This window comes from Nocardioides hungaricus (assembly GCF_054782915.1).
On record NZ_BAAGRO010000005.1, the window covers coordinates 1 to 53,997 of the forward strand.

The following is a 53,997-nucleotide window of genomic DNA, read 5'->3' on the forward strand; positions in this document are numbered from 1 at the left end:
GGTCCGGGATGTCCTGAACCACAACACTGCCCCCGCTACTGTGTGATGTCTCAGGACATCCCGGAGGGCCGAACCCGATAGTCGTGGGTTCGGCCCTCCGTTGTTTCAGGGGGTGGGGCCGGGCGGGAGCCAGGTGATCTTGCCGGCCTTGTCGACCTTGTCGTAGCGGACTCGGTCGTGGGTGTCGTGGTCGTGGTCGCCGGTGCTCGGGGTCGCCTTGGGTCGGGTGGTGTAGATCGTGGCCGGGGTTGCCCGGTGGGGTAGGGACCGGTGGGGCCGGTGGTCGTTGTACTCCTCGGCGAAGGCGTCGAGGAGTCCTCGTCGTACTTCCGATAGTTCCTCGCCGTCAGCGCCGCAGCCAGCGACCTGATCCTGAAACAAGCCACGAACCAACGCCCCAAGGCTAGAGATTCCGCCAGTAGGTGATCGCCCGCTGCGCACCGCGATGGACGCACGAGCCACCCCGGTGGCTGCGTTGCGGTCGCGCGACGATGGATCCACAGGGCCTTCGCGACCGCGTCGCCATCGCACGCCCCTCGCGCCCCTCGCGACGGCCGACCCAACACGTACTCAGTTGCAAGCTGAGGGTCAGGCGATCACTTGCCGAGCGCCTTGTCGAGGGTGTCGTAGAAGTCCTGGACGGTCTTGGGCTCGAACAGCTTGCCGTCGATGTAGAACGTCGGCGTCCCCTGCACGCCGAGCTCGGTGCCGTCGTCGACGTCCTTCTGGACGCGCTGCTCCACCGCGGGGTCCGCGTAGTCGGCGTCGAACTGCGCCATGTCCAGGCCGATCTCCTCGGCGTAGCCGCGGAACACGTCGTCCTGGGGCACCTTCTTCTCGGCCCACGACTTCTGGTTCTCATACATCAGCTGGTACATCTCGACGAACTTGTCCTGCCGGGCCGCCGCCTCGACCGCGCGGGCGGCGCGCATGGAGTTGAAGTGGCTGGGCAGCGGGAAGTACCGGGCGATGAAGGTGACCTCGCCCTCGTACTGCTGCCGGAGCTGCTCGACGAGCGGGTAGAACGCGCCGCAGGCCTCGCACTCGAAGTCGAGGAACTCGACGAACGTGACGTCGCTGCTTCCCTCCGTGCCGACGATCCGGCTGTCCTCGCGGATCAGGGCCGTGTCCTGGCCGGTCGAGCCGGTGGAGTCGTCGACCGCGGCCACGGGGGACTTGCCGGCGTCGCGGTTCGCGAGGACCAGCACCACCGCGATCGCGATCGCGACCACCGCGGCCAGGCCGATCGTCACCTTCGTCCGGGTCTGCACGCCGTCCTCCTCGCCGTGCTGCGGGAGCACGTTGCCGATTGCTACTAATCAAGATAGTAGATTGTCGGGTGTGGAGTACATCGGGAAGCGGCTGCTGCTCGCCGCGGCGGGCATCGTCACCGTGGTCGCGCTCGGCGCGTGCAGCGGAGGAGGCGACGGCTCGTCGATCACGACCGCGGCCGACGGCGGGGCGATCCAGCAGTTCCCGGTCGCGGAGCGGCCGGCCGTGGAGGACTTCGAGGGCCGGCTGCTCGGCGGCGGGACCGCCACGGCGGCGGACCTCGACGGCGTCGTCACCGTGGTCAACCTCTGGGGGTCCTGGTGCGGCCCGTGCCGGGTGGAGGCGCCGGCGCTGCGCGAGGTGGCCGGCCAGTACGCCGACCGCGGCGTGCAGTTCCTCGGCCTGAACATCCGCGACAACGACGCGGCCGCCCGGGCGTTCGAGGAGCGCTACCGGATCCCCTACGACAGCATCGCCTCCGAGGACTCGCCCCGAGTCGCGCTCGCGTTCGCCGGCAAGATCATGACGGCGGCGGTGCCGATGACCGTCGTCGTCGACACCGAGCGCCGCATCGCGGCCCGCGTGGTCGGCCGCGCCACCGCCGCGACCCTGCGCGGCCTGATCGACGACGTGCTCGCCGAGACGGCTTCGAGTACTCCCTCCGGCCGCCCGTGAGCGAGCGCGGGCGGCACCGGGGCCGGCGCAGTCGTCGGACCGTGATCGTCCCCGCGGTGCTCTCGGTCGCCACGGTCGTCGTGCTGGGCCGGCCGCTCCTCGACGGCGGTGACGGGTCGTCGCGCGAGTCGGCCGTGGCCGAGAGCCCCGTCGCCGAGCCGGACCGCCCCGTCGCCGGGACCCGGCCGGCCCTGGGCGCGGGCGCGGCACCACCGACCGAGCGCCCCGAGCGACGCCCGGAGCGGCAGCCGGTGGTGGTGCCCCAGGACGGCCCGGGGACCTTCACGGTCGTGCCGGCCGCCGTACGCCGCGCAACGCCGGACCACGCCTACTCCGTCGAGATCGAGAGCGGCCTCGACCTCGCCCCGGGCCGCACCGCGGGCCTGGTCGACGCGATCCTCGCCGACGGGCGCGGGTGGTCGAGCCAGGGGCACTCCTTCGCCCGGGTCGACCAGGACCCCGAGCTGCGCATCCTGGTCGCCACGCCGGCGACGACCGACGAGCTGTGCGCGCCGCTGCAGACGCGGGGCCGGGTCTCGTGCCGCAACGGCGCGCTCGTGGTGCTCAACGCGATCCGCTGGACCGAGGGCATCCCCGACTACCGCGGCGACCTCCTCGGCTACCGCCGCTACCTCGTCAACCACGAGGTCGGCCACGCGCTCGGCCGGTCCCACGTCTCCTGCCCGGGCGCCGGCCAGCCGGCGCCGGTGATGATGCAGCAGAGCTACGGGCTTGCCGGGTGCCGCAAGAATGCCTGGCCATGAGCACCGAGACGGCGCTCGCGCCCCGACTGCTGCTCGCCCTGGCTGGCGGGCTCGCGACCGCGGCCGCGTTCCCGCCGCTGGACCTGCCCGTGCTCGCCGTGGGCGGGGTGGCGGCGTTCGCGCTGGCCACCCGCGACCTGACGGTACGGCGCGGCGCGCTGGTCGGTCTTGTCTACGGGCTCGGCTTCCAGGCCCTGCTGCTGTGGTGGCTGTGGGCGTCGATCGCGCCGGGGGCGTGGGCCGCCCTCTCCGTCGTGCAGGCGCTCTGGCTCGCGCTGCTCGGCGCGCTCGCGTCGCCGGTGCGGCGGTTGCCGGGCGGGATCGCCTGGCTCGCCGTGCTGTGGGTCGCGGTCGAGACGCTGCGCTCGACCTGGCCGCTCGGGGGGATGCCGTGGGGCCGGCTGGGCTTCTCGGCCGTCGACACGCCCTGGCAGTCGTGGCTCGCCTGGGGCGGCGTCACCGGCGCGGGGCTCGTCGTCGCCCTGCTCGGCGTGGCCGTGGCGGAGGCCGTCGCGCGGCGCCGGACCGCCGGGGTCGCTGCCGGGGTCGCTGCCGGGGCTCTGGCGCTCGCCGTCCTCCCCGCCGCGGTCGGCGGCGTCGGTGACGACGAGCCGTCGGCGACCACGGCCCGGCTGATGATCGTGCAGGGCGGCGTACCCGGTGCGGGCAACGACCTCGTCGCGCACCACCGCCAGGTCACGGCCAACCACCTGGCTGAGACCGAGCGCCTCGTCGCCGGGCTCGAGGCCGCGGACCAGCCGCCGCCCGACCTGGTGCTGTGGCCGGAGAACGCCACCGCCGTCGACGCGACCGAGGACGAGACCGCGCGGGCGCAGCTCCAGGCGGCCGCCGCCGCGGCCGGGGCGCCCCTGCTGGCGGGCTCGATCAGCGACGGCCCCACGGACCGGCAGGCGCGCAACCAGGGCATCCTCTGGTCGGCCGAGGGGGTGCCCGGGGCGCGCTACACCAAGCGCCACCTGGTGCCGTTCGGCGAGTACGTGCCGTTCCGTGCGCTGGCGACCCGGATCTCCAGCCGGGTCGCGGAGATCGAGCGCGACATGGTGCCCGGCGAGATCGGGGACCCGCTCGAGGTCGGACGGCTCTCGATCGCCGACGCCCTGTGCTTCGACGTCGCCTACGACGACGTCATCGGCCCCCAGGTACGGCGCGGCGCCACGCTCGTCACCGTGCAGACGAGCAACGCGATGTTCCTGGGCACCGACCAGCCGGCGCAGCAGTGGGAGATCAGCCGGGCCCGCGCGGTGGAGACCGGGCGCTCGGTGGTGGTCGCCTCGATCAACGGCATCTCGGGCGCGATCGCGCCCGACGGCCGGGTCGCGACCCGCCTGCCCGACCGGGTGACGACCGGCGCCGTGGTCGAGGTCCCGCTCGAGACGGCGCTGACGCCGGCCACCCGGCTCGGCCCCTGGCCGGCGCGTGCGGCGGTCGCGCTGGGGCTGCTCCTCGCCCTCGCGGCCGTGGTCCGAGGGGCCCGCGCGCGGGCCGCCCGGGCGCCATCTACTATTTCCGCTAGTAGTCGAGGCGAGGTGGATGGTGAGTGACTCCGCGGCACCGCGAGTGCGGCTGACCCGTCTCGTCGGGCCACCGCGGTGGGCGTGGCGCACGCTGACGTCGATGCGCACGGCCGTCATCCTGCTGTGCCTGCTGGCGCTCACGGCGATCCCCGGCTCGGTGCTGCCGCAGCGCGGCGTCGCCAGCGACCCGTTCGCGGTCGTGCAGTTCATGGAGGAGAACCCCGGCATCTCGCCGTGGCTCGACCGGCTCAGCCTCTTCAACGTGTACTCCGCGCCGTGGTTCGCGGCGATCTACATCCTGCTGCTCGTCTCGATGACCGGCTGTGTGCTGCCGCGCTGCCTGCGGCTCTGGCGCAACGTGCGGGCCCAGCCCCCGGCGACGCCGACCAACCTCGGCCGGCTCGACGGCCACCGCGGCGTCGTCGTACCCGGCGAGGCCGCCGCGCCCGCGCTGGCCGGCGCCGCCGGGCTGCTCCGGAGCCGCCGGTTCCGGGTCGTCGCGACCGACACCGAGGTCCGCGCCGAGAAGGGCTATCTGCGCGAGCTCGGCAACCTCGGCTTCCACCTGTCCCTCCTGCTGCTCCTCCTGGGCGTGGCCTACGGCAAGCTGGTCGGCTTCGAGGGCCGTGTGGTCGTGGTCGAGGGCTCGACCTTCACCAACTCCCGGGAGCAGTACGACGCGTTCAGCCCGGCCGCGCTGACCGACGTCTCGGCCCTCACGCCGTTCAGCGTCCGCCTCGACGACTTCACCGTCGAGTACGAGACCAGCGGGCTCCAGCGGGGCAACCCGACCGCCTTCGACGCCAAGGTGACCGTCACCGAGGGGGCCAGCGGCGGGCAGGAGCGGACCACCACGGCGAGCCCCAACAACCCGATCAACGTCGACGGGACGAAGCTCTTCGTCACCGGCAACGGCTACGCCCCGGTCGTGTCGGTCCGCGACGCGACCGGGGAGGTCGTGACCTCGGGGCCCGTCGTGTTCCTCCCCGACGACCTCAACTACGCCTCGACCGGCGTGATCAAGGCTCCCGACGCGAAGCCGGAGGGGCTGGCCTTCGAGGGCCGGTTCCTCCCGACGTCGACCCTCGGGCAGGACGGCCCGATCTCGGCGTACCCCGACCTGGTCAACCCCGAGCTCGTCCTCACCGCCTACCGCGGCGACCTCGGCCTGGACCGGCCCCAGTCCGTCTTCAGCCTCGACATGTCGGGTCTCAAGCAGCTGTCCGGCAAGCGTCCGCTCATCCTCGCGCCGGGCGACACGGTCGAGCTGCCCGACGGCCGCGGCTCGATCACCTTCGACCGCGTCGCCCGGTTCGTGAACTTCCAGGTCGCCTACGACCCGGGCAAGGAGATCTCGCTCGCCGCCGCGATCCTCCTGCTCCTCGGGCTCACCATGTCCCTCACGATCCCGCGCCGGCGCTGGTGGATCCGGGCGACCCCGCGCGAGGATGGGCTCGTGCAGATCGAGGTCGGCGGGCTCAGCCTGACCCGCCGCGAGCTGCCGGGCCGCGACCGGGAGCAGCTCGACGCCTGGCTCGCGAGCACCGCCGACCAACCCGCACTCCAGCCGACCGCAGCCCGGGAGGGCAGATGACACCGCAGGAACTGGCCCAGCTCAGCAACACCGCCGTCGCCGCGACGATCGTGGTGTTCTCGCTCGCGATCATCGTCTACGCGGTCTGCGCCGCCATCCGGCGCACCCAGGTACGCCGGGCCGCGACCCACCCCGCCGAGCAACTCGCCGGCCACCCCGCCGCGCCGGTCGCCGTCCCGGCGGGCGTCGGCACCGGCGACGCCTGGCCGCCGGCGCCGCTGGCCGGGGCGGCCGCTCCGCCGCCGGCCGACCGGCGGTTCCTGGACCGCCTCGCCGACGTCCTCGTCGGCCTCGGCACGCTCCTGCTCGGGTCCGCGCTGCTCCTGCGCGGCCTGTCCGCCGGGCGCCCGCCCTGGGGCACGATGTACGAGTTCACGCTGGCGGCGACCTTCGCCGCGTCGGTCGTCCTGTGCTTCTGCCTCCGCAGCGAGCTCGTCCGGGCGCTCGCCGCGTGGGTCGTCGCGATCATCGTGCTCGCCCTCGGCCTGGCCGTCGCGGTGCTCTACAGCCCGGCCGGCAACCTGGTCCCGGTGCTCGACTCGTACTGGCTGGTCATCCACGTCTCCTCGGCCATCCTCGGGGGCGGCATCTTCACCCTGGGCTTCGTGGTCTCGGTGGCCTACCTGGTGCGCTCGCGCCAGGAGCTCCGGCGCCCCGAACTGGCCGCGACCGCGACGTCGGCCGCGCGCCTGGACCGGCTGGCGTACACGCTCTACCTCGTGGCGTTCCCGATCTGGACGTTCGCGGTGATCGCGGGCGCGATCTGGGCCGAGAACGCGTGGGGCCGGTACTGGGGATGGGACCCGAAGGAGACCTGGGCCTTCATCACCTGGGTCTTCTACGCGGCGTACCTGCACGCCCAGGCGACCCCGCGCTGGCGCGGCACCCGGGCGTCGGTCGTGGCCCTGCTGGGCTACGCCGCGTTCCTCTTCAACTTCTTCGGCGTCAACCTCTGGATCAGCGGCCTCCACTCGTACGCCGGCGTCTGACCGGAGTGGCCGTCGCACCTGAGGTGAATGTCCCGGGATCAGCGATTCCACAGCAGCTCCGTCAGGTGCGTGGGCCATCCGCAGGCAGCGGCTACCGCCTGAGGTCGCGCAGCACCCGCTGGCTGGCCAGCTTGCCGGGAGAGCCGATGACGCAGCCGCCGGGGTGGGTGCCGGAGCCGCACTGGTAGTAGCCGTCGATCGGAGTGGCGTACTGGCTCCAGCCGGGGGCCGGGCGGAAGAAGTACATCTGCGGGGCGAGGAACTCGCCGGCGAAGATGTTGCCCTCGGTCAGGCCGGTGCGGGTCTCGATGTCGACCGGCGTGACGACCTCGCGGTGCAGCACCAGGTCTCCGAAGCCGGGGAAGTGCGACTCGAGCACGGCCTGCGCCTTGTCGCCGAAGGCCTGGCGCTCGGTCTCCCAGTCGCTGCCGCGCAGCTCGTACGGCGCGTACTGCACGAAGCACGACATGACGTGCTTGCCCGGGGGCGCCATGTCGGGGTCGATGACCGACTGGATCGCGCCGTCGATGAACGGCTGCTCGGAGTACCAGCCGTACTTGGCGGCGTCGAAGGCCCTCTCGACGTACTCGATGGTCGGGCCGATGTTGAGGAAGCCGCCGAAGTGGTCGACCGTGTCGGGCAGCGCGGGGAAGACCGGCAGCGCGTCGAGGGCGAAGTTCACCTTCGCCGAGACGCCGCGGAACCGCATCCGGCGGACGTTGTCGACCAGGTCGAGCGGCAGCTCGCGGGGCTCCACCAGCTCGAGGAAGGTACGCCGGGGGTCGAGCGCCGACACCACGACCGGAGCCCGGAACTCCGTGCCGTCCTCCAGCCCGACGCCGACGGCGCGGCCGCCCTCGGTCAGCACGGACGTGACCGGCGCGGCCAGGCGGATCTCGGCGCCGTACGCCTGCGCCGCGCGGGCGAGGACCTGGGTGAAGCCGCCGTTGCCACCCTTGTGGAACGCCCATGAGCCGAGGTGGCCGTCGTGCTCGCCCATCTTGTGGAAGAGGAGGACCAGGCCGGAGCCCGGCGACATCGGCCCCACCTGGGAGCCGATGATCGAGGAGGAGGCGTGGTAGCCCTTGATCGCCTCGTGCTCGAAGTAGTCGTCGAGCCAGTCCCTGGCGCTGCCGGTGAGCAGCCGCACGAGGTCGTGCATGGTCTTGCGGTCGATGCCGCCGAGGTGGTCCATCAGCCACTTGACGTCGACCTCGTCCTCGGGGTCGGTGCCCCAGAGGTCCGGCGGCGGGTTGTCGAACAGCGGCCGGATCGCCTGGCAGACGCGGTCCAGGTCGCGGTGGTAGCGCTCGTAGGCGTCCGCGTCGCGCGGCGAGTGCCGACGTACCTCCTGGAGGTTCTGGGCATGGTCGTCGCCGAAGAGCAGGTAGTCGCCGTCGCCGGTCGGGTGGAACGACGACGGCATCATCAGCGGCAGGAAGCCGTGCTCGACCAGGTTCAGCTCGTGGATGATCTCGGGCCGCAGCAGGCTGAGCGCGTAGGAGAACGTCGTGAAGTTGAAGCCGGGCAGCAGCTCCTCGGTGATCGCGGCGCCGCCCACGAGGTCGTTCTTCTCCAGCACCAGCGTGCGCAGGCCCGCCTTGGCGAGGTACGCCGCATGGGTCAGTCCGTTGTGGCCTCCGCCGACGACGATCGCGTCGTACTCATGCCTGGATCCTGGGGCGCTCATCCGCGCTTCCTCTCTTCCTTCTTCCGGGGAGGGTCGAAGAACGGCATCGGGGTCGTGGCGACCCGCACCGTGGTGTTGTGGTGGTTGACGGCCAGCTCGAGCCGCAGCCCGGTGCCGGGCACGGCGAGGTCGGGGCGGACCCGGGCGATGCCGATGTGCCGCTGGAGCACGGGGGAGTAGACGAAGCTCGTGCAGTAGCCGACCTCGGCGCGGTCGTCGTCAACCCCTGGTGAGTGATAGAGCATCGACTCGTACGGCCAGGGGTGCTCGGACTTCGGCGGGAACAGGTCGGCCTCGCGGTAGAGCCGCAGCCAGTCGTCGGCGTCGACGACGATGCCGGTGGTCGCCCAGCGCGAGGTGCCGTCGACCAGCTCGTGGCGGATCGCGTCGGAGCCGACGAACCTCCGCGAGCCGTCGCGGACGCCGCGCAGCATCCAGCCGAAGCCGAGCTCCTTGGGCGTCACGCAGTCGGCGTCGCTGAACGTCAGCCGCGCGTCGTGCCACTCGACGTCGACCAGCGGCAGGCCGGCCTCGATGCGCAGCGTCATCAGCGCCTCCTCGCCGAACGGCCGGATGCTGTGCGGCCGCCCGGCCTCGAGCACCGCGTCGAGCACGGCGAGGGCGTCGTCGGCCGCGACGGTGATCTCGAAGCCGAGGTCGCCGGTGTAGCCGGTGCGCGAGAGCGTGACGCCGGCGCCCGCGACCTTCGCCGGCGCGTGGTCGAAGTAGCCCAGCGACTCGGCCTCCGGCATCAGCCCGGCGAGCACCGTCCGCGAGCGCGGGCCCTGGACGGCGAGCATCGCGTAGCCCTCGGTGACGTCCTCGAGCTCGACCCGCATCCCGGCCCCGAGCTCCTGGAACCACGACAGCGCCGGGCGGCCGGCGGTCAGCAGGAACTCGTCGGCCGCGTGCCGGAACACCACGCCGTCGTGCATGACGTAGCCGCGGTCGTCGCACCAGGCGGTGTAGTGGGCCTGGCCGGGACGGCAGGCCCGGATGTCGCGCACCAGTGCACCGGCGAGCAGCCGCTCGGCGTCCGGGCCGGTGACGGCGTACTTGTAGAGCGGCGAGGTGTCGAAGACGCCGACGCCGTTGCGGACCGCGAAGTACTCGTGCTTGGGCGCATGGCTGTAGCGCAGCGGGGACAGGGTGCCCTGCCAGTGGGTGTAGAGGTGCTGGCTGTTGAGCTCGCTGAGCCGCGCGTGGAACGGCGTCGTCCTGATCATGGGGATCCTTCCGGAAGGCCGTGAGCCAGCATATTCAGGGTTGCGGCGGGTTCGGGCCGAGATCTGGAAGTCAGAGCTGCAGGTGCAGCCGCAGGGCGTCATCGAGCTCGAGCATCAGTCGAGCCGGGACTCGACCGATCGCGGGACCGACACGCTCGACGGCGACCGAGCGGACCTGCTCTGCCTGCGCCTTCGAATCCGCGCGCAGCTGGGTCTCATCGGCGGGGAGGAGCACCTGGAACGGGAAGACGCGGGCCACGTTGCTGGTGACCGGCACAACGGTGACGACGCCGCGTCCGAGCCGGTGTGCAGTGCTGTTGGCCCGGTCGTTGCCGACGAGTACGGCGGGTCGGCGCTTGTCGGCCTCACTGCCACGGGTTGGCTCCAGGTCGACGAGGCGGATCTCACCGCGCCGCATCGGCCAGCCCGTCGGCGGTCACCGCCGCCCAGGCGGCCTCCTCGCCGGTCGTCTCCCACTCGTCCCACGCCTCGGCGTAGGCGGCTTCGAGCTCGGGGTCGCGCAGGCGTCGAATGGCCTGTTGGACCGCGGCGGACCGCGACTCCAGGCCGGCCTGCTCGACGTAGCGGTCCAGTGCGGCGAGATCCTCCTCGCTCAGGCTCACGCTCAGCTTCATGGAGCCGATGCTACCCATGCGCACCTACCGATACTACCCAGGTAGCACCATCAGAGCACCGCGTCGAGGAAAGTCTTCGTCTCCGGGCGCGTCGGGGCCGCAACAATCTCCGCCGGAGGCCCCTCTTCGAGGATGCGGCCCTCGTGGAAGAAGCACATCCGGTCGGCGACCTCGCGGGCGAACCCCATCTCGTGGGTGACCACCATCATCGTCATGTGCAGCTCGGTGGCCAGCGAGGTCATCACCGCCAGCACCTCGCCGGTGAGCTCTGGGTCGAGGGAGGACGTGGGCTCGTCGAAGAGCATGACGTCGGGCTCCATCGCGAGCGCACGGGCGATCGCGACCCGCTGCTGCTGGCCGCCGGAGAGCCGGATCGGGTGCTCGCCGGCCTTGTCCGCCAGCCCGACCCGGTCGAGCAGGTCCATCGCCCGCCTCTCGACCTCGGCCTGCCTGCCCTCGCCCGCGCACATCGGCCCGCACATCACGTTGTCGAGCGCGGTCATGTTCGGGAACAGGTTGAACTGCTGGAAGACCATGCCGGTCTTGAGCCGCAGCTGCCGGATCTGCCTGCGCTTGCGCCGGGTCCGATGCCCGCCCTCGAGGCGTACGCCGGACACCTCGATCGACCCCGACGTCGGGTCCTCGATCATGTTGACGCAGCGCAGCAGCGTGGACTTGCCGGACCCGGACCGGCCGAAGATCACCACGACCTCGCCCCTGCGGATCTCCAGGTCCACTCCCCGCACGACCTCGAGGTGGCCGAAGCTCTTGTGCAGGCCCGCGATGCGGACGACCGGCTCGCTCATCCGCCACCTCCCGTCGAGTGGTGCTGCGGCTTGAGCACCGGCGTCCGCACGTAGCCGCGGGCCACCCGGTTCTCGAGGCGGCGCTGGAAGAACGAGAAGATCGCGGTGAGGCCCCAGTAGAGCAGCGCGCACGCGAGATAGGCCTCGAGGTTCTTGAAGTCCGCCTTGCCGAGCAGCTGGCCCCGGCGGAAGATCTCGGCGCTCGCGACGGTCACGCCGAGGAACGAGACCAGCGCGGTGTCCTTCATCATCGCGATGAACTCGTTGCCGGTCGGCGGGATGATCACCCGGAACGCCTGCGGCAGGATCACCTTGCGCATCTTCTGGCCGTGCGTCATGCCGAGCGCGTCCGCCGCCTCGGACTGGCCGACGGCCACCGCCTGGATGCCGGCGCGGAAGATCTCGGTCATGTAGGCGCCGTAGTTGAGGCCGAGCGCCAGGGTGCCGGCCACGGCCGCGTCCATGATCAGCGCGGACTCGAAGCCGTCGGGCAGCCAGGCGTACCTGTCGACGAGGTTGCCGCCCACCGGCGGCAGCGCCAGGTAGAGCAGGAACATCTGGACGATCAGCGGCGTGCCCCGGAAGAACGAGGTGTAGAAGCCGGAGACGCCGTAGGCGATCGGGTTCGACGACAGCCGGGCCAGCGCGCCGAGGGTCGCCAGCACGATCGCGATCGCGATGCCGCCGACCGCCATGATCAGTGTGTAGCGCAGGCCGCCGGAGATGTAGCCGATGTTGTCGCGGATCCACTGCCGGTCGAAGCCCGCGGCCAGCACGAACAGGCCGAGCAGCACGAAGATGACGGCCCAGACGGCCGCCACCTTCAGGCGGAACGGCACCCGCGCACTGGCGAGCGCGAGCCGTTCCAGGGGCGACTCGGGAGAGGTCACTGCCGGACCGTCAGGTCGACCCCGTCGTACCACTTCTCGGAGAGCGACGTCAGGGTGCCGTCGTCGTGCATCTCGCCGACGATCCCGTCGACCGCCTCGACCAGGCTGGCCGGGTCGAGCTTGGAGGACTTGTCGATGGCCACCGCGAGCGGCTCGTAGAACACCGGGTCGCCGACGATCTTGACCGGGTTGCCGGCGTCCGCGTAGCCCTGGGCGGTGGTCAGCGAGGTGATCACGGCGTCCAGGCGGGTGCCGTCGCCGAGGGCGAGGTCCTGCAGCGCGGTGGTGTCGGTGTCGTAGCCGGAGACCTCGGCGTCGTCGATGACGAAGTCGAAGGAGAACCCGTCGATCGCCAGGCTCTTGGTGAGGTACTGGTCGTAGGTGCAGCCCGAGCAGACCCCGATCTTCGCGCCGTCGAGGTCGGTGCTGACGTCGGAGACGCTGGTGTTGTCGGAGTTCACCACCACCACCGCCGGCGTGTAGTAGTAGGGCTGGGTGAAGTTCAGGACCTGCTGCCGGTCGTTGGTCGGCGTCATCGAGCCGACGCTCATCTGCCAGCGGTTGTTCCAGCTGCCGGCGGTGATGACGTCCCAGGACGGCGTCTCCCAGGCGATGTCGACGCCGAGCCGGTTCGCGATCTCGGTGGCGACGTCGATGTCGAAGCCGACGTACTCGTTGGTCTTGGGGTCGAGCGAGGACTGCGGCGGGTAGGCCGGGTCGGTCGACACCGTGATCGTGCCGCGCTCGCAGATGTCCGCGAGCAGGTCGCCGGAGGCGTCGGTGGTCGCGCAGACGCCCTCCCCAGTCGCAGTGGGCCCGGTCGTGGGCTCGTTCGCGGAGGGGTCGGCACCGCCTCCGCCGTCGTCCCCGCAGCCCGCGAGGAGCAGGGCGAGTACGGCGGTGACGGCGGCCAGGGCCTTCGGGCCTCGAGCGAGCTGCAGCATGGGCGTGCCTCCTCCGGGGACGGACGCAATTGCGTCGTTGGGGCAATATGGCAGAGATTCGCCCGCGAGAGGGGGTTAAGCTATTACTGACCGCTCGGTCTGTAATTGGAGGGAACGATGACCGCCACCCCGCTGTCGGAGGCCGACCTGCTCGCCGAGTTCGAGCGGATCGTCGGGGCGCACGACCGGGTCGAGCCGCGCGACTGGATGCCGGAGAAGTACCGCGCGACGCTGGTCCGCCAGATCGCGCAGCACGCGCACTCCGAGATCATCGGCATGCAGCCCGAGGGCAACTGGATCACGCGCGCGCCGTCGCTGCGCAGGAAGGCGATCCTGCTGGCCAAGGTGCAGGACGAGGCCGGGCACGGGCTCTACCTGTACTCGGCGTGCGAGACCCTCGGCGTCTCCCGGGGCGAGCTGACCGAGAGGCTGATCGGCGGGCAGCAGAAGTACTCCTCGATCTTCAACTACCCGACGCTGTCGTACGCCGACGTCGGGACCATCGGCTGGCTGGTCGACGGCGCGGCGATCTGCAACCAGGTGCCGCTGTGCCGCACGTCGTACGGCCCCTACGGGCGGGCGATGATCCGGATCTGCAAGGAGGAGTCATTCCATCAGCGGCAGGGCTACGAGCTGCTGATGACGATGATGCGCGGCACCGAGGAGCAGCGCGCGATGGTGCAGGAGTCGGTGGACCGGTTCTGGTGGCCGGCGCTGATGATGTTCGGCCCGCCGGACGCCGACTCGCCCAACACCGCGCAGTCGATGGCGTGGGGGATCAAGCGCGACACCAACGACGACCTGCGGCAGAAGTTCGTCGACATGACCGTGCCGCAGGCGGCGGCGCTGGGCGTCACGCTGCCCGACCCCGACCTGGTCTGGAACGAGGAGCGCGGCCACCACGACTTCGGGCAGCCCGACTGGGAGGAGTTCCTGACGGTCGTCAGGGGCGGCGGGCCGTGCAACGCGCAGCGGATCGCGCACCGGCGCCGGGCGCACGAGGACGGCGCGTGGGTGCGTGCGGCGGCGGTCGCCTTCGCGGCGCGGGAGGGATCGTGAGTGAGATCCGGGCCGAGTGGCCGCTCTACGAGGTGTTCGTGCGCGGCCGCCGCGGCCTGAACCACGTGCACGTCGGGTCCCTGCACGCGGCCGACGACCGGATGGCGCTGCTCCACGCGCGCGACGTGTACACCCGGCGCAACGAGGGCGTGAGCATCTGGGTGGTGCGCTCGGCCGACGTGGTGGCGTCGAGCCCGGACGAGAAGGACCCGCTGTTCGCGCCGGCCGGCGACAAGGTCTACCGGCACCCCACGTTCTACGCCATCCCCGACGACGTCCCGCACATGTGATGCACGACCACGACGCGGACCACCGGTCCGTCTACGACGGTCTCGCCGGCGGCGACGAGTCGCAGTGGGCCTTCGGGACGGCCCCCTCGGAGCTGCCGGGCGAGGACCCCTTGGCCGGCGTCGACACCACGATCCCGTCCGGGATGGATGCCGCCGCCCTGGCGCGCTACTGCCTGATGCTCGGCGACGACGCGCTCATCCACTCCCACCGGCTCTCGGAGTGGACCAGCAACGCGCCCGACCTCGAGGACGACATCGCGCTGGCCAACATCGCGCTCGACCTGCTCGGCCAGGCCCGGCTGCTGCTCGCCCGTGCGGCGGCGGCCGACCCGTCCGTCGTTCCCCCGCTGCCGGAGGGCTCGCCGGTGCCGCCCGAGGACGCGCTCGCGTTCTTCCGCGACGAGTCGGAGTTCCGCAACGTCCGCCTCGTCGAGGCGCCGAACGGCGACTTCGCGGTCACGATCGCCCGGCTGCTGCTCGCGTCGACGTACCGCCTCGCGCTGCTCCAACGGCTGGTAGGGAGCCGTGATCCGGTGCTCGCCGCGATCGCGGCCAAGGGGGTCAAGGAGGTCGCCTACCACCGCGACTACGCCGGCCGCTGGTTCCTCACCCTCGCGCGCGGGACGGAGGAGTCGCGGCGCCGGCTGGTCGCCGGGCTCGACCTGGTCTGGCCGTGGTACGGCGAGCTGTTCTGCACCCATCCCGACGAGCGGGCCGTCGGCGTCGACCCCGCGACCGTGGCCGACGAGGTCGCGGCCGTGCTGGAGCAGGTCTTCTCGGTCAGCGGCGTCGAGCGGCCCGAGGTCGCGCCGGCCGGGCCGGTCGCCGGGGGCGTCGGCCGCGACGGCCGGCACACCGAGGCGATGGGCCTGCTGCTGGCGCAGATGCAGTCCGTGGCCCGCGCCCACCCCCTGGGGCAGTGGTGAGCACGGTGACCAGCCAGGCGTACGCCGTGGCGGCGGCCGTCAGCGACCCCGAGCTGCCGATGCTGACCCTCGCCGACCTCGGCGTGCTGCGCTCGGTCGACGAGGCCGGCGGCCGCGTGACGGTGACCATCACGCCGACGTACTCCGGCTGCCCGGCGACGGCGACCATGCGCGACGACCTCGTGCACGCGCTGACCGACCGGGGCTACGGCGACGTCGAGGTCCGGGTCAGCCTCAGCCCGGCCTGGACGACCGACTGGATCACCGGTCGCGGCCGCGCGGCGCTCGCCGAGCACGGCATCTCCGCGCCCGGCCCGGCGCCTCGGCGCGACGGCCCGGTCGCGCTGACGCTGACGCCGACTCGGCGCGCGATCGCCTGCCCGCGCTGCGGATCGGCCGCGACCGAGCTGGTCTCGGAGTTCGGCGCCACCGCGTGCAGGGCGATGTACCGCTGCACCGACTGCCTCGAGCCGTTCGACCACGTCAAGGAGATCTGAGTGCGGTTCCACGAGCTCACGGTCGCCGAGGTCGAGCGTCTCACCGACGACTCGGCGGCGATCACGTTCGCGGTGCCGGACGACCTGCGCGAGGAGTTCGCGTTCGCGGCCGGCCAGTCGCTGACGCTGCGCAAGGTGGTCGACGGCGTCGACCACCGGCGGTCGTACTCGATCTGCGCGCCGGTCGGGGCGCGGCCGCGCGTCGGCGTACGCGAGATCCCGGGCGGGATGTTCTCCTCCTGGCTGGTGCGCGGGGTGCGCCCCGGCGACGTGGTGGAGGTGCAGACGCCGGCCGGCAGCTTCCGCGCCGACCCCGCGCAGGGCGGCCGGCACCTGTGCATCGCCGCCGGCTCCGGCATCACGCCGATGCTCTCGATCGCCTCGACCGTCCTCGCCCACCCGGCCGCGACGGTCGCCCTGCTGTACGGGAACCGGACGACGGGCTCGGTCATGTTCGCAGAGGAGCTCGCCGACCTGAAGGATCGGTACGCCGCCCGCCTCGACCTCGTCCACGTCCTCTCGCGCGAGCCACGCGACGTCGAGCTCTTCTCCGGCCGGCTCGACGCGGACCGGCTGCGCCGGCTGCTCACCGTGCTGGTGCCGATCGACGGCGTCGACCACGTCTGGCTGTGCGGGCCGTTCGGCCTGATCGCCGACGCGCGCGAGGTGCTGGCCGACCTCGGTGTGCCGACGGGCCGCGTGCACGCCGAGCTGTTCTACGTCGACGAGCCGCCGCCGGCGCCGGTGCGCGCCGACGCCGAGCTCAGTGGCGACACCAGCGAGGTCACGGTCACCCTCGACGGGCGTACGACGACGTCCGCGATGTCGCGCGGCCGGTCGATCCTCGACGGCGCCGCCGCCACTCGCCACGACCTGCCGTTCGCCTGCAAGGGCGGCGTGTGCGGCACCTGTCGCGCCCTCCTCCGCGAGGGCGAGGTGGACCTGCGGCGCAACTACGCCCTCGGCGACGACGAGGTCGAGCGCGGCTTCGTGCTCACCTGCCAGACCCTGCCCGTGAGCGAGCGGGTCTCGGTGGACTTCGACGCGTGAGCCGGTTGCTGCGGGGGGGTCATGCGGGTTGGTCGTTGGGGGCAGTGGCTGGGCTGTCCCGACTGCCGTGTCGGCGCAATTGCGCTGTTGTGGCAGTGGTTGCCCCGGCCTGGCTGTCATCTTGGCGCAATTGCGCTGCGACGACGGTGCCCGCCGCGCTCCGGACGTCAGCGCCGCGCCGTCAGCCCCTCGAAGGCCAGGGCGGTGATCGAGGCGGCGAGCTCGTCGGCGGAGACCGGGCCGTCGGGGTGGTACCACTCGACCACCGAGTTGACCATGCCGAACAGCAGCCGGCTGGTCAGCTCGGGCGGTACGTCGTCGCGGACCGCGCCCTCGGCGGCGGCCGCCCGCACCAGCGACGCGAGCTTGTCGTCGAGGGCCCGGCGGCGCTCGAGGGCGGCCAGCTCGACCGGGGAGTTGCCGCGGACCCGCAGCAGCAGGGTGACCGCCGGCAGGTGGTCGACCAGGATCCGGACCGACTGCTCGACCGCCGTCCTCAGCCGGTCGGCGGCGCTGGTCCCCGGCTCGGCCTCGACCGCGGCGTCGATCGCGTCGGTGAGCCCGTCGAGAGCCTCGTCGAGGGCAGCCGCGAGCAGCTGCTCGCGGCTGTCGACGTGGTGGTAGATCGCGGACTTGGTGAGGCCGAGCTCCCGCGCCAGGTCGCTCATGCTGGTGCCGTCGTACCCCTGCCGGTTGAACAGGTCGATGGCCCGGCGCAGCACCGTCGCCTGGTCGTAGCCGGGCCGGCCGCGGCGCGGTCCGGGGGGCTCCGGCGAGGGTTCGAGCATGCCCGGATTGTTCCACGGAGTACGCCTTGCGCTTATACCCTAGGGGGGTATGGTAGAGCCATGACTTCCGACCACACCTCGACCCACACCGTCTCCGGCATGACCTGCGCCCACTGCGTCGCCTCGGTCACCGAGGAGGTCCAGGAGATCCCCGGCGTCACCGAGGTCCGGGTGGACCTCGAGAGCGGCGCCCTGTCCGTGACGAGCGAGCGCCCGCTGACCGAGGACGAGGTCCGTGCGGCCGTCGTCGAGGCGGGCTACGAGCTGTCATGAGCACGCCGTCATGAGCAGGGAGGCCGAGCTCGAGCTGACCGGGATGACCTGCGCGTCCTGCGCGAACCGGATCGAGCGCCGGCTCAACAAGGTCCCCGGCGTCACCGCCTCGGTCAACTACGCGACCGAGAAGGCGTGGGTGACCTTCGACGAGACGGTCAGCACCGACGACCTGATCGCCACCGTCGAGTCCGTGGGGTACGGCGCCCGGCTGCCCGCCGCCGAGGTGCCGGACGCCCCCGGGGAGGATCCCGAGCTCCGCGATCTCCGGCAGCGGCTGCTGGTCTCCGCCGCCCTGTCGGTCCCCGTCGTGGTGCTGGCGATGGTGTCCGCGTGGCAGTTCGACTACTGGCAGTGGCTGTCGCTGACGCTGGCCGCGCCGGTGGTCGTGTGGGGCGCCTGGCCGTTCCACCGGGCGGCCTGGGCCAACCTGCGCCACGGCGCCGCCACCATGGACACGCTCGTCTCGATGGGCGTGCTCGCGGCGTTCGGCTGGTCGCTCTACGCGCTCTTCCTCGGGGGCGCCGGCGAGCCCGGCATGACCCATCCGTTCGAGCTCACCGTCGAGCGGATGGCCGGCACGTCGAGCATCTACCTCGAGGTGGCGGCCGGCGTCACGACGTTCATCCTGGCCGGCCGCTTCTTCGAGCTCCGGTCGCGCAAGCAGGCCGGTGCCGCGCTGCGCGCGCTGCTCGACCTCGGGGCCAAGGAGGTCGCGGTGCTCCGCGACGGCGCCGAGGTGCGCGTGCCGGTGGCGCAGCTCGCGGTCGGCGACCGGTTCGTGGTCCGGCCGGGGGAGAAGGTCGCCACCGACGGCGTCGTGGAGGACGGTGTCTCCGCGGTCGACGCCTCGATGGTCACCGGCGAGTCCGTCCCGGTCGAGGTCGGCCCGGGCGACCAGGTCGTCGGCGCGACCGTGAACGCCGGCGGCCGGCTGGTCGTCCGCGCGACCCGGGTCGGCGCCGACACCCAGCTCGCCCAGATGGCCAGGCTGGTCGAGGAGGCCCAGCGCGGCAAGGCGCCGGCGCAGCGGCTGGCCGACCGGATCTCGGGCGTCTTCGTGCCGATCGTGATCGCCCTCGCCGTCGGCACGCTCGCGTACTGGCTCGGCACCGGCGCCGACGCCACCATGGCGTTCACCGCCGCCGTGTCCGTGCTGATCATCGCCTGCCCGTGCGCGCTCGGGCTCGCGACGCCGACCGCGCTCATGGTCGGCACCGGCCGCGGCGCCCAGCTCGGCATCCTGATCCGCGGTCCGGAGGTGCTCGAGCAGACCCGCCGGGTCGACACGGTCGTGCTCGACAAGACCGGCACCGTCACCACCGGGACGATGACGCTCCTCGAGGTGGTCGCCGCCGCCGGCGAGGACGCCGACGAGGTGCTCCGCCTGGCCGGCGCGCTCGAGGACGCCTCCGAGCACCCGATCGCCCGCGCCGTCGCCGACGCGGCCCGGTCCGCCGGACCGCTGCCGGCGGTCACCGGCTTCGCGAGCACCGCCGGCGTCGGCGTCGAGGGCACGGTCGAGGGCCGCGCGGTGCGGGTGGGGCGGTCCGACGCCGGCGTCGAGGTCGCCTGGGACGGTACGCCGCGCGGCTGGCTGCGCGTCGCCGACGCGGTCAAGTCGACCTCGGCCGAGGCGATCGCCGAGCTGCGCGCGCTCGGGCTGCACCCGGTCCTGCTGACCGGCGACCACGAGGACACCGCCCGCGCCGTCGCCGCCGAGGTCGGCATCGACGACGTGGTCGCCGGCGTGCTGCCCGCCGGCAAGGTCGACGAGGTGCGCCGTCTCCAGGCCGAGGGCCGGGTCGTCGCGATGGTCGGCGACGGCGTCAACGACGCGGCCGCCCTCGCCCAGGCCGACCTCGGCCTGGCGGTGGGCACCGGCACCGACGTCGCGATCGAGGCCAGCGACCTGACCCTGGTCCGCGGCGACCTGCGGGTCGCGGGCGACGCGATCCGGCTCTCGCGCCGGACGCTGGCGACCATCAAGGGCAACCTGTTCTGGGCGTTCGGCTACAACGTCGCCGCGCTGCCCCTCGCGGCCGCCGGCCTGCTCAACCCGATGATCGCCGGCGCCGCGATGGCGTTCTCGTCGGTCTTCGTGGTCGGCAACAGCCTGCGGCTGCGCACGTTTCGCTGACCTCAGACCGCAGCAGGCACCTCGACCGGCGCCGAGGAGGAAGCACGCCCGGAAGGCGCCCAGGCTCGGCAGCTCGAGGCCGCCGAAGGGCGCGGTGCTGCCGGTGAGCACGGTGCCCATGATCGCGGCGGCGACCGTGGTGCCGACCGGGCGCATCAGCGAGTTCAGGCCGACCACCGACGCCGCCTCGCGGACCGGGACTGAGTCCAGGATGAGGGTCGGCATGGCGGCGTACCCGATGCCGACGCCGGCGCTGGCGACGCAGGAGGCGACCAGCAGCTGCCACGGGGCGTCCATGAGGAGGAACGCGGTCAGGCCGCCGAGGCAGAGCACGACGACGGCGAGCAGGGCGGTGGGGCAGGGTGGAGCGGGCACCGGCCGCGACGACAGGTAGTTGCCGTCGACAACTATCCCCGAGACCTGGGTCAGGCTGTGGTCTCGCCCACACCGGACGTGCCGTCGCGGGCGACCCGGCCCAGGATCTCGGCCAGCTCCACCGGCCTCGACCACATCGGCCAGTGCGAGGTCGGCAGGTCGAGGTAGGCGAGGTCGGTCAGCTCGGCGAGCCCGGCCAGCCACGGCGCGCCGTCGGCGGCGGCCTGCCGGTACTCCGAGGAGGGGAACGCCGTGCAGACCACCAGCGAGGGTACGGCGGTGCGCGCGGCGTCGTTGCGCAGCTCCGGGGCGTCGCGCAGCGCGCTCGCGGGCTCCGGGACCGCCCGCTCGCGGAACTCGGCGAGCCGCTCCTCGCCGATGCCGTCGAGGTTCTCGCCGAGCTCCTCCCAGGTGGGTGCCAGCGGGAGCAGGTCGCCCGCGAAGTCGGGGTCGATCGGGCCCGTGCCGGGCGCGGTGTCGACGTAGACCATCGCGGCGATCCGGTCGGGCACGCGGTCGCTGGCGGCGTACCCGGGCTGGCTGGCGCCGCTGTGCACAGCGAGCACGACCGGGCGGTCGTGGGCCTCGACCGCGGCGACGATCGCGTCGGCCTGGTCGCGCAGCGTCACCGACGCGCGGTCGGGGTGGTCGGGCTCGAGGCCGGGCAGGGTGAGCGCGGTGACGTCGTGGCCGTCGGCGCGGAGGGCGTCGGCGACGGCGTCCCACGCCCACGCGCCCAGCCAGAAGCCGGGGACGAGGATCAGCGGGGAGGAGTCGGTCATGGCGACACGCTACGGATGCCCGCCGACAGCCACCCGGCTGGTAGCATGACGACGCACCGGCGGCCACGCCCGTCGGTGGGTGTGACACACCAGGACCCGCCGTCTGACCGGTGGTCCGATCGAATCGCTCGCGGGTGGCCGGCCCGGGCTGCCCCGCGAGACCCAGGTCAGCATCAGTTCCGTACCCGGGCACTTCTGAGGAGGGGTCCTTGGCTCGACAGGGCCAGCGCCAGTCGGCGAACCGTCGTACGCCCGCGCGCAACCAGCGCCGTGGTCGTGTCCTCGACAACGAGGGCATCATCCCGGTGCTCGCCCGCGCGGTGCGCGAGGTCGAGACCGCGGTGCAGCGGCGTCAGGTGAACGACGGCACGCGCACCAAGTTCCAGGTCGTCGCGCTGCTGGTCCGCGAGGAGCGGGCCACGCTCAAGGCGGACGCCGAGGCGACCGAGGCGCACCGCGCCGACCAGCTCAAGCGGCTCGACGGCATCGCCACGATCCTCGCCAAAACCGCCGCGCAGCATCCCGCGCTGCTCGCGCTGCTGGCCGAGGACGCCGAGGTCTCCGGCGACGCCCGCGACCTGCGCCGGCGGATGCTCGCCCAGGCCGGCACCGAGGTGCCCGAGGAGGAGGTCGCCGAGCCCGAGGCCATCGACCCGACCGCCGTGATCGCGACCCGTCGCAGGGTGCCGCCGTCGGTGATGGCCCGCCAGCTCGCCAACCCGTTCCTCGTCCCCGACTTCGAGGCCGTCCAGCAGGGCAGCGGCCGGGCCCGCCGGCTCGCCGGCTGGGAGCTGCTCGGCCCGCTGTTCCGCTCCTTCGAGTACGCCGGCAACGGCGTCTCCTGCATGCCGCTCCCCGAGCCGGAGAGGGTCCGTCTCCCCGCGGGCCGCGAGCTGATGCGCCACCAGGCCCAGCTGGTCGCGGCGGCCGCGGACGGCCACCGCACGTTCCTGCTCGCCGACGAGCCCGGCCTCGGCAAGACCGCGCAGGCGCTGCTCGCCGCGCAGGCCGCCGACGCGTACCCGCTGCTGGTCGTCGTACCCAACGTCGTGAAGATGAACTGGGCCCGCGAGGTCGGGCTCTGGACGCCGGAGAAGACGGTCACCGTGATCCACGGCGACGGCGAGGACGTCGACGGCTTCGCCGACATCATCGTGGTGAACTACGAGATCCTCGACCGCCACGTCGGCTGGCTCGGCAACCACGGCATGCGCGGCATGGTCGTGGACGAGGCCCACTTCATCAAGAACAAGTCCTCCCAGCGCTCGCAGAACGTGCTGCACCTCTCCGACCGGCTCCGCTCGCGGTTCGGCCGGCCGCTGCTGATGGCGCTGACCGGCACGCCGCTGATCAACGACATCGAGGACTTCCAGGCGATCTGGGAGTTCCTCGGCTGGATCGACGAGAAGCGGCCGCTCGGCGCGCTCATGGACGCCCTCGAGGAGACCGGGCTGACCCCGGCCGACCCGGGCTTCTACCCCAACGCCCGCAGGGCGGTCGTGGACCGCGGCATCGTGCGCCGCCGCAAGATCGACGTCGCCGCCGACATCCCGGCCCGCCGGGTCGCGGACCTGCCGGTCGAGCTCGACGACGAGGCCGGCCGCTCGATCCGCGAGGCCGAGCGCGAGCTCGCGCGCCGGCTGGTGGAGCGCTACGAGATGGCGCTGGCGACCCGCAAGGAGGGCCGCACCGTCGAGGGCATCGACCACGAACTGGTGCGCCGCGTCGCGACGTGGGAGCGCGAGGACATGGACACCTCGACCGGCGAGAACGTCTTCAGCATGATGCGCCGGATCGGCCGGGCGAAGGCCGGCCTCGCGGCCGACTACGCCGCCCAGCTGGCCCGCTCGGTCGGCAAGGTCGTCTTCTTCGCCAAGCACATCGAGGTGATGGACGCCGCCGAGGAGCTGTTCGCGGCCCGCGGCCTGCGCCACTCCTCGATCCGCGGCGACCAGACCACCGCCGTACGCCAGCGCAACATCGACGCGTTCACCGACGACCCCGAGGTCGCCGTCATCGTCTGCTCGCTCACCGCGGCCGGCGTCGGCGTCAACCTCCAGGTCGCCTCGAACGTCGTCCTCGCCGAGCTGTCGTGGACCGACGCCGAGCAGACCCAGGCGATCGACCGCGTCCACCGGATCGGCCAGGAGGAGCCGGTGACCGCGTGGCGGATCATCGCCTCGCAGACCATCGACACCCGGGTCGCCGAGCTGATCGACAGCAAGGCCGGCCTGGCCGCGGTCGCGCTGGACGGCTCGGACGAGGAGATCGGCTCCTCGGTCGACGTCCAGCTCGAGGCCCTGGTCGCGCTGCTGACCCGGGCGCTGGAGGAGAAGGTCGCTGCGGGGAAGTGAGCGGTCGTCGTCGCTCGCGGCGCTGGTTCACCATGGTCTGTAGGTGAACCAGCGCTTCCCATGGTGGGCTCACCATGGGAAGCGCTGGTTCCACTGCGTCCCATGGTGAACCCGTGAAGAGCACCGCCACCCGGCACACTGGTTGAACCCCGGGGCACCCTCGCCCGTGAGTGGGGTGGAGGTGTGATGGCCCAGTTTCCGACCCGGAGCCCGGTCGCGTCGATGACCCAGCTGCACGACGAGCACGCCACCGCGCTGTGGGGGTACTGCCTGAGCCTGACCGGGCACGACCACGCCCGGGCGGAGGACGTCGCGCAGGAGACGCTGCTGCGCGCCTGGCGGAGCCTGCCGAGGCTGAATGACTCCGCCGGGTCGGTGCGCGCGTGGCTGTTCAAGGTCGCGCGCAACATCGTCATCGACGACTGGCGGACCAAGCGCTCCCAGCGGGAGTACGCCGTCGCCGAGGTGCCCGAGATGCCGGCCGAGGTGGACCGGACCGACCAGCTCCTCGTCTCCTGGGTGGTCGCGGACGCGCTCACGCACCTCTCGCCCGAGCACCGCGCGGTGCTCGTCGAGTGCTACTACAAGGGCCAGTCGGTCGCCGAGGCGGCCCGGCGGCTCGGCGTACCGGAGGGAACCGTGAAGTCCCGCACGCACTACGCGCTGCGCGCCCTGCGGCTCGCGCTCGAGGAGTCGGGGGTCGTGGCATGATCTCCCCACGGAATCCCGGACTTCCCCCGCTGCGCTCCTCCAGCCCGCGATTCCGAGGGGGCCCCAAGAGATGACCTGCGAGCTCGCCCAGCACGACGGCGCCTACGTCCTCGGCGCGCTGGCGCCCGAGGAGCGGCTGGCCTTCGAGCGCCACCTGCCCGGCTGCCCGTCCTGCTCGGCCGCGGTCCGCGACCTCGCGGGCCTGCCCGGCCTGCTCGCCCAGGTCGCGCCCGAGGTGGCGACGTCGCCGCCGGAGCCCGAGCCGGTGCCGGACACGCTGCTGCCCGCCCTGGTCGCGGAGGTACGCCGGGAGCAGCAGCGCCGTCGCCGCTGGGCGGCCGGCCTCGTGGCCGCCGCGGCGGTCGTCGTGATCGGGATCGCGGCCGCGCTCGCGGTCACCGGCTCGGTCGACGACGAGCCCCCGCCCGAGCCGGCGGTCGCGGGCCAGCCGATGGTGCAGCTCGGCCAGCACGTCATGGCGGCGTCGATCGCGCTCACGCCGGTCGCCTGGGGCACCCGGCTGGACCTGACGTGCAGCTACGACGCGCCGACCGGCGGCCGCCCGTGGGAGCCGCCGACGTACGCGCTCGTCGTGCGCACCGCCGACGGCCGCACCGAGCGGGTCGCGACGTGGAAGGGCCTGCCGGGCAGGACCATGCGCGTGACCGGCGCGACCGCGCTGACCACCGACGAGATCGTCTCGGTCGAGGTGCGCGACGCGGCCGGCACACCGCTGCTCGAGCTCACCGGCTGAACGCTTCCAGGAGCCGGTCGCGGACGGCGTCCATCCGCCACACCGGCGCGTCCGGAGCCGGGCGCAGGCCGGGCCGCCAGCCCCAGCCCGCGACCCGGCGGAGCACCCGCGGGTCGCGGGCGATCACGGAGACGGGCACGTCGTGATCCGCGTCGGGTCCCGTGACGTAGGAGTGCGGCTGGTGGTCACCGAGCACCAGCAGCACCAGGTCCGGGTCGGGGTAGCGGTCCAGCCAGGACACCAGCGTGCTCAGGGAGTAGGCGATCCCGCGGTCGTAGCGGTCGACGACGTCGTCGAGCGTCTCGTCGGGCTCGACCAGGCCGGAGCCGTCGCCGACCTTCGACCAGGGGACGAGCGGGGGTGGCGGCGTCCACGGGTGGTGGCTGGAGATCAGGTCGATCTGGGCGAACACCGGGGCGCGGTCGCGCGGCGCGAGCTCGCGCCGCCGGAACTCCGCCAGCGTGTACTGGTCGGGCACCGGCGCGTAGCCGAACTCCGGTCCGGCGTACCCGACGTCGCGAGAGTCGTAGAGCCGGTCGGCGCCGTAGAACGCCGGCCCCTCGGGCCAGTCGCGGGTGTTCGCGGGCACGTCCAGGACGGTGCGCCAGCCGGCCGCCCCGAACGCCGAGGTCAGGGTCAGCCGATCGGCGTCCATGAGCTGGTCGTAGCGGCCCTGGCTGTCGACCCACAGTCCGGACTGGAGCGTCGCATGCGCGAGCCAGCTGGCCGCGCCGAACGTCGGCGAGGTCAGGAGCGCGCTGCGCGTCCGCCACCCCGCGGCGTCGAGCCGCCGGGTGCCGTCGGCCAGTGCGTCCCGCACGGCGGGCCGGCCCAGGGCCGTCCGGCCGTAGGACTCGACGAAGACCACGAGCACGTCCTTGCCGCGCAGCCCCGCCAGCGGGAGGGGTACGCCGGCGTACGGGTCGTCCGCGATCTCGGCCGCGAACGCGCGCCGGTCGGCGAGCTCGGCGCGGATCTGCCGCACCTCGGCGTAGGCCAGCCCCGCGGCCCCGGTCGAGCCGATCGGCGCCAGCGGGGCGAGCAGGCACACCGCGAGCAGCGCCACCGCCGGTCGCCGGTGCCGGGCGAGCGCACCCGCCGCGCGGACCGCGGCCAGCGGCAGCGCGACCAGCAGCACGAGCACCAGCGTGACCGCGGCGACCGCGGTGGCGGCCGCCCCGGTGTCGCCGATCGAGTCGCCGAGGACACCGACCCCCGCGCCGAGGTAGGACCAGTCGGCGAGCGGGTCGAAGGGCCGGTCCAGGATCGCCTCGAAGCCGGCGTCCGTCGCGCGGACCACGGCCAGCAGCGCGAGCAGCACGCCGAGCGCGGCCGCCGCGACCCGGCGGCCGCGGGGGAGCAGCGCGGCGGCGGCGAGCAGCGCGGCGCCGGCCGGCACCTGCATCAGGTCGCCCGGCGAGGCCGGGAGCAGGAGCCCTACCCACACGATGCCGGCCGCGACCAGGGTGGCGCCGCCGGTGGGGTAGGGCACCTCGGCGCCGTGGCGAGAGCGCCACAGCCACCACACGTCGCGGCCGAACGACTCGGCCAGCAGCGCCAGCGCCACGAGCAGGGCGGCCGTGGCCACCGGCTCGGGCGCCAGCCCGGACACTGCTGTCGCGAGCACGACTCCCTGGACGGCGGCGACCACCTTGCGCCAGTACCGCGGCGGTACCGGCCGCCGTAGCCAGGGGAGCGCCCGCTCCGCGAGCCAGAGGAGGTAGCGGGCGAGCCCGATGAGCAGCACCCAGGCGCCGTACCCCGGCACGGCGTAGGCGCTCAGCACCAGGATCAGGAACGCGTCGGCCTCCATGTCGAACCGCGCCCCGGACGCCGAGGCGGTGCCGGTGCGCCGGGCGACCTGCCCGTCCACCCAGTCCAGGGCGAGCGCCACGACGACGAGCGCGAGGCCCGCGCCGTCCGGGCCGGCGACCGCCACGACCACGGCGAGCAGCGCTCGCGCCAGCGTGACCGCGTCGGCCGGCCGGCGACCGAGGTGAACCTGGGGCACGGCGCCTCCGTGTGTGGGGTGTGACCAGTCGTACGGAGTCCCGGCCCGCGGGGTTCAGGGGAGGGTTCACGGAGGCGTTCTGGGTCCGCGCGCCGGGCCAGGGCGAGATCCGCCCGGAGCCGCTGCCGGAGCCGGGGCCCGGCGAGGTGCTGGTCCGCGCCCTGCACTCCGGGGTCAGCCGCGGCACCGAGACGCTGGTCTTCCGCGGCGGCGTCCCCGCGAGCGAGCGGCAGCGGATGCGGGCGCCGTTCCAGGACGGCGAGCTGCCGGGGCCGGTCAAGTACGGCTACCTCAGCGTCGGCCGGGTCGAGCGCGGCCCGGCGGCGCTGGTGGGGCGCACGGTGTTCTGCCTGCACCCGCACCAGACGGCGTACGTCGTCCCGGCGGACTCCGTCCTCGAGGTGCCCTCCGGCGTGCCCGCGCGGCGGGCGGTGCTCGCCGGCACCGTCGAGACCGCGCTCAACGCGCTGTGGGACCTCGGCCCGCTGGTCGGCGACCGGGTCGCCGTCGTCGGCGCCGGCATGGTCGGGTGCAGCGTCGCCCGGCTGCTCGCGCGGATCCCCGAGGTCGAGGCGACGCTGGTCGACGTCGACCCGTCGCGGGCGGCGGTGGCCGCCCGGCTCGGCGCCGGGTTCGCGACCCCGGCGGAGGCGCCGGGGGACAGGGACGCCGTCGTGCACGCCAGCGCGACGGCGTCCGGGCTCCAGCTCGCGCTCGACCTGCTCGCGCCGGAGGGCACCGTGCTCGACCTGAGCTGGTACGGCGACCGGCGCGTCTCCCTCGATCTCGGAGCCGCCTTCCACTCCCGCCGGCTGGCGATCCGCGCCAGCCAGGTGGGCGCGGTGGCCGGCCGCGCCCACCGCACGCCCGCGGACCGGCTGGCGACGGCGCTGCGGCTGCTGCGCGACGACGCGTTCGACGTACTGCTGACCGGGGAGTCGCCGTTCGCCGACCTGCCCGAGGTGATGGCCCGGCTCGAGTCCGGCCGGCTGCCGGCCCTGTGCCACACGATCTCCTACGAGGGAGCCCGATGTTCACCGTGACCGTCCGCGACCACATGATGGTGGCGCACAGCCTGCGCGGCGAGGTGTTCGGCCCCGCGCAGCGGCTGCACGGCGCGACCTACGTCGTGGACGCGGCGTTCTCCGGCCCCGAGCTCGGCCCCGACGGCATCCTGCTCGACATCGGCGCCGCCACCGACCTGCTGCGCTCCGTGCTGGGCGAGCTGACCTACCGCAACCTCGACGACGTGCCCGAGCTCGCCGGCGCGAACACCACGACCGAGGTGCTCGCCCGGACCGTCGCCGACCGGCTGGCCGCGCGGGCGGCCGGGCTCGGCCCGGTGGCGCGCCTGGTGGTGACGCTGCACGAGTCGCACGTCGCGTGGGCCAGCTACGAGAGGGCGCTGTGATCCACCCGTCCATCCATCTGGTCCGTCCCGCCCACGTCGACGACCCGGCGCGGCCATCCGGGGGCAACGTCTACGACCGGCGCATCGCGGACGCCCTCGGCGCGGTCGAGCACACGACGACCGCCACGGTGCCGTCCGGCGCGGTGGCGCTGGTCGACGGGCTCCTGTCGTCGCCGCCCCTGCTCGCGGAGGCGCGGCGGCTGCGGGTCGTGGTGCTCGTGCACCTGCCGCGCTGGGAGCCCTGGGAGGGGCCGGTGCTCCGCGCGGTCGCCGGCGTCGTCGCGACCAGCCGGTGGACCCGCGACCGGCTGGTCGCGCGCTACGGCCTCGAGCGGGTCGCCGTCGCCGAGCCCGGCGTCGACCCGGCACCCGTCGCCGCCGGAACGGCCGCCGGGTCTTCGCTGCTCGCGGTCGGCGCGGTCACCGCGCTCAAGGGGTACGACGTGCTGGCGGCCGCCCTGGCGAGGCTCGGGCTCCCGTACCGCTGCCGGGGTGTGGGATCGACCGCCCTCGAGCCGTCCTTCGCCGCCGGACTCACCGGCGTCGAGCTGACCGGCCCGATGACCCGGGCCGATCTCGACGCGACCTACGCCGAGGCCGACCTGCTGGTGCTCGCGTCGCGGGCCGAGACCTACGGCATGGTCGTCACCGAGGCGCTCGCCCACGGCGTGCCCGTCGTCGCCTCCGACGTCGGCGGGGTCCGCGAGGCGCTCGGCTGTGGGGGAGTGCTGGTGCCGCCGGGCGACGCCGTCGCCCTCGCGGTCGCGCTGCGCCGGTGGCTCACCGACCCCGGGCACCGGGCCGGCCTGCGCGCGGCGGCCGTTGCCCGCCGTACCTCTCTGGCGGGGTGGGACCGCACGGCCGCGGTCGTGGCCGACGCGCTGGCGGCGGCCCGATGACGTGGCTGCGGGTCGGCGTCGGCGTGGCGGTGCTCGCGCTGGCCGGGTGGTGGGTCGGGCCGGAGCCGTTCGTCGCGGCCGTGCGCTCGGTCGGGCCGGCCGCGCTGGCGGCCGCGCTCGCGATCACGGCCGTGACGACCCTCGCCTGCGCCTGGCGGTGGCGCGCGCTGGCCCGCGGGCTCGGCGTCGAGGTGCCGCTGCGCGAGGCGGTGGCGGCGTACTACCGCTCGCAGTTCCTCAACGCGACGCTGCCGACCGGCGTCCTCGGCGACGTGCACCGGGGCCTCCGTCACGGCGCCCTGCCGGTGGTCGCCGACCGGGGGACCGGTCAGGCGGTGCAGGCCGCCGCGGCCGGCGGCGTACTGCTCGTCGGCCCCGCGCCCTGGGCGGCGGCCGTGGTCGGGGTGGGCGTCGTGGCGGCGCTGGCGCGGTGGCCGCAGGTCGTCGGCACCTCGCTGGTCGCGGCGGCCGGCCACGTCGCGGTGTTCCTCGTCGCGGCCCGCGCGGCGGGCACCGCGGCGTCGCTGACCGACCTGCTGCCGCTCGCGCTGCTGGTGCTGGTCGCGGCCGCGATCCCGCTCAACGTCGCGGGATGGGGGCCGCGCGAGGGCGTCGCGGCGTGGGCGTTCGCGGCCGCCGGCCTCGGTGCCGCCCAGGGCGCGACGGTCGCCGTGTTGTACGGCGTGCTCGCGCTGGTCGCCGTCCTGCCCGGCGGCGTACTGCTCACGAGAGGGGCCGTCCGTGGCTGACCGTCCCTACACGCTGCTCAGCTGCGGTGTCTCCCTCGACGGCTACCTCGACAGCGCCGGCGACGAGCGGCTGATCCTCTCCAACGCCGCCGACCTCGACCGGGTCGACGGCGTGCGCGCCGGGTGCGACGCGATCCTCGTCGGGGCCACCACGGTGCGCCGCGACAACCCGCGGCTGCTGGTGCGCTGCCCATCACGGCGGCAGGAGCGGGTCGCGCGCGGGCTCGCGCCGTCGCCGCGCAAGGTGACCCTCACCCGCCACGGCGACCTCGACCCTGCTGCCGCCTTCTTCACGACGGGGGAGTCGGAGAAGCTGGTCTACTGCCCGACCTCGCACGTCCCGCTCGCGCGGTCGCGGCTCGGTGCGGTCGCGACCGTCGTCGACGGCGGCCGCCGGGTCTCGATGAGCATGCTCGCCGCGGACCTCGCCGCCCGCGGCGTACGTCGGCTGATGGTCGAGGGCGGCGGCACGATCCACACCCAGTTCCTCGCCGAGGACGCCGCCGACGAGCTCCAGCTCGTCGTGGCGCCGTTCTTCGTCGGCGACGCCAAGGCCCGCCGGTTCGTCGACGACGGCCCGTTCCCCTTCGGCCCCGACCACCCCGCCACCCTCGCCGGCGTCCGCCGGATCGGCGAGGTCGTGCTGCTGCGCTACGCCCTCTCCGACCGCTTCTCCGACGACCACGACGAGCCCGCCTGACCCGCGCCTCGCGCCGCGGGGCAGCCTGGTCGGGCCTCCTCGCGCAACCGAGGTTCTCGCGGACTCGGCGAACCGCACTGCTATGCCGAGAAGCAGCAAGACTTCGGCTCCTTGCCCTTGGTTCGTGAGCCAGGTTGGCCCCCGGTGTAGCTACGGCAGCCGGGGGTTGCTGCTTCTCAGGACAGCTCGATGATCCGAGTCAGATCCTCGATCTCGGCGATGGACAGTCGCCTCCTGCGGTCGGCGGCGTCGGTCCCGGGTGCTGCGCGGCCCCGGGCGTCCGAGCGAGGAACGCCGCCCGCGGGAGTCCCTCAAGGGATAGGTTCCGGGGCATGAGGATGCTGGTCGGCCTGCTCGTCCTCGCGCTCGGGCTGAGCGCCCCGGCGGTCGCGGACGACCGCGACGTGCGGGTCGGCTCGCTCACGCTGCGGGAGTGCGACGTCGCGCCGCGGGCGCTGTGCGGCTCGATCCGGCGCGAGTGGGAGCCGGGTCGCCCGGAGGAGGGCACGGTCCGGGTCGGGTTCGTGCTGGTCCGGGCGAGGGACGCCAGCCGGCCGCCGCTCGGCACGCTGGTGCCGCACGAGGGCGGTCCGGGCTACAGCACCACCGGCTCGGTCGGCTCGTTCCTGCGGATGTACGGCCCCCTGCTCGAGCGCCGTCAGGTGCTCCTCGTCGACCAGCGCGGCACCGGCCGCTCCGAGCCGATCGACTGCCCGGCGCTCCAGAACCTGCGGACCGAGTACGCCGTCGCCGCCGGCCGCTGCGGGCGCAGCCTCGGCGACCGCGCCGACGACTACACCACCGCGCTGTCCGCCGACGACACTGCCGCCGTCGCCGAGGCGCTCGACCTCGGCCCGCTCGACCTCTACGGCGACTCCTACGGCACCTTCTTCCAGCAGGTCTTCGCCGGCCGGCATCCCGACCTGGTCCGCAGCATCGTGCTCGACGGCGCCTACCCGACCTACGGCGAGAGCGGCTGGTACCCCACCCAGGGCCCGGCGATGCGCAACGCCTTCACGATCGTCTGCCGGCGCTCGCCCGCGTGCCGCGACGCCGGCGCCCCCTGGGGCGTGACGATCCGGCGGGTCCTCGACCGCGTGCGCGAGAAGCCCTGGCGGGGCACGGCGTACGACGCCGACGGCCGTCGCGCGCGGGTCGTCGTCGACGGGTCGACCCTGGCGAGCGTGGCCTACGGCGCGACGTACGGGCCCGCGTTCTACCGTGAGATGACCGCCGCGATGCGGTCCGGCCTGCGCGGCGACCGGGCACCGCTGCTGCGGCTGGTCGCCGAGGCGCTCGGTGGCGGCACCGACGCCGGCGACCCGCGCGCCTACAGCGAGGGCCTCGACGCCGCCGTCGCCTGCCACGACTACCCGCAGGTCTACGACATGACCGCGAGCCCGCGCCAGCGTGCGGAGCAGTACGCCGCCGCGCTGGCCCGCCGCACCCGGCGCGCTCCGGGCACCTACGGGCCGTTCACCGTCCGCGAGTACGCCGGCTCCGACTGGCAGATGCTCGACTGGTGCCTGCGCTGGCCGGTGGCGGCCGCGGACAACCCGGCCGGGCCGGTGGTCCCGCCGGGCGGGACCTACCCCGGCGTACCCGTGCTCGTGCTGAGCGGCGAGCTCGACTCGATCACCACGCCGGCCGAGGGCGCGATGATCGTGGGGCAGTTCCCGAACGCTACCCAGGTCGTCGTGCCCAACAGCTTCCACGTCACCGCGCTCGGCGACACCGACGGCTGCGCGAGCGCGCAATTGCGCCGTTTCGTACGCACCCCCGGACGCGCGCCCGGGACCTGTGCCGGCCGGGTGCCGCCGGTCGACGCGATGCCGGTCTTCCCGCGCTCGGTCGGCGAGCTCGGGAGGAGGCGCACCGTCGACGCGACGATCGCGGACGTGGTCGACCGCTGGTGGAACAACTACTCCGGTCGCGGCGTCGGCCTGCGCGGCGGCACGTTCACCTACACCGGCAGCGCCGTCGTGAGGTTCCGGCTGCGCGGCGTACGCCTCGTCGACGACCTCGCCGTGAGCGGCCGCGTGGTCTGGGACCGGTACGCCGGCACGATGCGCACCCAGGTGACCAGCAAGATGGGGGCATGACGGACTACGGGCAGGACCTCCAGTTCGGCACCTTCTTGACCCCCGACGCCGCGCAGGCCGACCGCGTGGTCGAGCTGGCGCTGCTGACCGAGGCGGCCGGGCTGGAGCTGGCGACCTTCCAGGACCACCCGTACCAACGCCGGTTCCTCGACGCCTGGGCGCTGATCGCCACCGTCCTCGCCCGGACGTCGAGCCTGCGGGTGAGCGCCAACGTCGCCAACCTGCCGCTGCGCCCGCCGCACGTCCTCGCCACCACCGTCGCCAGCCTCGACGTGCTCAGCCGCGGCCGGGTCGAGCTCGGCATCGGCGCCGGCGCGTTCTGGGACGGCATCGCGCAGATGGGCGGGCCCAGGCGTACGCCGGGCGAGGCGCTGCGCGCGCTCGACGACGGCATCGCGACCATCCGGAGGACGTGGGAGCGCGGGCCGAGGCCGGTGCACGACGTCGAGGTCTGGATCGGCGCGATCGGCCCGAGGATGCTCGCGCTCACCGGCCGGATCGGCGACGGCTGGCTGCCCAGCCAGTCCTACGTCCCGCCCGAGCAGCTCGCCGAGAAGAACGACCGGATCGACGAGGCCGCGGTCGCCGCCGGCCGCGACCCGGTCGCGGTGCGCCGCCTCTACAACGTGAACGCCTCCGACGACCCGGCCTGGCCCGAGCAGCTGGCCGAGCTGACGCTCGCCCACGGCGTCTCCACGTTCATCGTGGCCGCCGACGACCCCGCGATGGTCCGGCGGTTCGGGACCGAGGTGGCGCCCGCCGTACGCGAGCTGGTGTTGGCCGCCCGCGCCGGCCACCCGGCGCCGGCGTCGCCCGGGGCGGAGCCCGAGGTCGCCGGCATCGGCCGCCACCTGGTCGACGTGCACGACCACCTGCGCGCCGAGCTGGCGCAGGTCTTCGACGTGCTCGGCCAGGTCGAGGCCGGGACCATGGACGCCGGGCGGGCGCGCGGCGTCATCAACGAGATGACGATGCGCCAGAACGACTGGGCGCTCGGCGCCTACTGCCAGTCCTACTGCCGGCTGGTCGCCACGCACCACACCATCGAGACCAGCTCGATGTTCCCGCACCTGCGCCGCCGCGACCCGAGCCTCGGCCCGGTCCTCGACCGGCTCGAGGAGGAGCACCACACGATCCACGGCCTGCTCGAGGACGTCGACCGCGCGCTGGTCGCGGTGGTCTCCGGGCCGGACGCCCTCCCCGGCCTTCGCGTGGCCGTCGAGCGGCTCGCGGAGTCGCTGACCGGGCACCTCTCCTACGAGGAGGAGCAGCTGGTCGCGCCGCTGGACCGGTACGGCTTCTACTGAGCCGGTTCTACTGAGACTCGCTCGCCCAGAGCCGGAACAGCAGGTACGCCGCCACCGCGTCCAGCAGGTGCCACGCCGCGTGGCCCTGGAGCAGCGAGCGCGGGTCGCACCACAGCGTCCTGGTGGCGTTCCAGATGACGAACGCCACCAGGATCGTGCCGAGCGCGCCCGCGCCCCAGCGCAGGTCGGTGCGCGTCGGGTCACCCCGTCGCCACAGCCGCACCTCGACCACGACCGCGGCGAGCAGCAGCGCCGCGAACGCCACGTTGCCGGCCTGCTGCACGACCGGCACGTCGTCGCCGAGCAGCCCCACCAGCTGGCAGGCCGCGACCATCAGGCTGAAGAGCTGCCAGAAGAAGAGCCGGTCCCGGCGGAGCCACCGCATCGCGGCGTACGCCGCCGCGAACGACGCGACCAGGTACATGCTCAGCAGGTCGAGGTGCCCGCCGAGCTCGGACTGGGTCGCGTGCATGGCCGCGCTGGCCGGGCCGAGGAGCACCACGAGGCACGCGTACGGCGTGGCCAGCCCGCCGAGCGTGGTCCGGCCCGCGTGCCAGGCGACGACCAGGCCGGCGACGACGAAGCCCAGGTTGGAGAAGGCGTTCGCCGGCTGCCGCACCCAGCCGGCGCGCGCCGCCTCGCAGAAGTTCGCGCCGCGGCCGACGTCCTCGCCGAGCCAGCCCTGGCCGACCGCCAGCACCAGCAGCCCGATCGACACCGCGGCGACCAGCGCCGCCCAGGCCAGCGGACGCAGCGAGCGATCGGGGGAGCGGGCGGGCACGGACCCAGTGTGTCGGCATCCGCCGCCGGTCAGCGGCGGGACCGCACCGCCGCGACCGTCAGCCGGAACCGGGCGTCGTCGTCGCGCGCCCGGCCCTGGCACGACCACGACGTGCGGCGCCAGCACGAGAACCGGGTCGAGGCGTTGACCAGCACGACCTTCGCCCAGGACACCTTCTGTCCGCTGAAGGGGACGACCTTACGGCCCCCGCCCCTCTTCGACAGCTCGATCGGGGCGCGGGTGAGGCCGCTCTTCCGCTTCACCACGAGGTAGGCCGCCGGCGCGGTCCTCCTGCCGGGTCCGTCGATCGTGATGCGTAGCCGCCAGCGGTTGCCACCGACCCCGGCGCCGGGCCGGACGGTGTAGTTGCGCGAGGCCATGTGGTCGATCCGGGTCTTCGCCGACTGCCGGGGTGCGTCCCTGGTCAGCGTCCAGGACGCGGCCGTCGGCGCGGCCGGCCACTTCCCGCCCTCGGGGTAGCTGCGTCCCGGCACCGTGTTCGCGGCGGCGAACCGGCGGAACACGTCGACGAACCCGCCGCGCCTCCCGCCGAGCGCCCCCTTCACCGCGGCCGTGGAGTACTGGTCGCCCGCACCCGGGTAGGCGCCGGCGCGGCTCCAGATCTGGCGCACGATGCCGACGCCGAAGCGGCTGCTGAGGTACTCGAAGAACGTCCAGTTGCCGTACTGGCTCAGGCCCTGCCGGCTGAACGTGTCGAGCGGCCGGCCCGGGCTGCCGACCTGGCCGTAGGGCAGGTACCGCCGATTGTCGTCGGCGTCGTCGGCGACCCGCTCCTCCATCCAGGTCGCGGTGCTCTCCATCAGCCACGGGTCCTCGGCGTAGTCGTAGCCGAACTGCACCGCGTGGAAGAACTCGTGCGCCGCGGTCACCCGGAGGCTGCGCATCGGCGGGGCGCCGTACTGCGCCTCGGCGAAGTCGTTGTCGAGCACGCAGTAGCCCGAGGCGAGCCACCTGCGCTGGGGCACCCTCCGCTCCGGCGTGCAGTAGCCGTAGACGCCCCGGCCGCCGAGCTCCTTGAGGTAGATGTCGAGCTTGGCGTTGCCGCCCCTGCGCCGGTCGCCGACCGGCTTGCGGTAGCCGAGCCTGCCGACCTCGGTCCGCCAGACCTTGCCCAGCACCTTCAGGTTGGCGTCCACCCAGGCCCGGTCCGGCGGCGCGTCGGCGGTCGAGTCGACCCAGTGCACGCAGACCCGCTTGTCGCACCTCCTGCGCGACGAGACGGTGTAGCCGTCGCCCAGCGGGTCCGCGGCGCCGTCAGTCGGGCGGGCGAGGATCGAGCGCGCCGTACGGCGGTCGGCGGCGTCGAGCGTCGGCATCGCCTTGAACAGCTCGCGCATCGCGGGGGAGACGTCCGCGGTGTCGCCACCGACGCCACGGGCGCGGGCGAGCAGTTCCTGGGCCGTGGAGAGCGTGCGCTCCGGCCCGGTGTCGGGCGCCGAGCCGCTCCCGCTTCCGGGGGTCGACAGCACGAGCGCCACCGCGACGGCGGCGATGACAGGGGCGACGATGGAGCGGCGCATCTTCCTCCTCGAGAACGAAAGAGCCGGCAGGCCCGCCTCAGCCTGCCCGAGCGGGGTGGGGCGAAACTCGGTCAGGGTCCTCCGGAGATCTTCTCGATCAGCGCCGTGGTCGAGATCGCCGGCGTGCGCGGCAGGTAGACGACCTCGCAGACGTCCTCGAGCTCGTCGAACCGGCCGGCCCAGTCGTCGCCCATCACGAGCACGTCGGCGCCGTACTCGAGGATGTAGTCGCGCTTGAGCTCCAGGCTCTCCTCGACGAACACCTCGTCGACCGGCTTGAGCGCCGCCACGATCGCGATCCGCTCGGCCTGGCTGAAGACCGGCTCGCGGCCCTTCTTGCGGAGGTTGAGCGCATCGGCGGAGACGCCGACGACGAGCCGGTCACCGAGGGCGGCGGCCCGCTCGATCACCCGCAGGTGCCCGACGTGGAAGACGTCGAACGTGCCGAAGGTGATCACCGTGCGAGACATGCGGCGCATTCTGACATGTGGCCCGGCCCGCCTTGTGGCGCCGTGCGCAAGGATGGCGGGCGATGAACCACCCGATGAGCACCATCGCGATGATCACACCGAACCCGGCCGCGGACGCCGTACGCCGCCAGGGTCTGCGCCGGATGCGCACGCTGGCCGTCTCCCTGCTGCTCGCCGCCGCCGCCGTCTATCTGCTGACGCTCGGCGAGGACGGGTTCTGGGGCTTCGTCAACGCCGGCGCCGAGGCGTCCATGGTCGGCGCGATCGCGGACTGGTTCGCGGTCACCGCGCTGTTCAAGCACCCGCTCGGGCTGCCGATTCCGCACACCGCGCTGATCCCGAAGCGCAAGGACGAGCTCGGGCGCGGGCTCGAGGAGTTCGTGGGCGAGAACTTCCTCCAGGAGGGGATCATCCGCGAGCGCGTCGCCGCCGCGTCGCCGGCCCTGCGCCTCGGGCGCTGGCTCTCGAAGCCGGAGCACGCGCGCCGGGCCGTCAACGAGGTGTCCGACGTCGCCGTCGCCGCGCTGAACCGGATCCGCGACGAGCACGTCGAGGAGCTCTTCCGCGACGCGCTGGTGCCGCGGTTCCGCGCGGAGCCGATCGCGCCGCTGCTCGGGTCGCTGCTGGAGGAGACCGTCCGCGACGACCTGCACCACGGCCTGGTCGACCTCGGGCTCGAGGAGCTGCACCGCTGGCTGGTCGAGAACCCCGACACCGTCTCCGAGATCCTCGGCGAGCGGGCGCCCTGGTGGGCGCCGACCCGGCTGAACGACGCCGTCATCGGCCGTCTGCACCGCGAGCTGGTCTCCTGGGTCGGCGACATCCGCGACGACCCGCGCCACCACGCCCGCCAGGCGCTCGACTCGATGCTCGCCCAGCTCGCCCAGGACCTCCTGCACGACCCCGCCGCCCAGGAGCGCACGGAGCGGCTCAAGGAGCGGCTCCTCGACCACCCGCAGGTGCTCGCCTCCTCCGTCTCGCTCTGGAACGCGCTGCGCCGCTCCCTCCTCGCCTCGCTCCAGGACCCCGCCGGCGCGGTCCGGGCCCGCCTGCTGGCCGAGCTGTCGTCGTTCTCCCAGCGCCTGCTGACCGACGACGCCTTGCGCGCCCGCCTCGACGGCCTCGCCGCCGACGCCGCCGTCTTCGCCGTGGACCGGTACGGCGCCGAGGTCACCACCGTCATCACCCACACCATCGAGCGCTGGGACGGCAGGGAGGCCGCCCGCCGCATCGAGCTCCACGTCGGCCGCGACCTCCAGTTCATCCGCATCAACGGCACCATCGTCGGCGGCCTCGTCGGCGTGCTGATCCACACGGTGACCGTGCTCGTCTGAGCCGTGCTGCCCGAGCCGGGCTGCCCCGACACCTACTCAGGAGCGGACGTGCATCCGCTCGCCCTGGGGCCCGAAGATCGCGAGCACCTCGGCCGGCGTCGGGCCCGGGTTGCCGACCCAGTGCGGGGTGCGGGTGTCGAACTCGACGACCTCTCCCGGCTCGAGGACCAGATCGCGGGTGCCGACGATGAGCCGCACCCGGCCGCTGAGGACGTAGAACCACTCGTAGCCCTCATGCGTCTGCAGGGTCGGCGCAGGGTCGCGCTCGACCGGCAGCACGAGCTTGAAGGACTGCAGCCCACCCGGCCGGCGGGTGAGCGGGATGTGGGTGCGGCCGTGCCGCACGACGGGCCTCAGGCGCACCCGCGGGTCGCCGGTCTCGGGTGCGTCGACGAGCTCGTCGAGGGCCACCCGATGGGCGCGCGCCAGCGGCAGCAGCAGCTCGAGGGTGGGCTTGCGCCGGCCGGACTCCAGGCGCGAGAGCGTGCTCACCGAGATGCCGGTCTCCTCGGCGAGGTCGGCGAGGGTGGCCTCGCGCTCGAGCCTCAGCTGCCGCAGTCGCGGACCGACGCCGCGGAGCACTCCCTCGTCGTCCACAGGCGCCACTTTGCCATTGCGGCAAGCGGGTTTGTCAATCGCTCAGGGGGCTGCGCACCATCGACGCCATGAGTGAGAACACCGAGAACACGAGGTACGACGTGGTGGTGGTCGGTGGCGGCGTGGCGGGCCTGAGCGGTGCGATGGCCCTGGGCCGGTCGCGGCGGTCGGTGCTGGTCGTCGACGCCGGCGAGCCCCGCAACGCCCCCAGCCAGCACGCCCACAACTACCTGGGCCGCGAGGGGATCTCCCCGCTGGAGCTGCTCGAGATCGGCCGCACCGAGGTGGCGGCGTACGGCGTCGAGGTCCTCGGCGACCGCGTCGTCGGCGTGTCCGGAGAGGCCGGCGCCTTCCTCGTCACCACCGCGGGCGGGCGCCGGCTCGGTGCGCGCCGTGTGCTGGTCGCCGGCGGCATGGTGGACGAGCTGCCCGACGTGCCGGGGCTGGCCGACCGGTGGGGCATCGACGTGCTGCACTGCCCCTACTGCCACGGCTGGGAGGTGCGCGACCAGGCGATCGCGGTCCTCGCCACGACGCCCATGGCCGGCCACCTGGCCCTGCTGTTCCGTCGGCTCTCCGACGACGTGGTGATGGTCGTACACAACGGCGTCGAGCTCCCCGACGAGGAGATGGAGAGGCTCGGTGCCATCGGCGTGCGGATCGAGCACGGCACCCCGCAGGAGGTCCTCACCGAGGGCGACGCCCTCGTCGGGCTGCGGCTGGCCGACGGCTCGGTGCTCGAGCGGCAGGCCATCGTGACCGCGTCCCGGGTGGACGTCCGGGCCGACTACCTCGCCCCGCTCGGCATCGAGCCGCAGCCGTTCGAGATGGGCGGCTTCGCCGTCGGCTCGGTCCTCGAGATCGAGCAGACCGGCGCGACCTCGGTGCCGGGCGTCTTCGCGGCGGGCAACGCCACCGACGTCGCCATGACCCTGATGGCCTCGGCCGCCCACGGTACCCGGGTCGCGGCCTGGATCAACGCCGACCTCGCCGACGAGGAGGCCACCCGTGCGGTCGCGGAGCGGCGGGCCGAGCGCTTCGAGCGCCCGGCCTAGGGTCTCCGGAGCCCTCGGTCGCTGCCCCTTCGACGGGCACCACCCCGCGAGGGGACAATGGAGCCATGTCCGAGCCCTTCGACGTACCGATCGCCGACGAGTCCATCAAGCTCGGCCAGTTCCTGAAGCTGGCGAACCTGGTGGAGACGGGCGCGGAGGCCAAGCCGCTGATCGCGGCGGGGATGGTGCGGGTGAACGACGAGGTGGAGACCCGGCGGGGTCGTCAGCTCATCCAGGGCGACGTGGTGCTGGTGGCGGGGCGGGCCGCCCGGGTGTCCGACGAGGACGTCCCGGACAGCCTGCCCTGGTGAGGAGGGGTCAGCCGACGCCGACCAGGTCCACCACGAAGATCAGCGTCTCGCCCGGCTTGATCACGGCGCCGGCGCCGCGGTCGCCGTACCCGAGGTGCGGCGGGATCACGAGCTGCCGGCGGCCGCCGACCCTCATGCCCTGCACGCCCTGGTCCCAGCCGGAGATGACCTGGCCGACGCCGAGACGGAACTGCAGCGGCTCACCCCGGTTGTACGACGCGTCGAACTCCTCGCCGGTCGAGTGCGCGACGCCGACGTAGTGCACCGAGACGGTCGCGCCGGACGTCGCCTCCGGCCCGTCTCCCGCGCTGATCTCGGTGACGACGAGGTCGGCCGGCGGGTCGAAGTCGGGGAAGTCGATCTCGGGCTTGTCCATAACCCCACCCTAGGACAGGTCTACTGACAGGATGCGCGGGTGACGTCTTCGCGCCCGCTGCTCCAGCGCCTCGACCTCGGCCTGGTCGCCGGCTTCGGCGTGCTCGCCTCCCTGGTGGTCCTCTCGGTGGTCACGCCGGCCCAGCTGATCGCGGTCTTCGCGGGCGGCGCGATCGTCGCCAGCCTGATCACGACGGCCCGGCGCACGGCGTACGTCGCGATCGGGGCCGTCGCCGCCGGCATCCTGGCCGGCCTCTGGGAGAGCACCACCGACGCGGTCGACTTCCTCGTCCGGGTGCTGCTGTGCGGCCTGCTCGGCCTGGTCGGCGTCCAGGGCGCCGCCCTGCGCGAGCGCCGGGAGAGCCGGCTGCGCCGGATGACCGTGATCGCCGAGACCGCCCAGCGGGCGGTGCTCCGTGCCATCCCGACCGCGATCGGCTCGGTCGGACTGTCGGCCCGCTACGTCTCGGCGACCGCCGAGGCGCTGGTCGGCGGCGACCTCTACGAGGTCGCGGCCACGCCGTACGGCGTCCGCGTGATCGTCGGCGACGTGCGCGGCAAGGGGCTGGAGGCCGTGCAGACCGCGGCGGCCGTCCTCGGCGCGTTCCGGGCGGCGGCGTTCACCGAGCCCGACCCGGCGGCGCTGGCCCGCACCATCGACGAGACCATCGCCCGGTTCATGGCCGAGGAGGAGTTCGTGACCGCGATCGTGGGCGAGTTCCACGGCGACCGGGTCACCCTCGCCAACTGCGGCCACCACCCGCCGCTGCTCGTCCACGACGCGCAGGTCTCCGAGGTCGACACCGGCGAACCGACCGTGCCGCTGGGCATGGGCTCCGCGCCCGGCATCACCGAGCACGCCTGGCCGACCGGCGCGCGGATGCTCTTCTTCACCGACGGCCTGGTCGAGGCGCGGGATGCGTCCGGCGAGTTCTTCCCCCTCGACGACTACGCCGCCGAGCTCGGCGACGGCACGCTCGGGGACGCCCTCGACGGGCTGGTCGACCACCTGTTCGAGTACGCCGGTGGCCGGATGAAGGACGACCTCGCGCTCGTCCTCGCCGAGAGCGAGTCGCGCTAGGTCTGGTGGACGTAGCTGTCCAGCTGGTCGCGCTCGAACTCCAGCTGGTCGATGCGGTGCTTGACCACGTCGCCGATGCTGATGATCCCGACCAGCCGACCGTCGCCGACGACCGGCACGTGCCGGACCCGGCGCTCGGTCATGGTCTTCATCAGCTCGTCGAGCTGGGTGTCCTCGTCGCAGGTCTCCACGGCCGTCGTCATGATCGCCCGGACGGTGTTGTTGACGACCGTGCCGTCCCGGTGCAGGTGGCGTACGACGTCGCGCTCGCTCACGATCCCGTCGACGGTCTCGCCGTCGGCGCTGACGATCAGGGCGCCCACGTTGTGCTCGGCGAGCAGCGCGATCAGCTCGCGCACGCCGGCGTCCGGGGCGATCGTCACGACCTCGTGGCTGGGCTTGGCCTGGAGCACGTCTCCGATCCGCATGGTGTGACCGTACCCCTCAGTCGCGCCGGTGGTCACGCAGGTCGGAGACCGAGCCGGGGCCGGTCCGGCGTACGTCGGGGTCGGCGTCGTCGTCGGGCAGCGACCCGAGGAACGACAGCGCGGCCTCGTGCAGGTGGCCGTTGGTCGCCAGCGCGTTGCCGCCGAACGGCCCGTCGGTCCCGTCGAGCGAGGTGAACCGGCCGCCGGCCTCGCGCACGATCACGTCGAGGGCGGCCATGTCGTAGACCTCGAGCTCGGGCTCGGCGGCGATGTCGACGGCGCCCTCGGCGAGCAGCATGTAGGACCAGAAGTCGCCGTAGGCCCGGCTCCGCCAGCAGCGCCGCATCAGCGTGAGGAAGTCGTCGAGACGGTCGCGCTCGTCCCACCCGTGCAGCGACGCGTACGACAGCGAGGCGTCCTCGAGCCGGCGCACGTCGGAGACCTGGCAGCGGCTCGCCTTGAGCAGCGACCGGCCGGTCCACGCGCCGTTGCCGTTCGACGCCCACCAGCGGCGCTGCAGCAGCGGCGCGGAGACGACGCCGAGCACGACCTCGTCCTCGACGACCAGCGAGATCAGCGTGGCCCAGACCGGCACGCCGCGGACGAAGTTCTTGGTGCCGTCGATGGGGTCGATCACCCACCGGCGCTGGCTGTGGCCGGTGGACCCCTGCTCCTCGCCGGTGACGGCGTCGCGGGAGCGGACCCGTGAGAGGGTACGCCGGATGCTCTCCTCGACCGCCTGGTCCGCATCGGTCACGGGGGTGAGGTCGGGCTTGCTCATCACGTGCAGGTCCAGCGAGCGGAACCGGCTCTCGGTGATCGAGTCGGCGTCGTCGGCCAGCACGTGGGCGAGCCGCAGGTCGTCGGTGTAGTCCGTGGTCGACACGCGGCCAGCCTATTCACTGAACGGACCGCCGTGGTGGACCGTGTACCTGTCATGGAGATCAACGGCCTGCCCCTGCACCCGCTCATCGTCCACGCCGCCGTCGTCTTCGGGCCCCTCGCGGGCCTCGCGGCGCTCGCCTACCTGGTGCCGCGCTGGCGCGACTGGGTCCGCTGGCCGATGCTCGTGCTCGCCGTGATCGCGACCGGATCCCTGGTGATCGCGTACTTCTCCGGCGGCAACCTGCTCGACAGCAAGCCCGAGCTCGAGTCGAGCCCGCAGGTGCAGACCCACGAGAGTCTCGGCGGGCAGCTGCTCTGGATCAGCCTCGCGTTCGGCCTGGTCGCGGTCGTCTCCGGCTGGATCGACGCCCGCAGCGGCGCCCTGCGCGTCGTCCTCGACGTGCTCCTCGCGGTCGCCGCGGTCGTCTTGCTGGTGTGGGTGTTCCGCACCGGCGAGGCCGGCGCCCGCGCCGTCTGGGGCTGACACCGACCTTCACCTTCAGTACGGCGGCTCGCTCCGGGCCGCCAGCAGCCGCCGGAACGACTCGACCCGCAGCGGGTCCGCCTCCCCGTTGCGCACGGCCTCGTCGAGGCCGCACTCGGGCTCGTCCGCGCCGTGCGTGCAGCCGCGCGGGCAGTCCTCGGTCATCTCGTCGAGGTCGGGGAACGCCTCGATCAGGCTCTCCGGCTCCACGTGCGCGAGCCCGAACGACCGGATGCCCGGGGTGTCCACGATCCACCCCGCGCTCTGTCCGTCACCGGGGCCGGGCAGCTCCAGCAGGTACGCCGAGGTGGAGGTGTGCCGGCCACGACCCGTCACGGCGTTGACGTGCCCGACGTCGCGGCCGGCGTCCGGCACCAGCGCGTTGACCAGCGTGGACTTGCCGACGCCGCTGGACCCGAGCAGCACGCTGGTCCGCCCGCCGAGCCGCTCGCGCAGTGCGGTCAGGTCGCCGCCGCGCTGCGTCACCACCCACGCGACGCCCAGGGAGCGGTAGGTCGACAGCAGCGACTCCGGGTCGGCGAGGTCGGCCTTGGTCAGGCACAGCAGCGGCCGCATGCCCGCGTCGTAGGCCGCCACCAGCGCCCGGTCGATCAGCCGCGGCTGCGGCTCGGGATCGGCGAGCGCGGTGACGACGACGAGCTGGTCGGCGTTCGCGACGATCACCCGCTCGACCGGGTCGTCGTCGTCCGCCGTACGCCGCAGCACGGTCCGGCGCTCGGTGACCTCGACGATCCGGGCCAGGCTGCCGTCGCGGCCGGAGGTGTCGCCGACGACGCGCACCCGGTCGCCGACGACCACGCCCTTGCGGCCCAGCGGCCGGGCCTTCATCGCCGTCACGGTGCGGCCGTCGAGCAGCAGCGTGAACCGGCCGCGGTCGACGGTGACGACCACGGCGTCCTCGGCCTCGTCGTAGGTGGGGCGCTCCTTGGTGCGGGGGCGGGTACGCCGGCGGGGACGGTCGTAGTGCTCGACGTCCTGGTCGGAGTACCGCCCCGTCATGCCGCGCCGCTCACCGGGGGATCAGCCCCGACCAGAAGCCCGCGAAGTCCGGGAACGTCTTGCCGGTCGTGGCGACGTCCTCCACCAGCACGCCGTCGACCGCGGCGCCGACGACCACGGCGGCGTGGGCCATCCGGTGGTCGGCGTAGGTGCGGAAGACGCCGCCGTGCAGCGGTGCGGGCGCGATCGTCAGGCCGTCGGGGTGCTCGGTGACGTCGGCGCCGAGGCCGCCGAGCTCGCGGGCGAGCGCGGCGAGCCGGTCGGTCTCGTGGCCGCGGATATGGCCGATCCCGCGCAGATGCGAGGGCGCCTCCGCGAGCGCGCAGAGCGCGGCGACCGCGGGCGTGAGCTCGCCGACGTCGTGCAGGTCGACGTCGATGCCGAGCAGGGTGCCGCTGCCGGTCACCCGCAGGCCCTCGTCGGTGAACCCGACCTCGCAGCCCATCGCGGCGAGGATCTCGCGCAGCGCGTCGCCGGCCTGGGTGGTCCGCCGCGGCCAGTCGCGCACGGTCACCGAGCCGCCGGAGACGGCGGCCAGTGCGAGGAACGGCGCCGCGTTGGAGAGGTCCGGCTCGATCAGGTGGTCCACGGCGCGGATCGGACCGGGCCCGACCCGCCATCGGTTCGCGTCCGCGTCGTCCACGTCGACGCCGTGCTCGCGCAGCATCGCGACGGTCATGTCGATGTGGGGGAGCGACGGGACGGGCTTGCCGTCGTGGCGGACGTCGACGCCCTCGTCGTAGCGCGCGCCGGCGAGCAGCAGCGCGGAGATGAACTGCGAGGACGCCGAGGCGTCCACGACCACCGTGCCGCCGCGCACCGAGCCGGTGCCGTGCACGGTGAACGGCAGTGCCGCGCCCGGCACGTCGACGCCCAGCGAGCGCAGCGCTCCTAGGATCTCGCCGACCGGCCGCCGGCGCATGCGCTCGTCGCCGTCGAAGGACACCGCGCCGCGGGACAGCCCGGCGACCGGCGGCACGAAGCGCATCACCGTCCCCGCCAGGCCGCAGTCGACGTCGGCATCGAGATCGAACGGGCCGGGCGTCACGAGCCAGTCCTCGCCGGAGGTGTCGACCGTCGACCCGAGCGCGGTCAGCCCGGCGGCCATCAGCGTGGTGTCGCGCGAGCGGAGCGCTCGCCGTACGACGGACGGCCCGTCGGCGATCGCCGCGAGGACGAGCGCGCGGTTGGTGAGCGACTTGCTGCCGGGGAGCGTGACGACCGCGTCGACGGGGTGGTGCGCCCGGGGTGCGGGCCAGGGATCGGGCAGGTCGCTCACGCGCCGAAGACTATCGGCCCTCTTTCATGCCCGGCCTGAGAGCGGACCGTCAGGGGGAGGTTGCGCAGTCCGGTGGTCTCGGCCACGCGGGCGTTCCCGCCGACTCCCCATCGGCTGGCAGTGCCGCGTGGGTGGTGCCGGCCGAATCGCTGCGTGGAAGCATCCGCGGATGCTTCCGGTATGCGGGCCTCCTCGCCGACCCGGGCCGGGCGTGCTCGGGCAGCGCAGTCGGGCAAGCCGCTCAGGATCAGGAGTACCGGTGGCACTCTTGGTCGAGGACGGCCGGCGATGATCATGGGTATCCAAGATCGGCCCGTAGGCCGTCATCGAGCACTTTCGGGCGGTCCGGCAAGCCGCTCAACCACGGACCTTCCGCGAGGTTGATTCCCAAGGTTGACCCACAGATGTGTCACAAGAGCTGGTCTTCGTGAGTCAGGTCCCGGCCTGGACCTGACAACCGGGAGCCATCCTGACATTCCGACCGTCCGACTCGGATGACGGAGCAGAACTGCTACGAATCGGAGAACGAACATGCCCTTCATCTGTCTCGGGACCGGCCAGCAGGCAGGCATCCTCGCCGGCGCCCTCATGCTCGCACTCGCCACGACTGGATGCACGTCGAGCGGTAACAGCGCCGACGACACCCCGGGCGCGGCGGCGTGCGCGAACCGGGTCGAGTTCAAGAGCCGCACCTATACCGAGACCGGTGGCCGCCAGGTATCGCTCGGAGAGCGGCTGGGCTCCGCCGAACTCCTCTCGTGCACCGACTCCGCCGCCACCCAGGAGCCGGACCTGGGCATGCTCGACATCTACCGTATCCGGGGGGTCGACGAGTCATTCGCAGTCGCCGTCGGCGCCGACACGCAGGATGCCGAGATCTACACCGCTGAGGGTGTCGATCTTCCCCGACGGGTTGCCGATCTGCTGGAGTGATGCCAGCCCGCAAGCCGCACGCCGGAGACAAGGGGGTCAATTTCTGCATTATCCTGCGCGCCACGCGGTGTCAACATACGATCTCCGACACCGACCTGGACTCGGAAAGCCAGGTCACTCTCGGAGGGAACTGTCATGGCACATCTGCGCCAACATGTACTCATCAGTACACGTCCCAAGCGGCTCACTGCCGCACTCTGCTTCGCCAGCATCAGTTGCGGTGCTCTCGCCTAGAGCCTCGCTGTCCCAGCGACTGCGTCGGCGGGAGACGACTGCGGCCTGCCCGACAGCGGGGCGATCACGACTGCTGACCTGCCGGAGGGATCGTCGGTGATCGAGTGCGACGCCGTCGGGCTTATCGTCCAGTCGGGCGACCTGGGGCTCACGATCCCGACACCCGGACTGGCCGTGGGTACCGATGCGGTGCTCGAAGACGGGACGGTCGAAGGGTTCCAGGTGGAGGTCGCCTCCGACGGCACGATCAGCTACCCCGAGGAGTCCAGTGACGCCGAGAGCGGCATCGGATACGACGTGCCGGACAGTGCCGCGAGTGTAGGCAGCGCTGCCGCCGAGCCCACCACAGAGCCAGAGCCGGATGCGCCAGGCGACCCGGGCAACGTTCCGGAGGCGCCGGATGCAAGCGCCGACAACTCGAGCGGCAGCCCGGGCGCCTGTGCCGACGGCGACTACAGCACCAATGATCTGAAGGAGTACGGCACGTACAACTGGTACATCGGAGATGGCGGAATGCCCGGTGCACTCTCGCGGTCGGCCGCTCAGCAGGCTTTCGCGAATGCGGTCAACAACATCACCGGGAGCGAGACCGACTGTAGTGCCTACTCGGCCGACGAGGTTGACGCGTCGGCGAGCTATCAGGGGACGACCTCCTACGAGACCGACATGAACAGCAGCGGTGACTGCACTGATCGGGATGAGAAGAGCACGTGGGACGCCGGCGACCTCGCGTCGGGAACGGTTGCGCAGACTTGCTGGTGGTCCACCTCAATGCCAGGCGTCAAGAACGACCTGCGGGAAGCAGACGTGCGCTACAACACGAACGACTACGACTTCACCAACACGGTCAGTAGCAGTTGCTCCGGCAAGTACGACATCCGGTCGGTCGGTACCCATGAGGCCGGTCACGTCTTCGGCATGGGTCACGTCGGAAGCGGCCACGACAACCTGACGATGTACACGAACTCGTTCATCTGCAAGACCAAGGCACGGACACTCGGCAAGGGCGACGTCCTAGGTCTCAGGAGCATCTACTAGGTCAACGGGCGGGGATCCGGTCGTAACCACCTGCGAGTTGCTCCGCTCCCTGGTTGCTGCCCGTGCGTTGCACGGGCAGCAACCGACGACCTCGCCTTGGACGACTCCCGGCACCAGAGCCGCAACGAAGAAGTGATGATCATGCGCAGGAGAACCTCCATTGCCGTCCTCGTCCTGACCGTCGTCAGCGTCAATGGGATGGCGGTCGCGTCGAGCGGCGTAGGCTCCGGGCAGCGCTCGCCGGAACCAGTCATCGAGTCGATGCACTTCTACCGGGCCGGTCCGGAGGCAACGTACTCACGCTTGCGGCATCCGTTTCCACACTCGGATGTCGGCATCGTGGAGGTCGATCCCCTGGTGTTGACCACGCCGACAGACGCGTCGACCTATGACGCGGTCGCCACGACGACCTTCCGCTATCGCACGCGTGGGCCGGGACCGTTCAGCGCCGACGTTATCATCGACACCGGGACCGGAGGTGGCGACGACGGCACCGCCGACGACGTACCGACAGTGCCCGGAATCGGTACGCCGTTGCGCGCCAGCAAGACGCCCACCGCCGGGGTCGTGCAGGTCCTCGTTCGTAGGCTTGCTGGAGGCAGCACCTATCGGTTCTCGCCACAGGTAGACAGCGTCCTGCCCAAGCGCGGAACCAACAGGATCACGACTGCCCGCATCGTGTTCACCGTCCAACTCATCCCGAGGGTGGCGTGACCATTCGCGATGTGCCGATCCGGCTTCGCGGCCCCTGCCCGGAGTTGTCTCCGTCGCGGCGGCTCACTGAGCTTGCGACTGAGCCTTGGCGGGGTGATCAGGCGGCCTTCTTGATGGCGGGGTAGCGGGTGCGGGGGCCGGTTCGGGTGCCGACGGGGCGTCCGGGGCCTGCTCGACTGGGTTCTGGGGGGCTGGCTGGTGTGCCCAGCGTGGCGTGTCGGCGCCATCCTCAAGTAGCCGCGACACAGCCGGCGAAGCCACGGCACTGATCCTCGAGCATCCCGAACTCGACCCCGAGGTTCAATCGCAAGCTCAGACCCGGACTATCGGCCCGGGATGTGGTCCTTCGCCGCGTGCTTGGCCCGCCAGGTGAGGGCCGGCCTCCCCTCGCGGTCGGCGGAGGCGATCATCAGGCCGCCGATCAGCGAGACGTTCTTGAAGAAGTGCAGCCGCTGCTGGGTGCGCTGGGCCGGGTCGTCGATCTCCCAGAACCGGTGCCCGGCCGCGGTCGTCGGCACCAGCGACGCGGCCAGGACCGCCGCGGACAGCCGCGGCAGCCGGCCGGCGGCGAGCGCGAGGCCCGCGCCGATCTGGACGCCGGCGTTGAGCTTCACCAGCGTCTCGGGGTCCTCGGGCAGCGGGATGCCGGCCTTCTGGGCCAGCGGCACCAGGCGCGAGGTGACCGGATCGGCCTTCGCGGCCGGCCCGGAGGTGTTCTTCAGGGCGGCGGCGGCACCCACGACGAAGATCGAGGCGAGCATGGGGCGGGCGATCGTGCGGCTGAGGCTCATGCCCCCTTTCTACCCACTCCGGTCGGAACGGTCACCTCGACCGGTGGGAGGGGGATGCCGAGCACGCCGCCGGACACCCCGGCGCCGAGGCCGCCCGGGCCGGCGGACAGCTCGACGTCGAGTTGGACCAGCGGAGTCTGCGACGGTGGGGACGGCGGCGTACTCGGTGGGGTGCTCGGTGGAGGCTCCGTCGGAGGGCTGGTGGGCGGCGGCTCCGACGGAGAGGTCGTCGGCGGGGGCGTGGGCACGGTCGGCTCCGGCGCGGGTCCGTCGGTCGCCGTCACCGTCGGCTCGGTGACGGCGACCGGGGTCGTGGCGTCCGAGGGCGAGCGCGGTGCCGGCGAGCGCTCCATCGGGCCACCCGGCACCCGGGTGGGCTCGGCCCGCACCGCCGGGACGTCCTCGGCGGCCGGGACCTCCGGCTGGGACTGGGTGATGACGACGAGCAGTCCGACCGCGACAGCTGACGCCGCTGCGCCTGCCACTGCCGCGGTCGGACCGTGGGTGAGGACCGCGTCGCGAGCGCGGTCGAGGAGGACGACGACGCCGCCGCCCACGGCGGCGCCACCACCCGCCGCAGTGCCGAGGTACGCCGTCGCGGCGGCCCCGAGCAGCAGCGGCGCGAGCACGGCGCCGAGCCGGGAGTTGACCTCGGTGAGCTCGAGGTAGATCGCCGCGCACCGCCGGCACTCCTCGAGGTGCCGCTCGACCTTCGCGCTGTCGCGGCGGGACAGCCCGCCGCGGACGTAGCCGCCGAGCGCGGCGCGCGTGCGTGCGCAGGCGTCCTCGTCGACGTCCTGGGCGTGCATGGAGAGGTAGGCCTGGCGCAGGCCCTCGCGGGCACGGTAGGCGAGGGCGGAGACCGAGTTCGCGGTCATGCCGAGCAACGGCGCGACCTCCGCCGGCTTCTGCCCCTCGACCTCGGTGTGCCACAGCACCAGCTGCCAGCGCTCGGGCAGCGACGCGAACGCCCGCGCCGCCGCCGCGCTCTCGAAGCCCTCGACCGCGGTGTCGCGGAACGGCACGCCCGGGTCGAACGGCGTCAGGTCGTCGGTCGTCCGCAGCCGCGCGGTGGCGCGGATCCGGTCCACGTGCAGGCGGCGTACGGCGGTGAGCAGGTAGGCCCGGAACGCGAGGTCGGGCCCGCCGCCTCGCTGGAGCACGACCAGGACCTTCGCGAACGCCTCGGAGACCAGGTCGTCGACCTCGCCCGCGGAGACGAGCTGACGGGCCAGGCGGCGGGCGGCCTCGACGTGGCGGGAGAAGAGCTCGCCGTACGCGTCCGCGTCCCCGCCGCGCACCGCAGAGATCAGCTCGCCGTCGCTCGGCGGGCCGTCGAGGGTCGCGACGTGGCTGGCCACGGGGGTCCAACGAGAAGAATCGGAGAAAGTTCCGAAAGCCGCGTCATGGGCTTGCGCGACCCCCGTTCCATCGCCGGACAGAGCCGATGTAGGGGAGCCACCGTGGACTGGTTCACGACGCGCAGGCGACGTGGCACCACGGGCGACCCCGGAGCAGGGCGGGAGCTGTCCTCGCAGCTGCGGGCGGCGCTGCCGCCGCGCTTCGAGGCAGTAGGGGAGGCCCTCGCTTCGGGGTCGGGCACGGTCGCCGCGTGCGAGGTCAGTGGGGGAGACCTCGCCCGCGACGGCCGCACCCTGTCGGAGTCGCTGGACGCGCTCGCGACGACGTACCGCCTCGTGCTCGGCATCGATCCCGCGCACGCCGCCACCCGCGCCCTCGCCATCGCCTGGAGCGACGCCACGCTCGGCTATCTCAACGATCTCTCCTGCGACGACCCGCTGACCGGGCTCGCCTCGCGGCCCCATCTGCGCAGCCGGATCTCCGAGGTCTACCGCACCGCGCACCACGACGAGCACGCGCTGGTCGTGGTCGCGACGCCGCCGTGGCCCGGCCCCTCACCCGACGACGTGATCACCCGGGCCCTGCAGGACGCCCGGATCGGCGACACCGCGCGCACCGTCTTCCCCGGTCCCGAGACCATCGGCCACGTCGGACCCGGCCGCGTCGTCGTGCTCGCCGGCCGCGACGACCGGATCGGCCGCCGGGTCGGCCTGCTGCGCCGGATGCTCGACGGCGGCGAGACCCCGCAGCCACGGGTCTGGATCGAGGGCCTGCCCGAGACCGACGAGGCGGCCGGCCGGCTGCTCGACGAGCTCACGCGAGTGTGACCAATACAGTGGCCCTATGTGCGGCCGCTACGCGTCCAGCCGGCGCCCCGAGGACCTCGCCGAGGAGTTCGACATCGCCGACGTGCGCGTTCCGGCGCCGCTCGAGGCCGACTACAACGTCGCGCCGACCAAGCAGGTGTACGCCGTCGTCGAGCGCCCACCCTCTCGGGAGAGCGAGGAGCCGCCCGCGCGCCAGCTGCGGGTGCTGACCTGGGGCCTGGTGCCGTCGTGGGCCAAGGACTCCTCGATCGGCAGCCGGTTGATCAACGCCCGGATGGAGACGGTCGCCGAGAAGCCGGCGTTCAAGCGGGCGTTCGCCGTACGCCGCTGCCTGCTCCCGGCGGACGGCTACTTCGAGTGGTACCCGACGTCGGAGCAGACCAGGGCGGGCAGGCCCCGCAAGCAGCCGTTCTTCATCCGGCCCCGGGACCACGGCGTGCTGGCGATGGCCGGGCTGTACGAGATCTGGTGCGACCCGGCCAAGGCCGAGGACGCCGACGACCGGTTCCGCTGGACCTGCACGGTGATCACCACCGACGCGCCCGACGACCTGGGCAGGATCCACGACCGGATGCCGCTCATGGTCGAGCGCGACCGCTGGTCGGAGTGGCTGGACCCGCGCTCCGGCGGCGACACCGGCCTGCTGATGCCAGCAGCGCCCGGTGCGCTGGAGGCGTACCCCGTCTCCACGCTGGTGAACGACGTCAAGAACAACGGGTGCGAGCTGCTCGAGCCGCTGCCGCTGGAGGAGTCGTGAGCGAGCGCAGGATCGACACGCCGCACGGCGAGGCCCGGCTGGTGACCGACCGGGCGCGCTCGCCGTACGCCACCCTGCTGCTGAGCCACGGTGCCGGTGTCGGCATCGACACCGCCGATCTGCAGGCGCTCGCAAGGCACCTGCCTCGCAACGGCATCACGGTGGTCCGGCTCGAGCAGCCGTGGCGGGTCGCCGGGCGCACGGTCGCGACTGCGCCGCCCACCCTCGACGACGGGCTGACCGTCGCCGCCCGCCACCTGCGCCGCCGTACGCCGCTCGTCGTCGGTGGTCGCTCGGCCGGCGCCCGATCCGCGGCACGCTGCGCGCACGACCTCGGCGCGGCCGGCTGCCTGGCGCTGGCGTTCCCACTGCATCCGCCGGGGAGGCCGGAGAAGTCCCGGCTGCCCGAGCTGCGCGGGGCGAGGGTGCCGACCCTGGTGATCCAGGGCGAGAGGGACACCATGGGCCGGCCCGAGGAGTTCCCGCCGGAGACCGACCTCGCCGTCGTACCGTCGGCGGACCACTCCTTCACGGTGCCGAGGGGCGCCCCGCTCTCGCAGGAGGACGCCCTCGAGATCATCGTGGAGTCCGCGCTGGAGTGGCTGGTGCGCGAGGTCACCGGGAATGAGCGGCCCGCCTGACGCGTTCCGCCGTCATGCTCGCCGTGCTCGAACCCCCCGCCGCGGGGCTAGTCTGGGAGACGATGACAGACCCCACTGAGACGACCCCGGAGGTCGTCGACCTCGAGACCGAGACGGAGGCGGAGCGGTCCGCGCGCTTCGAGCGCGACGCGCTGCCGTTCCTCGACCAGCTCTACTCCGCCGCGATGCGGATGACCCGCAACCCGGCCGACGCCGAGGACCTCGTCCAGGAGACGTTCGCCAAGGCGTACTCCTCCTTCCACCAGTTCCGGCCCGGCACCAACCTGAAGGCCTGGCTCTACCGGATCCTCACCAACACCTTCATCAACAACTACCGCAAGAAGCAGCGCCAGCCGCAGCAGTCGATGTCCGAGGACGTCGAGGACTGGCAGCTCCACCGCGCCGAGTCGCACTCTTCCTCCGGGCTCCGCTCGGCCGAGACCGAGGCGCTCGAGCACCTGCCCGACTCCCAGGTCAAGGACGCCCTCCAGCGCCTGCCGGAGGAGTTCCGGCTCGCGGTCTACCTCGCCGACGTCGAGGGGTTCGCCTACAAGGAGATCGCGGAGATCATGGACACCCCGATCGGCACCGTGATGTCCCGGCTGCACCGGGGTCGGCGCCAGCTGCGCGACATGCTCTCGGACTACGTACGCGACAACGACCTGCTCACCGTCGGCCGCGACGGGGGTGCGCCGTGAGCCACGACCACGCCCAGGACCCCTCGCCCGCCGACTGCGCCGACTTCCTCGAGCGCATCGTCTACTTCCTCGACAACGAGCTCGACGCGGCAGACTGCTCCGCCGTACGCCTGCACCTCGACTCCTGCAACCCGTGCCTGGAGAGGTACGACCTCCAGCGCAC

58 protein-coding genes and 1 pseudogene (1 of these 59 only partly in view) are annotated in these 53,997 nt (G+C 73.1%); 35 read left to right on the forward strand and 24 right to left on the reverse strand.

The window, feature by feature from the left end; genetic code table 11:
* Positions 1-105 precede the first annotated feature (105 nt).
* Both ACYVKX_RS02400 and ACYVKX_RS02405 read right to left on the reverse strand, forming a co-directional pair.
* Entirely contained in the window at positions 106-381 is a 276-nt protein-coding gene (locus ACYVKX_RS02400; RefSeq protein ID WP_460828941.1) for an integrase core domain-containing protein, read from the reverse strand.
* A gap of 215 nt (positions 382-596) precedes the next feature.
* Positions 597-1,301, reverse strand: a complete 705-nt coding sequence (locus ACYVKX_RS02405; RefSeq protein ID WP_460828942.1) for a DsbA family protein — start codon at positions 1,299-1,301, stop codon at positions 597-599.
* A 40-nt stretch (positions 1,302-1,341) separates the two neighbouring features.
* On the opposite strand from ACYVKX_RS02405, the gene ACYVKX_RS02410 reads away from it, so the two are divergent.
* The 5 genes from ACYVKX_RS02410 (at position 1,342) to ccsB (ending at position 6,829) form a co-directional block, all read left to right on the forward strand.
* The gene (locus ACYVKX_RS02410; RefSeq protein WP_460828943.1) at positions 1,342-1,947 is read left to right on the forward strand and encodes a TlpA family protein disulfide reductase; all 606 of its coding nucleotides are present in this window, start codon (positions 1,342-1,344) and stop codon (positions 1,945-1,947) included.
* A 41-nt stretch (positions 1,948-1,988) separates the two neighbouring features.
* A complete protein-coding gene (locus ACYVKX_RS02415; protein WP_460828944.1) occupies positions 1,989-2,711 on the forward strand; it encodes a DUF3152 domain-containing protein in 723 nt (240 codons plus the stop codon).
* Positions 2,708-4,273: an apolipoprotein N-acyltransferase gene (lnt, locus tag ACYVKX_RS02420; protein ID WP_460828945.1), complete on the forward strand. Its 1,566-nt coding sequence runs from the start codon at positions 2,708-2,710 to the stop codon at positions 4,271-4,273. Before ACYVKX_RS02415 ends, lnt begins: the two co-directional genes overlap by 4 nt.
* Positions 4,274-4,346: 73 nt before the next feature.
* Positions 4,347-5,840: a cytochrome c biogenesis protein ResB gene (resB, locus tag ACYVKX_RS02425; protein WP_460828946.1), complete on the forward strand. Its 1,494-nt coding sequence runs from the start codon at positions 4,347-4,349 to the stop codon at positions 5,838-5,840.
* The gene (gene ccsB, locus ACYVKX_RS02430) at positions 5,837-6,829 is read left to right on the forward strand and encodes a c-type cytochrome biogenesis protein CcsB (protein ID WP_460828947.1); all 993 of its coding nucleotides are present in this window, start codon (positions 5,837-5,839) and stop codon (positions 6,827-6,829) included. Before resB ends, ccsB begins: the two co-directional genes overlap by 4 nt.
* 91 nt (positions 6,830-6,920) lie before the next feature.
* Here the strand turns inward: ccsB and ACYVKX_RS02435 are convergent, their stop codons facing one another.
* The 7 genes from ACYVKX_RS02435 to ACYVKX_RS02465 all read right to left on the reverse strand — a co-directional run bounded on the left by ACYVKX_RS02435 (position 6,921) and on the right by ACYVKX_RS02465 (position 13,020).
* Positions 6,921-8,519: a phytoene desaturase family protein gene (locus ACYVKX_RS02435; RefSeq protein WP_460828948.1), complete on the reverse strand. Its 1,599-nt coding sequence runs from the start codon at positions 8,517-8,519 to the stop codon at positions 6,921-6,923.
* A complete protein-coding gene (locus ACYVKX_RS02440) occupies positions 8,516-9,745 on the reverse strand; it encodes an aminomethyltransferase family protein (RefSeq protein ID WP_460828950.1) in 1,230 nt (409 codons plus the stop codon). The genes ACYVKX_RS02435 and ACYVKX_RS02440 overlap by 4 nt, the downstream gene beginning before the upstream one ends.
* A 70-nt stretch (positions 9,746-9,815) precedes the next feature.
* A complete protein-coding gene (locus tag ACYVKX_RS02445) occupies positions 9,816-10,163 on the reverse strand; it encodes a type II toxin-antitoxin system PemK/MazF family toxin (RefSeq protein ID WP_460828951.1) in 348 nt (115 codons plus the stop codon).
* Entirely contained in the window at positions 10,150-10,380 is a 231-nt protein-coding gene (locus tag ACYVKX_RS02450) for a ribbon-helix-helix domain-containing protein (protein ID WP_460828952.1), read from the reverse strand. The genes ACYVKX_RS02445 and ACYVKX_RS02450 overlap by 14 nt, the downstream gene beginning before the upstream one ends.
* A gap of 50 nt (positions 10,381-10,430) precedes the next feature.
* Positions 10,431-11,186 carry an amino acid ABC transporter ATP-binding protein gene (locus ACYVKX_RS02455; protein ID WP_460828953.1) on the reverse strand — a complete coding sequence of 252 codons (756 nt, stop codon included), beginning with the start codon at positions 11,184-11,186 and terminating at the stop codon, positions 10,431-10,433.
* Complete coding sequence (locus ACYVKX_RS02460; protein WP_460828954.1) at positions 11,183-12,076, reverse strand: amino acid ABC transporter permease; 894 nt, start codon at positions 12,074-12,076, stop codon at positions 11,183-11,185. Before ACYVKX_RS02460 ends, ACYVKX_RS02455 begins: the two co-directional genes overlap by 4 nt.
* Positions 12,073-13,020 (reverse strand): transporter substrate-binding domain-containing protein, encoded by a 948-nt coding sequence (locus ACYVKX_RS02465; protein WP_460828955.1) that lies wholly within the window; start codon positions 13,018-13,020, stop codon positions 12,073-12,075. The genes ACYVKX_RS02460 and ACYVKX_RS02465 overlap by 4 nt, the downstream gene beginning before the upstream one ends.
* Before the next feature lie 117 nt (positions 13,021-13,137).
* Here ACYVKX_RS02465 and paaA point away from each other — a divergent pair, with 117 nt between their 5' ends.
* The 5 genes from paaA to paaE are packed head-to-tail and all read left to right on the forward strand — an operon-like array spanning position 13,138 to position 16,842.
* A complete protein-coding gene (paaA, locus tag ACYVKX_RS02470) occupies positions 13,138-14,079 on the forward strand; it encodes a 1,2-phenylacetyl-CoA epoxidase subunit PaaA (RefSeq protein ID WP_460828956.1) in 942 nt (313 codons plus the stop codon).
* On the forward strand, positions 14,076-14,369 hold the full coding sequence (paaB, locus tag ACYVKX_RS02475; protein WP_460828957.1) for a 1,2-phenylacetyl-CoA epoxidase subunit PaaB: 294 nt from the start codon (positions 14,076-14,078) through the stop codon (positions 14,367-14,369). The genes paaA and paaB overlap by 4 nt, the downstream gene beginning before the upstream one ends.
* Positions 14,369-15,295, forward strand: coding sequence for a 1,2-phenylacetyl-CoA epoxidase subunit PaaC (gene paaC, locus ACYVKX_RS02480; RefSeq protein WP_460828958.1), 927 nt, complete (start codon positions 14,369-14,371; stop codon positions 15,293-15,295). The genes paaB and paaC overlap by 1 nt, the downstream gene beginning before the upstream one ends.
* Positions 15,292-15,792 (forward strand): 1,2-phenylacetyl-CoA epoxidase subunit PaaD, encoded by a 501-nt coding sequence (paaD, locus tag ACYVKX_RS02485; RefSeq protein WP_460828959.1) that lies wholly within the window; start codon positions 15,292-15,294, stop codon positions 15,790-15,792. Before paaC ends, paaD begins: the two co-directional genes overlap by 4 nt.
* Positions 15,793-16,842, forward strand: a complete 1,050-nt coding sequence (paaE, locus tag ACYVKX_RS02490; protein WP_460828960.1) for a 1,2-phenylacetyl-CoA epoxidase subunit PaaE — start codon at positions 15,793-15,795, stop codon at positions 16,840-16,842. It begins immediately after the preceding gene.
* Between the two features lie 167 nt (positions 16,843-17,009).
* Here the strand turns inward: paaE and ACYVKX_RS02495 are convergent, their stop codons facing one another.
* The gene (locus tag ACYVKX_RS02495) at positions 17,010-17,630 is read right to left on the reverse strand and encodes a TetR/AcrR family transcriptional regulator (RefSeq protein ID WP_460828961.1); all 621 of its coding nucleotides are present in this window, start codon (positions 17,628-17,630) and stop codon (positions 17,010-17,012) included.
* Between the two features lie 60 nt (positions 17,631-17,690).
* Between ACYVKX_RS02495 and ACYVKX_RS02500 the strand changes: the two genes are divergently transcribed.
* Positions 17,691-17,903, forward strand: coding sequence for a heavy-metal-associated domain-containing protein (locus tag ACYVKX_RS02500; RefSeq protein ID WP_460828962.1), 213 nt, complete (start codon positions 17,691-17,693; stop codon positions 17,901-17,903).
* Between the two features lie 10 nt (positions 17,904-17,913).
* Positions 17,914-20,043, forward strand: a complete 2,130-nt coding sequence (locus ACYVKX_RS02505) for a heavy metal translocating P-type ATPase (RefSeq protein ID WP_460828963.1) — start codon at positions 17,914-17,916, stop codon at positions 20,041-20,043.
* Positions 20,044-20,103: 60 nt separating this feature from the next.
* On the opposite strand, the pseudogene ACYVKX_RS02510 reads toward ACYVKX_RS02505, so the two are convergent.
* Positions 20,104-20,340 (reverse strand): annotated as a pseudogene (locus ACYVKX_RS02510) (MFS transporter); the annotation flags it as partial.
* A gap of 128 nt (positions 20,341-20,468) precedes the next feature.
* Complete coding sequence (locus ACYVKX_RS02515) at positions 20,469-21,200, reverse strand: alpha/beta fold hydrolase (RefSeq protein ID WP_460828964.1); 732 nt, start codon at positions 21,198-21,200, stop codon at positions 20,469-20,471.
* 209 nt (positions 21,201-21,409) lie between these two features.
* On the opposite strand from ACYVKX_RS02515, the gene ACYVKX_RS02520 reads away from it, so the two are divergent.
* The 3 genes from ACYVKX_RS02520 (at position 21,410) to ACYVKX_RS02530 (ending at position 25,019) form a co-directional block, all read left to right on the forward strand.
* Positions 21,410-23,554, forward strand: coding sequence for a DEAD/DEAH box helicase (locus tag ACYVKX_RS02520; protein ID WP_460828965.1), 2,145 nt, complete (start codon positions 21,410-21,412; stop codon positions 23,552-23,554).
* A gap of 186 nt (positions 23,555-23,740) precedes the next feature.
* Positions 23,741-24,265, forward strand: coding sequence for a sigma-70 family RNA polymerase sigma factor (locus tag ACYVKX_RS02525; RefSeq protein WP_460828966.1), 525 nt, complete (start codon positions 23,741-23,743; stop codon positions 24,263-24,265).
* A 70-nt stretch (positions 24,266-24,335) separates the two neighbouring features.
* A complete protein-coding gene (locus ACYVKX_RS02530; protein WP_460828967.1) occupies positions 24,336-25,019 on the forward strand; it encodes an anti-sigma factor family protein in 684 nt (227 codons plus the stop codon).
* Here the strand turns inward: ACYVKX_RS02530 and ACYVKX_RS02535 are convergent.
* Positions 25,009-27,030, reverse strand: coding sequence for a CDP-alcohol phosphatidyltransferase family protein (locus tag ACYVKX_RS02535; protein WP_460828968.1), 2,022 nt, complete (start codon positions 27,028-27,030; stop codon positions 25,009-25,011). The genes ACYVKX_RS02530 and ACYVKX_RS02535 overlap by 11 nt on opposite strands.
* A 20-nt stretch (positions 27,031-27,050) precedes the next feature.
* Between ACYVKX_RS02535 and ACYVKX_RS02540 the strand changes: the two genes are divergently transcribed.
* The 7 genes from ACYVKX_RS02540 (at position 27,051) to ACYVKX_RS02570 (ending at position 34,198) form a co-directional block, all read left to right on the forward strand.
* On the forward strand, positions 27,051-28,073 hold the full coding sequence (locus ACYVKX_RS02540; protein WP_460828969.1) for a zinc-dependent alcohol dehydrogenase: 1,023 nt from the start codon (positions 27,051-27,053) through the stop codon (positions 28,071-28,073).
* Complete coding sequence (locus tag ACYVKX_RS02545) at positions 28,061-28,441, forward strand: 6-pyruvoyl trahydropterin synthase family protein (protein ID WP_460828970.1); 381 nt, start codon at positions 28,061-28,063, stop codon at positions 28,439-28,441. The genes ACYVKX_RS02540 and ACYVKX_RS02545 overlap by 13 nt, the downstream gene beginning before the upstream one ends.
* Positions 28,438-29,340: a glycosyltransferase family 4 protein gene (locus ACYVKX_RS02550; RefSeq protein ID WP_460828971.1), complete on the forward strand. Its 903-nt coding sequence runs from the start codon at positions 28,438-28,440 to the stop codon at positions 29,338-29,340. The genes ACYVKX_RS02545 and ACYVKX_RS02550 overlap by 4 nt, the downstream gene beginning before the upstream one ends.
* Positions 29,337-30,089, forward strand: coding sequence for a lysylphosphatidylglycerol synthase domain-containing protein (locus tag ACYVKX_RS02555; protein ID WP_460828973.1), 753 nt, complete (start codon positions 29,337-29,339; stop codon positions 30,087-30,089). Before ACYVKX_RS02550 ends, ACYVKX_RS02555 begins: the two co-directional genes overlap by 4 nt.
* On the forward strand, positions 30,082-30,789 hold the full coding sequence (locus ACYVKX_RS02560) for a RibD family protein (RefSeq protein ID WP_460828975.1): 708 nt from the start codon (positions 30,082-30,084) through the stop codon (positions 30,787-30,789). The genes ACYVKX_RS02555 and ACYVKX_RS02560 overlap by 8 nt, the downstream gene beginning before the upstream one ends.
* Before the next feature lie 332 nt (positions 30,790-31,121).
* The gene (locus tag ACYVKX_RS02565) at positions 31,122-32,891 is read left to right on the forward strand and encodes an alpha/beta fold hydrolase (protein ID WP_460828976.1); all 1,770 of its coding nucleotides are present in this window, start codon (positions 31,122-31,124) and stop codon (positions 32,889-32,891) included.
* On the forward strand, positions 32,888-34,198 hold the full coding sequence (locus tag ACYVKX_RS02570; RefSeq protein ID WP_460828977.1) for an LLM class flavin-dependent oxidoreductase: 1,311 nt from the start codon (positions 32,888-32,890) through the stop codon (positions 34,196-34,198). The genes ACYVKX_RS02565 and ACYVKX_RS02570 overlap by 4 nt, the downstream gene beginning before the upstream one ends.
* 7 nt (positions 34,199-34,205) lie before the next feature.
* On the opposite strand, the gene ACYVKX_RS02575 is transcribed toward ACYVKX_RS02570, so the two are convergent.
* From ACYVKX_RS02575 to ACYVKX_RS02585, 3 genes are all read right to left on the reverse strand, one after another.
* On the reverse strand, positions 34,206-34,979 hold the full coding sequence (locus tag ACYVKX_RS02575; RefSeq protein WP_460828978.1) for a ceramidase domain-containing protein: 774 nt from the start codon (positions 34,977-34,979) through the stop codon (positions 34,206-34,208).
* Positions 34,980-35,008: 29 nt separating this feature from the next.
* Positions 35,009-36,520, reverse strand: a complete 1,512-nt coding sequence (locus ACYVKX_RS02580) for an MXAN_6640 family putative metalloprotease (RefSeq protein WP_460828979.1) — start codon at positions 36,518-36,520, stop codon at positions 35,009-35,011.
* Between the two features lie 71 nt (positions 36,521-36,591).
* On the reverse strand, positions 36,592-36,990 hold the full coding sequence (locus ACYVKX_RS02585) for an adenylyltransferase/cytidyltransferase family protein (RefSeq protein WP_460828980.1): 399 nt from the start codon (positions 36,988-36,990) through the stop codon (positions 36,592-36,594).
* A gap of 62 nt (positions 36,991-37,052) precedes the next feature.
* Here ACYVKX_RS02585 and ACYVKX_RS02590 point away from each other — a divergent pair, with 62 nt between their 5' ends.
* Positions 37,053-38,324, forward strand: coding sequence for a DUF445 domain-containing protein (locus ACYVKX_RS02590; RefSeq protein ID WP_460828982.1), 1,272 nt, complete (start codon positions 37,053-37,055; stop codon positions 38,322-38,324).
* 36 nt (positions 38,325-38,360) lie between these two features.
* Here the strand turns inward: ACYVKX_RS02590 and ACYVKX_RS02595 are convergent, their stop codons facing one another.
* Positions 38,361-38,921: a helix-turn-helix domain-containing protein gene (locus ACYVKX_RS02595; protein WP_460828983.1), complete on the reverse strand. Its 561-nt coding sequence runs from the start codon at positions 38,919-38,921 to the stop codon at positions 38,361-38,363.
* A gap of 68 nt (positions 38,922-38,989) precedes the next feature.
* Between ACYVKX_RS02595 and ACYVKX_RS02600 the strand changes: the two genes are divergently transcribed.
* Positions 38,990-39,976 carry an NAD(P)/FAD-dependent oxidoreductase gene (locus ACYVKX_RS02600; RefSeq protein WP_460828984.1) on the forward strand — a complete coding sequence of 329 codons (987 nt, stop codon included), beginning with the start codon at positions 38,990-38,992 and terminating at the stop codon, positions 39,974-39,976.
* A 65-nt stretch (positions 39,977-40,041) separates the two neighbouring features.
* Positions 40,042-40,287 carry an RNA-binding S4 domain-containing protein gene (locus ACYVKX_RS02605; RefSeq protein WP_460828985.1) on the forward strand — a complete coding sequence of 82 codons (246 nt, stop codon included), beginning with the start codon at positions 40,042-40,044 and terminating at the stop codon, positions 40,285-40,287.
* A gap of 7 nt (positions 40,288-40,294) precedes the next feature.
* Here ACYVKX_RS02605 and ACYVKX_RS02610 read toward each other — a convergent pair whose 3' ends face one another.
* Positions 40,295-40,663, reverse strand: coding sequence for an FKBP-type peptidyl-prolyl cis-trans isomerase (locus tag ACYVKX_RS02610; protein ID WP_460828986.1), 369 nt, complete (start codon positions 40,661-40,663; stop codon positions 40,295-40,297).
* Positions 40,664-40,702: 39 nt separating this feature from the next.
* Here ACYVKX_RS02610 and ACYVKX_RS02615 point away from each other — a divergent pair, with 39 nt between their 5' ends.
* A complete protein-coding gene (locus tag ACYVKX_RS02615; protein WP_460828987.1) occupies positions 40,703-41,743 on the forward strand; it encodes a PP2C family protein-serine/threonine phosphatase in 1,041 nt (346 codons plus the stop codon).
* Here the strand turns inward: ACYVKX_RS02615 and ACYVKX_RS02620 are convergent.
* Positions 41,740-42,171 carry a CBS domain-containing protein gene (locus tag ACYVKX_RS02620; protein WP_460828988.1) on the reverse strand — a complete coding sequence of 144 codons (432 nt, stop codon included), beginning with the start codon at positions 42,169-42,171 and terminating at the stop codon, positions 41,740-41,742. The two genes, ACYVKX_RS02615 and ACYVKX_RS02620, sit on opposite strands and share 4 nt — an antisense overlap.
* Positions 42,172-42,187: 16 nt before the next feature.
* Complete coding sequence (gene hisN, locus ACYVKX_RS02625) at positions 42,188-43,057, reverse strand: histidinol-phosphatase (RefSeq protein WP_460828989.1); 870 nt, start codon at positions 43,055-43,057, stop codon at positions 42,188-42,190.
* A 51-nt stretch (positions 43,058-43,108) separates the two neighbouring features.
* Here hisN and ACYVKX_RS02630 point away from each other — a divergent pair, with 51 nt between their 5' ends.
* Complete coding sequence (locus ACYVKX_RS02630; protein WP_460828990.1) at positions 43,109-43,540, forward strand: DUF2231 domain-containing protein; 432 nt, start codon at positions 43,109-43,111, stop codon at positions 43,538-43,540.
* A gap of 15 nt (positions 43,541-43,555) precedes the next feature.
* On the opposite strand, the gene rsgA is transcribed toward ACYVKX_RS02630, so the two are convergent.
* Both rsgA and aroA read right to left on the reverse strand, forming a co-directional pair.
* A complete protein-coding gene (gene rsgA, locus ACYVKX_RS02635) occupies positions 43,556-44,560 on the reverse strand; it encodes a ribosome small subunit-dependent GTPase A (protein ID WP_460828991.1) in 1,005 nt (334 codons plus the stop codon).
* 10 nt (positions 44,561-44,570) lie between these two features.
* A complete protein-coding gene (gene aroA / locus ACYVKX_RS02640; RefSeq protein ID WP_460828992.1) occupies positions 44,571-45,839 on the reverse strand; it encodes a 3-phosphoshikimate 1-carboxyvinyltransferase in 1,269 nt (422 codons plus the stop codon).
* 531 nt (positions 45,840-46,370) lie between these two features.
* On the opposite strand from aroA, the gene ACYVKX_RS02645 reads away from it, so the two are divergent.
* The 3 genes from ACYVKX_RS02645 to ACYVKX_RS02655 all read left to right on the forward strand — a co-directional run bounded on the left by ACYVKX_RS02645 (position 46,371) and on the right by ACYVKX_RS02655 (position 48,758).
* A complete protein-coding gene (locus ACYVKX_RS02645) occupies positions 46,371-46,772 on the forward strand; it encodes a DUF6281 family protein (RefSeq protein WP_460828994.1) in 402 nt (133 codons plus the stop codon).
* A 330-nt stretch (positions 46,773-47,102) separates the two neighbouring features.
* The gene (locus ACYVKX_RS02650) at positions 47,103-48,044 is read left to right on the forward strand and encodes a matrixin family metalloprotease (protein WP_460828996.1); all 942 of its coding nucleotides are present in this window, start codon (positions 47,103-47,105) and stop codon (positions 48,042-48,044) included.
* A gap of 96 nt (positions 48,045-48,140) precedes the next feature.
* Positions 48,141-48,758 (forward strand): hypothetical protein, encoded by a 618-nt coding sequence (locus ACYVKX_RS02655; RefSeq protein WP_460828998.1) that lies wholly within the window; start codon positions 48,141-48,143, stop codon positions 48,756-48,758.
* A gap of 323 nt (positions 48,759-49,081) precedes the next feature.
* On the opposite strand, the gene ACYVKX_RS02660 is transcribed toward ACYVKX_RS02655, so the two are convergent.
* Entirely contained in the window at positions 49,082-49,549 is a 468-nt protein-coding gene (locus ACYVKX_RS02660) for a DoxX family protein (RefSeq protein WP_460829000.1), read from the reverse strand.
* Complete coding sequence (locus tag ACYVKX_RS02665; RefSeq protein WP_460829002.1) at positions 49,546-50,910, reverse strand: sigma-70 family RNA polymerase sigma factor; 1,365 nt, start codon at positions 50,908-50,910, stop codon at positions 49,546-49,548. Before ACYVKX_RS02665 ends, ACYVKX_RS02660 begins: the two co-directional genes overlap by 4 nt.
* Before the next feature lie 102 nt (positions 50,911-51,012).
* Here ACYVKX_RS02665 and ACYVKX_RS02670 point away from each other — a divergent pair, with 102 nt between their 5' ends.
* From ACYVKX_RS02670 to rsrA, 5 genes are all read left to right on the forward strand, one after another.
* The gene (locus ACYVKX_RS02670) at positions 51,013-51,738 is read left to right on the forward strand and encodes a hypothetical protein (RefSeq protein ID WP_460829003.1); all 726 of its coding nucleotides are present in this window, start codon (positions 51,013-51,015) and stop codon (positions 51,736-51,738) included.
* A 16-nt stretch (positions 51,739-51,754) separates the two neighbouring features.
* Positions 51,755-52,495: an SOS response-associated peptidase gene (locus ACYVKX_RS02675; RefSeq protein WP_460829004.1), complete on the forward strand. Its 741-nt coding sequence runs from the start codon at positions 51,755-51,757 to the stop codon at positions 52,493-52,495.
* The gene (locus ACYVKX_RS02680) at positions 52,492-53,136 is read left to right on the forward strand and encodes an alpha/beta hydrolase family protein (protein ID WP_460829005.1); all 645 of its coding nucleotides are present in this window, start codon (positions 52,492-52,494) and stop codon (positions 53,134-53,136) included. Before ACYVKX_RS02675 ends, ACYVKX_RS02680 begins: the two co-directional genes overlap by 4 nt.
* A 62-nt stretch (positions 53,137-53,198) precedes the next feature.
* A complete protein-coding gene (locus tag ACYVKX_RS02685; RefSeq protein WP_460829006.1) occupies positions 53,199-53,834 on the forward strand; it encodes a sigma-70 family RNA polymerase sigma factor in 636 nt (211 codons plus the stop codon).
* Positions 53,831-53,997, forward strand: partial view of a mycothiol system anti-sigma-R factor gene (gene rsrA, locus ACYVKX_RS02690; protein WP_460829007.1) — the 5' portion only. Its footprint extends 112 nt past the window's final position; 167 of the gene's 279 nt are visible here — the first part of the coding sequence; the start codon lies at positions 53,831-53,833; its stop codon lies off the right edge, out of view. Before ACYVKX_RS02685 ends, rsrA begins: the two co-directional genes overlap by 4 nt.

Bases quoted from the DNA above. Each gene is read 5' to 3' on its own strand.
- ccsB (WP_460828947.1), top strand. From the start codon at position 5,837: ATGACACCGCAGGAACTGGCCCAGCTCAGCAACACCGCCGTCGCCGCG.
- ACYVKX_RS02620 (WP_460828988.1), bottom strand. From the start codon at position 42,171: ATGCGGATCGGAGACGTGCTCCAGGCCAAGCCCAGCCACGAGGTCGTG.
- ACYVKX_RS02525 (WP_460828966.1), top strand. From the start codon at position 23,741: ATGGCCCAGTTTCCGACCCGGAGCCCGGTCGCGTCGATGACCCAGCTG.
- ACYVKX_RS02570 (WP_460828977.1), top strand. From the start codon at position 32,888: ATGACGGACTACGGGCAGGACCTCCAGTTCGGCACCTTCTTGACCCCC.
- rsgA (WP_460828991.1), bottom strand. From the start codon at position 44,560: ATGACGGGGCGGTACTCCGACCAGGACGTCGAGCACTACGACCGTCCC.
- ACYVKX_RS02580 (WP_460828979.1), bottom strand. From the start codon at position 36,520: ATGCGCCGCTCCATCGTCGCCCCTGTCATCGCCGCCGTCGCGGTGGCG.
- lnt (WP_460828945.1), top strand. From the start codon at position 2,708: ATGAGCACCGAGACGGCGCTCGCGCCCCGACTGCTGCTCGCCCTGGCT.
- ACYVKX_RS02685 (WP_460829006.1), top strand. From the start codon at position 53,199: ATGACAGACCCCACTGAGACGACCCCGGAGGTCGTCGACCTCGAGACC.
- ACYVKX_RS02515 (WP_460828964.1), bottom strand. From the start codon at position 21,200: ATGACCGACTCCTCCCCGCTGATCCTCGTCCCCGGCTTCTGGCTGGGC.
- ACYVKX_RS02435 (WP_460828948.1), bottom strand. From the start codon at position 8,519: ATGAGCGCCCCAGGATCCAGGCATGAGTACGACGCGATCGTCGTCGGC.
- ACYVKX_RS02545 (WP_460828970.1), top strand. From the start codon at position 28,061: ATGTTCACCGTGACCGTCCGCGACCACATGATGGTGGCGCACAGCCTG.
- ACYVKX_RS02605 (WP_460828985.1), top strand. From the start codon at position 40,042: ATGTCCGAGCCCTTCGACGTACCGATCGCCGACGAGTCCATCAAGCTC.
- ACYVKX_RS02500 (WP_460828962.1), top strand. From the start codon at position 17,691: ATGACTTCCGACCACACCTCGACCCACACCGTCTCCGGCATGACCTGC.
- ACYVKX_RS02600 (WP_460828984.1), top strand. From the start codon at position 38,990: ATGAGTGAGAACACCGAGAACACGAGGTACGACGTGGTGGTGGTCGGT.
- ACYVKX_RS02505 (WP_460828963.1), top strand. From the start codon at position 17,914: ATGAGCAGGGAGGCCGAGCTCGAGCTGACCGGGATGACCTGCGCGTCC.
- resB (WP_460828946.1), top strand. From the start codon at position 4,347: ATGCGCACGGCCGTCATCCTGCTGTGCCTGCTGGCGCTCACGGCGATC.
- ACYVKX_RS02440 (WP_460828950.1), bottom strand. From the start codon at position 9,745: ATGATCAGGACGACGCCGTTCCACGCGCGGCTCAGCGAGCTCAACAGC.
- ACYVKX_RS02610 (WP_460828986.1), bottom strand. From the start codon at position 40,663: ATGGACAAGCCCGAGATCGACTTCCCCGACTTCGACCCGCCGGCCGAC.
- paaA (WP_460828956.1), top strand. From the start codon at position 13,138: ATGACCGCCACCCCGCTGTCGGAGGCCGACCTGCTCGCCGAGTTCGAG.
- ACYVKX_RS02585 (WP_460828980.1), bottom strand. From the start codon at position 36,990: ATGTCTCGCACGGTGATCACCTTCGGCACGTTCGACGTCTTCCACGTC.
- ACYVKX_RS02565 (WP_460828976.1), top strand. From the start codon at position 31,122: ATGAGGATGCTGGTCGGCCTGCTCGTCCTCGCGCTCGGGCTGAGCGCC.
- ACYVKX_RS02450 (WP_460828952.1), bottom strand. From the start codon at position 10,380: ATGAAGCTGAGCGTGAGCCTGAGCGAGGAGGATCTCGCCGCACTGGAC.
- ACYVKX_RS02455 (WP_460828953.1), bottom strand. From the start codon at position 11,186: ATGAGCGAGCCGGTCGTCCGCATCGCGGGCCTGCACAAGAGCTTCGGC.
- ACYVKX_RS02445 (WP_460828951.1), bottom strand. From the start codon at position 10,163: ATGCGGCGCGGTGAGATCCGCCTCGTCGACCTGGAGCCAACCCGTGGC.
- ACYVKX_RS02630 (WP_460828990.1), top strand. From the start codon at position 43,109: ATGGAGATCAACGGCCTGCCCCTGCACCCGCTCATCGTCCACGCCGCC.
- ACYVKX_RS02590 (WP_460828982.1), top strand. From the start codon at position 37,053: ATGAACCACCCGATGAGCACCATCGCGATGATCACACCGAACCCGGCC.
- ACYVKX_RS02675 (WP_460829004.1), top strand. From the start codon at position 51,755: ATGTGCGGCCGCTACGCGTCCAGCCGGCGCCCCGAGGACCTCGCCGAG.
- ACYVKX_RS02645 (WP_460828994.1), top strand. From the start codon at position 46,371: ATGCCCTTCATCTGTCTCGGGACCGGCCAGCAGGCAGGCATCCTCGCC.
- ACYVKX_RS02555 (WP_460828973.1), top strand. From the start codon at position 29,337: ATGACGTGGCTGCGGGTCGGCGTCGGCGTGGCGGTGCTCGCGCTGGCC.
- ACYVKX_RS02465 (WP_460828955.1), bottom strand. From the start codon at position 13,020: ATGCTGCAGCTCGCTCGAGGCCCGAAGGCCCTGGCCGCCGTCACCGCC.
- ACYVKX_RS02660 (WP_460829000.1), bottom strand. From the start codon at position 49,549: ATGAGCCTCAGCCGCACGATCGCCCGCCCCATGCTCGCCTCGATCTTC.
- ACYVKX_RS02495 (WP_460828961.1), bottom strand. From the start codon at position 17,630: ATGCTCGAACCCTCGCCGGAGCCCCCCGGACCGCGCCGCGGCCGGCCC.
- paaC (WP_460828958.1), top strand. From the start codon at position 14,369: ATGCACGACCACGACGCGGACCACCGGTCCGTCTACGACGGTCTCGCC.
- ACYVKX_RS02530 (WP_460828967.1), top strand. From the start codon at position 24,336: ATGACCTGCGAGCTCGCCCAGCACGACGGCGCCTACGTCCTCGGCGCG.